This is a genomic window from Corallococcus sp. AS-1-6, from assembly GCF_020037015.1.
Classification (GTDB): domain Bacteria; phylum Myxococcota; class Myxococcia; order Myxococcales; family Myxococcaceae; genus Corallococcus.
The window spans coordinates 1-53,707 of sequence record NZ_JAIQDE010000046.1 but is presented as its reverse complement, the minus strand read 5'-3'; the positions used below and the strand labels follow the sequence as shown (position 1 = coordinate 53,707).

Annotated in this window: 19 protein-coding genes and 2 pseudogenes; 11 read left to right on the top strand and 10 right to left on the bottom strand. The window is 70.9% G+C overall.

Translation table 11 applies throughout. The features are described 5' to 3' along the window. From K8612_RS37300 to K8612_RS37255, 9 genes are all read right to left on the bottom strand, one after another. A partial coding sequence (locus tag K8612_RS37300) for an AMP-binding protein (protein ID WP_223765721.1) occupies positions 1-1,451 on the bottom strand: 1,451 nt, incomplete at its 3' end. A gap of 57 nt (positions 1,452-1,508) precedes the next feature. Further along, the gene (locus tag K8612_RS37295; RefSeq protein WP_223765720.1) at positions 1,509-2,483 is read right to left on the bottom strand and encodes a TauD/TfdA family dioxygenase; all 975 of its coding nucleotides are present in this window, start codon (positions 2,481-2,483) and stop codon (positions 1,509-1,511) included. A 37-nt stretch (positions 2,484-2,520) separates the two neighbouring features. Continuing rightward, entirely contained in the window at positions 2,521-5,397 is a 2,877-nt protein-coding gene (locus K8612_RS37290; protein WP_223744747.1) for an amino acid adenylation domain-containing protein, read from the bottom strand. Positions 5,398-5,435: 38 nt separating this feature from the next. Continuing rightward, positions 5,436-11,390, bottom strand: a complete 5,955-nt coding sequence (locus K8612_RS37285; RefSeq protein ID WP_223765719.1) for a non-ribosomal peptide synthetase — start codon at positions 11,388-11,390, stop codon at positions 5,436-5,438. A gap of 42 nt (positions 11,391-11,432) precedes the next feature. Beyond that, entirely contained in the window at positions 11,433-12,464 is a 1,032-nt protein-coding gene (locus K8612_RS37280) for a class I SAM-dependent methyltransferase (protein WP_223744749.1), read from the bottom strand. A 27-nt stretch (positions 12,465-12,491) separates the two neighbouring features. Beyond that, entirely contained in the window at positions 12,492-14,645 is a 2,154-nt protein-coding gene (pabB, locus tag K8612_RS37275) for an aminodeoxychorismate synthase component I (protein ID WP_306799793.1), read from the bottom strand. Between the two features lie 61 nt (positions 14,646-14,706). Next, positions 14,707-16,074 (bottom strand): Phenylacetic acid catabolic protein, encoded by a 1,368-nt coding sequence (locus K8612_RS37265; RefSeq protein ID WP_223765718.1) that lies wholly within the window; start codon positions 16,072-16,074, stop codon positions 14,707-14,709. 8 nt (positions 16,075-16,082) lie between these two features. Then, a complete protein-coding gene (locus K8612_RS37260; protein WP_223765717.1) occupies positions 16,083-17,036 on the bottom strand; it encodes an alpha/beta fold hydrolase in 954 nt (317 codons plus the stop codon). Positions 17,037-17,051: 15 nt separating this feature from the next. Beyond that, positions 17,052-17,264, bottom strand: coding sequence for an MbtH family NRPS accessory protein (locus K8612_RS37255; protein WP_223744752.1), 213 nt, complete (start codon positions 17,262-17,264; stop codon positions 17,052-17,054). Between the two features lie 296 nt (positions 17,265-17,560). Here K8612_RS37255 and K8612_RS37250 point away from each other — a divergent pair, with 296 nt between their 5' ends. From K8612_RS37250 to K8612_RS37225, 6 genes and pseudogenes are all read left to right on the top strand, one after another. After that, a complete protein-coding gene (locus K8612_RS37250; protein ID WP_223744753.1) occupies positions 17,561-18,259 on the top strand; it encodes a VOC family protein in 699 nt (232 codons plus the stop codon). A 76-nt stretch (positions 18,260-18,335) separates the two neighbouring features. Next, entirely contained in the window at positions 18,336-19,130 is a 795-nt protein-coding gene (locus K8612_RS37245) for an SAM-dependent methyltransferase (RefSeq protein ID WP_223765716.1), read from the top strand. 234 nt (positions 19,131-19,364) lie between these two features. Next, complete coding sequence (locus K8612_RS37240) at positions 19,365-20,222, top strand: diiron oxygenase (RefSeq protein WP_223765715.1); 858 nt, start codon at positions 19,365-19,367, stop codon at positions 20,220-20,222. Between the two features lie 91 nt (positions 20,223-20,313). Continuing rightward, positions 20,314-22,242 (top strand): B12-binding domain-containing radical SAM protein, encoded by a 1,929-nt coding sequence (locus tag K8612_RS37235; RefSeq protein WP_223765714.1) that lies wholly within the window; start codon positions 20,314-20,316, stop codon positions 22,240-22,242. Positions 22,243-22,261: 19 nt separating this feature from the next. After that, positions 22,262-22,474 (top strand): annotated as a pseudogene (locus K8612_RS39690) (transposase); the annotation flags it as partial. Positions 22,475-22,505: 31 nt separating this feature from the next. After that, positions 22,506-22,631, top strand: a pseudogene (locus K8612_RS37225) (transposase); the annotation flags it as partial. 271 nt (positions 22,632-22,902) lie between these two features. Here the strand turns inward: K8612_RS37225 and K8612_RS37220 are convergent. After that, complete coding sequence (locus K8612_RS37220) at positions 22,903-23,865, bottom strand: glycosyltransferase family 2 protein (protein ID WP_223744758.1); 963 nt, start codon at positions 23,863-23,865, stop codon at positions 22,903-22,905. A 164-nt stretch (positions 23,866-24,029) separates the two neighbouring features. Between K8612_RS37220 and K8612_RS37215 the strand changes: the two genes are divergently transcribed. The 5 genes from K8612_RS37215 to K8612_RS37195 form a co-directional block, all read left to right on the top strand. Then, the gene (locus K8612_RS37215; RefSeq protein ID WP_223765713.1) at positions 24,030-25,280 is read left to right on the top strand and encodes a glycosyltransferase; all 1,251 of its coding nucleotides are present in this window, start codon (positions 24,030-24,032) and stop codon (positions 25,278-25,280) included. Beyond that, positions 25,277-26,701 carry a glycosyltransferase gene (locus K8612_RS37210; RefSeq protein WP_223765712.1) on the top strand — a complete coding sequence of 475 codons (1,425 nt, stop codon included), beginning with the start codon at positions 25,277-25,279 and terminating at the stop codon, positions 26,699-26,701. The genes K8612_RS37215 and K8612_RS37210 overlap by 4 nt, the downstream gene beginning before the upstream one ends. Positions 26,702-26,815: 114 nt before the next feature. After that, complete coding sequence (locus K8612_RS37205; protein WP_223765711.1) at positions 26,816-28,201, top strand: nucleotide disphospho-sugar-binding domain-containing protein; 1,386 nt, start codon at positions 26,816-26,818, stop codon at positions 28,199-28,201. After that, positions 28,198-29,469, top strand: coding sequence for a diaminobutyrate--2-oxoglutarate transaminase (gene ectB, locus K8612_RS37200; protein ID WP_223765710.1), 1,272 nt, complete (start codon positions 28,198-28,200; stop codon positions 29,467-29,469). Before K8612_RS37205 ends, ectB begins: the two co-directional genes overlap by 4 nt. A 198-nt stretch (positions 29,470-29,667) precedes the next feature. Next, on the top strand, positions 29,668-53,707 hold a 24,040-nt coding region (locus K8612_RS37195; RefSeq protein ID WP_223765709.1), incomplete at its 3' end, for a non-ribosomal peptide synthase/polyketide synthase.

Here is a 53,707-nt window from a genome sequence, read left to right as displayed (position 1 = left end):
CGCCAGCGCTCAATCAGCCCCGCCAGCGCCGCGCTGTCCTTCACCAGCGCCTCGGGCACCATCACCTGCGCCACTCCCGCCAGCAGCCCGCCCAGCAGCTCCTTCACCGACACCGCGAACGCGATGGCTGTCTTCTGCAGCACCACCTCGCCCGGCTCGTAGGCGGAGCGCCGGTGCCCCGCCTCCAGCCAGTTGTGCAACTGGCTGAACGGCACCATCACGCCCTTCGGCTTGCCCGTGGAGCCCGACGTGTACATCAGGCACGCCAACTGCCGGCTCGCGGGCCGCGCGGCCTCCTCCCCGTCGGCCTCCTCGAGTGGCTCGTCCAGACACACGTCCACGCGCATGCTTTCCGCATGGCCCCTGCGGCCCAGCACCACCTGCGGCGTCGCATCCGCCAGGATCTGCTCGATGTAGTTGCGCGGGTACGCGGGGTCCACCGGCACGTAGCAGCCGCCCGCCTTGAAGATGGCCAGCATCGCCACCAACAACTCCGGCGAGCGCTCACTCAGGACCGCAACGCGCGTCTCCGCGCCCACTCCCAGCGCCCGCAGCCTCCGGGCCACTTGGTTGGCTCGCGCATTCAGTTGCCGGTACGTCAGTTGCCGGTGCCCGCCACCCGCATCCACGCCGATGCACGCCACCGCGTCCGGTGTCGCTCGCACCTGGTGCTCGAACGTCTCCGCCAGGCTCCACGTCTCATCCAGCGGCAACGACGTGTCATTGAGCTTCTCGTAGAGCCCCTCCTCCTCCTCCGTCAGCAGCCGCACCTCGGGCTGCCCCTCCACCAGCGCCTCCAGCACCCGCTGGTGGTGCTCCACCATCCTCCGCACTGTCTTCTCGCTGAAGAGGTCCGCCGCGTACTCCAGCACCAGCTCCAGCGAGGACCCGTCTCCGTAGAACTGCCAGTCCTGCTCGCTCGCTGTCGTCCGCTCTCCCGAGCGCTCACCCTCCGACGTCGGGGAGCGCTGGTGCCTCACGACGATGGCCCCGAAGGCCGTCTGGCTGTTGTCCCGCTGCCGCCTCGGCGCTTGCTCGGACGGGGTCGTCTGGCGCTCCACCACCGCCTTCGTCCGCCGCAGCACCTCGCCCAGGCTGGGCGCTCCCGACAGGTCCAGTCGCAATGGCAGGATGTCGGCGGAGGTCCCATTCAGGCCCCCCAATGCCCCCTCTTGTCCGGGGCTCGCCATTGTCGTCCCGACGCACACGTCCTCTCGGCCCGTGTACCGGTTCAGCACCACCGCGAGGCCCGCCACCAGGCTCGTGAACAGCGTCGACGGGTGCTCCCAGCCGAGCTCCGCCACACCCCTCACCAGCGATGACGGATAGCGGTAGTGGAACGTCGCCGCACGCCAGGTCTGGCTCGACGTCCGCAGGTAGTCGGACGGCAGCTCCAGCCCGTCCGCATACCCGTCCAGCCTGGCCTTCAGCAGCGTCGAAACTCTGGACAAGGAACTCCTCCAACTGTTTGCGCAACGCCGACAGCGACGCCACCACCCGGGCCGGCCCTAGAAGCTCGCCGCCCTCGCGGAAGCGCGCTGCTGGAGCTCCGAATACGGCTCCGCCATGCAGACCAACACCCGCCGGCTGCCTTCGAACGGATCCCTCCCGTGCGACACCAGCATGTTGTCGATCAACAAGACGTCGTCCTTCCGCCACTCGAAGGAGACCTTGTTCCGGTCGAAGGCGGAGCGGATGGGTTCGAGCACGTCGCTCCCGATGGGCGACCCGTCTCCGAAGTACGAGTTGCGCGGCAGCCCGCTCTCCCCGAAGAACGACAGCATCATCTTCTGGGAGCCCGGGTCCAAGGCGGAGAGATGGAACAGGTGGGCCTGGTTGAACCAGATCCTCTCTCCGGTGAGCGGATGCGCCGCGAAGGCCTGGCAGACCTGGATCGTCCTCAGGCCCCCCTCGGTCCACTGGCATTCCATGTCGTGGTCGGCGCAGAACTTCTCGACCTCGGCCTTGCTGCTCGTTCCGAAGACCTCCTGCCAGGGCAGGTCCACGCCCGCACGGTAGTTGCGCACGTACCGGACCTGCTTGCGCTCGAACTCCTCCTGGATTTCGGCGGGGATCATCGCCGTCACCCGGCTCATGTCCGCCAGGGGCGTCCGGCCTCCCCGGCTCGCCGGCTCCACGCAGTTGAACAACAGCCGCATCGGCCAGTCGCGCTGGTAGGCGTTCTCGCAGTGCTGCGGGATGGGCAACTGCTTCGGGTACTCCGTCGCCGTGTAGAGGTTCTGCCCCAGGTCCGTCCGCGGCGTTGACCGGTAGGTGTAGTTGAGGCGCCGGTCGAAGAAGCTGTTGGCGATGCTCTCGAAGCCATTCCTGCTGCCGAAGCCTCGGAAGAGCAGGGCCTTGTGCTCGGTCAGCCGCCGCTCCAGCCCGTCACGGTTGGCCGCGACCCAGTCCTCCAGCAGCATTGACTGCTCGCCGGGCGTGATGACCACGGGCCACGTCGCGTTATCCAGGTTGCCGGTCATTGCGTCCTCCACGGAGTCTCAAGAGGGGCGGGCGGCCTCAAGGTCCGAGGTCGCCACCGCCCAACTGCATCGCGAGCGCGCTGATGGTGGGGGACTGCGAGAACTCCACGATGCTGATCGTCTTCTGGAACTGACTGTCGATCTTGTAGAGCAGCATGAGCGCGGGGAGCGAGTGCCCGCCCAGCGCGAAGAAGTTGTCGTGGACCCCGACCTTGTCGATCTGCAGCACTTCCTTCCAGAGCTCCGCCAACTGCTGCTCCACGGGCGTCCGGGGCTCCGCGTGCGCGCCGGTGTCCGCCGTCCGTTGCAGGTCGGGCTTGGGCAGGGCCTGACGGTTGACCTTGCCATTGGGCGTCAGCGGAAGGCTGTCCAGTTGGACGAACGCCCGGGGCACCATGTAGTCCGGCAGGCGCTCCGCCAGGAACCGCCGCAGGTCGGCCGCGGGGATCTCCTCGTCCGAAACGCAGTACGCGACGAGCTGCGCTTCCGCCGAGCCCACCACCTGGTCGTTCAGCTCGTAGCCGAGGTCGTGGATGATGCCTTCGACCTTCGCGATCTCGATGTCCGCCGAGTCGTCGAGCTCCCGCATCGCCTCTTCCCGGCTGATGTGGCCCATCCGCACGTCCCAGCTATAGGGCAACGAGTAGTTGTGGTACCGGCGCTCCTTGTTGTGGACGTAGATGCCCACGTCGTTGAGGAGGCAGTTCGTCGACCGCCCGGTGTCCGCCGGCCTGGACCACTCGACCGTCTTCTCGATGTAGTCGTACATCTCCTGCCGGCTGGCGTGGCAGTACCGGTAGAAGTCGACGAAGCGGATGTTCTCGATGACCTTGTCGTCCTTGACGTGGGTCGTGTCGAGCAGGCGGCTCACGGCGTCGTCGATGCGGTGGTAGATCTTCCGCGCATCCACCAGGCTCTTCTCGAAGGCGTCGTTGGCGAAGGTCGACGCGCGGAACAGGGCCGACAGGCGCGTCTCGAACAACTGGCCCTTGGACAACCCCATCACCACGTGCCTGACGCCGAGCTCCTGCGCCAGGTTGATGGCGAACGTGTAGATGGTCTTGAAGCAGCCGTTGCACACGTTGCTGTGGCGCTTCAGGCTGTCGACGAAGATCTCGTTCATGTGGCGGGTGGAGAGGTAGCGGTGCTCCACTCCCAGCCTGGCCACGACCCGGTTGATGTTCTGCTTCGCCTCTTCCGAGATGTAGCCGTTGTCCAACGTGAAGGCGTACACCCGGGCGCCGAGGTCGATCATCCGGCAGAGGGCGTACGTGCTGTCCTTGCCGCCGCTGAGCGCCACGATGCAGTCGTACTTCGCGTGGCCGCGGTCCTTCATCTCGGTGACGATCGCCTTCAGCTCATCCATGGTGCTGAAGTAGTCGTCGACGACGCCGCGATACCTGTCGAAGGCCTCGCAGTGGTTGCAGACGCCCTCGGCGGAGTACGTCGTGTTGGGGAAGTTCGACGCGAGCCCACACCGGGTGCAGTAGGTGAGCTGGGCGGCGGCGGGGTTCTGCGCCGTCTTCGTCGAATCGACGGTGCACTCCTTGACGCCCGGATAGGCGAGGAGCGCGCTCTCGATCTCTCCCAGCTCGATCCGGTATCCCCGCAGCTTGATCTGCAGATCCTTCCGGCCCAGGAAGACGAGGTCGCCGCGCTCGTTCACCCGGCCCAGGTCTCCGCTGACGTACAGGCGCTCCCCCACCACGAACGGACTGGGGATGAAGTGCTCCTCGGTGACCTGGGGCTTGCCCTTGTAGCCCAGCGTCACCCCGGCGCCGCCGATGTAGAGCTCCCCGATCTCCCCCGGCTTGACGGGACGCCGGCGCCCGTCGAGCAGGTAGATGCGGACGTTGTCGATGCCCGTTCCAATCGGCACCGACCCGTGCAGGTCCACCGCGGGGTCGTAGCGGTGGATCATGCACCCCACGACGGTCTCCGTGGGGCCGTACTCGTTGTAGAGCACCGCCCGTCCCTCCAGCCGCTTGTGGACGTCCCCCGCCACCTCCGCCCGGAGGTCCTCTCCTCCCAGGATGAGCACCTTCAGCCGGCTTCGCGACAGGTCCGTGTTCCGCAGCAACGCGAGGTGGGCCGGCGTGAGCTTCACGACGTCGACCTGGTTGTCCTCCAGGACCCGGTGGATGACGGGCACGTCGTCCCCCAGGTCCGGGTACACCTGGATGCAGCGCCCGGAGATCAACGGCACGAAGATGGAGGTGACCGTGAGGTCGAACGACAGCGAGGAGTAGAGGGCGAAGCTTTCGACCGCGTCGGTGACGTACTGCTTCTTCGCCCACCAGACGTAGTTCATCAGCGCGCGGTGCTGGACCATCACGCCCTTGGGCAGCCCCGTCGAGCCCGAGGTGTAGATGCAGTAGACCTGCTGGTCGGGTGCGACCGGGAGCCCCAGGTCGTGGCCCTCCCCCGCATAAAGGGCGGGGTCATCCACGTCGATGACGCGCGCCGAAGCCGACCGCGCCGCGTCCAGGCGGGAGCGCGATTCCCGGTCGGTCAGCACGCACGTGGCGCCGCTGTCCGTCAGGATGTAGTCCACCCGCATGGCGGGCAGTCCCACGTCCACCGGCACGTACGCCGCGCCTGCCTTGAGGATGGCGAGCAGCGAAACCAGACACGCGGGGGTCCGGTTCATCAGCACGGCCACCGTCCCCCCCGGGACCACGCCGCTCGCCACGAGGTGGCGGGCGAGCTGATTGGCCCGGCGGTTGAGCTCGCGGTAGGTGAGGGATTCGGCCCCCGACCTCACGGCGACGGCCTCCGGGAGCCGGTCCGCCTGCTGCTCGAACAACTGGTGCACGCCGACGTCCGACGGGAACTCGGCCTTGACCTGGGGGACCGCCGCATACGCATCACGCATGCGCGCCGGCGGGTTGGATGCGAACGCTCGATTGTCCATCTGCGCGGAGTTCCTTTTGCCGGTGGGTTGCGGAAGGGTCACGAAGCCCGGGTCCTCGCCGCCGCCGCGCTGCCGGGCGCGGCCAGGACCTCGGAGATCCGCCCCGCCAGTCGCAGCGCGTTCTCCCCCTGCAGGACGGTGTAGTGATTGCCCGGCACCTGCACGACGTTCGCCCGCGGCGCCCTCCACCCGCTCGCGCCGTCGTTCGAGGGAAGCGCGGCCCGCTCCGCCGCCTCATAGAGGTAGAGGTCCGTCTTCGGCCCGAGCGTCTGCGGCGTGAAGCCAGCGAACAGCGACAGGTAGTATTTCGCGGTCTCGAGGCGGGCCAGGAGGTACTCCGACGAGCCCTCGGAGAGGGAGATGCCGAAGTGACGCGCCAGCTCCTCCAGCGCCTCGGGTCCCTCCTCCGAGACGAAGACCTCCTCGCTCCAGCCGCGCGACTCGAGGAACGTCCGGGCGGCGTCGACCTCCGGGATGGAGAAGCCGCGGCCCCGCGTCGTGCCCAGGATGTGGGTCGCCGCGATCAACGGCGCCCAGCCACGCTCACCCGCCAGCTTCGGGATGGGCGCTGAATCCACCAGGCCCACGTACTCCACGGCGCAGCCCCGGTGCTCCAGTTCGCGGGCAATCGCCAGCGCGATGAGCCCGCCGGAAGACCACCCGAGGAGCCGGTAGCCGCCGTCGGGCTGGGCCTTGAGGATCGCGTCCGCGTAGAAGCGCGCCAGGGGCTCGATGGCGCTGAACTCACGGGCCCCCTCCGACTGGAGCGCGTACACCCGCGCGTGCTTCCCCATCGCCAGGGCCAGCTCGCGGTAGGCCGTGACCTGCCCGCCCACGGGGTGGACGCAGAACAGGTTCGGCAGCGTCCCGAGGGTGGCGAGCGGCACGATGACGGAGTCCTCCGCGCCGGCCTCGTGCACGACACCCGCGCCGTCCCCTTCCGGCGATTCGGGCGCGAGCGCCTTGTCCACGGTCGCCGCGAAGTCCTTCAGCACCGGCGAGTCGAACAGCGACTGGATGCCCAGGTTGACGCCGAAATGCCGGTGCACCTGCGACAGGACCCGGTGCGCCAGCAGCGAGTGCCCACCGAGGTTGAAGAAGTTGTGCAAGCGGCCCACCTGCGGCGCGGGCATGTCGCCCTGCTTGAGGCACTCGGACCACAGGCCCGAAAGTGTCTTCTCCGTCGGCGTCTGGGGGGCGACGTAGTCACCGCCCTCCTCGATGCTCTTGGGCTCCGGCAGCCCCAGCCGGTCGAGCTTGCCGTTGGGCAGCCGCGGCAGGGCCGGCAGGAACAGGTAGAGCGTAGGCACCATGTACGTCGGCAGCCGGGCCGACAGGTACTCCCGCATGTCCTCGATGGACAGGGTGTGCCCCGGCTTCGTGACGATGTACGCGAGCAGTTGGGGCGTCTTCGCGCCCCGGGGCCAGCCGAGCGCCGCCGACTCGAGCACCTCCGGGTGGCCCGCCATGCACTTCTCCACCTGGCGGACGTCCACGCGGTGGCCGCGGATCTTCACCTCGTAGTCCCGGCGCCCCAGGAACTCCAGCGAGCCGTCCTCGAGGACCCGCGCCATGTCGCCGGTGCGGTAGAGGCGGCTGCCGGGCTCGCCGAACGGGTTCGGGATGAACCGCTCGGCCGTCAGCTCCGGCTGCCCCCAATAGCCCCGCGCCGTCCCCGGGCTCTCGACGTGGAGCTCGCCCATGATGCCCACCGGCAGCGACCGCAGCTCGTCGTCGAGCACCATCGCCCGGGTGTGCTGGATGGGCCGGCCAATGGGCACGAAACCGGAGCTGTGGAACTGCTCGTTCGGGGCGCAGTAGGTGATGTCGTTGACCTCGGTGCAGCCGTAGTTGAGCCACGCCGTGCACGACGGCAGCGTCTCCCGCAGCTTCTCCACCAGCTCCACGGGGCACGGCTCGCCCGCGAGGATGACGTGCCGCAGGGAGCCCAGGCGCTCCGCCACGCCGTGGACGTGGGACAGGATGGACTCCAGGTGCGACGGGAGCGTGAACAGCCGGGTGACGCGCCACCGCTGCAGGTGGCTCACGAAGGCCTCCGCGTCCTTGACCACCGCCCCGTCGATGAACGCCAGGGGCACGCCCGCCAGGAGCCCCGAGAACAGCTCCTTCATCGAGACCGCGAAGGCCGTGGACGTCTTCTGCGCCACGACCTCGTCCTCCCCGAAGGGCACCCGCTTCCACAGGGGGTACAGCCAGTTCAGGATCTGCCGGTGGGGAACGAGCACCCCCTTCGGGAGGCCCGTGGAGCCGGACGTGTACATGACGTACATGAGCTGCTCCGGGTCGGTGGCCTCCGGGAGCTCGCTGACGTCCGTGGACGCGGCCAGGACGTCATCGAGGTACAGCCGCTGCCCGGCCGCCCTGGACAGGCGCTCCCCCAACGCGCGGCCCGACAGCACCAGGTGCGGCCGCGCGTCCGCGACGATGGTGTCGAGGTACTCCTGCGGGTAGCCGGGATCGAGCGGGACGAAGCAGCCCCCGGCCTTGAGGATGCCCAGGAGCGCGACCAGCAGGTCCGGCGAGCGCTCGAACAACAGCCCCACCCGCGTCTCCCGCTTCACCCCGCGCGCCCGCAGGTGGTGGGCGACCTGGTTGGACCTCCGGTCCAGCTCCCGGTAGGTCAGGCTCCCCTCCACGCCCATGCACGCGACCGCGTCCGGCGAGGCCTTCACCCGCTCGTTGAAGAGCGCGATGGGGCTCTTGGACAGGTCGAGCCTGCCGCCCTTCGCCCCGGACGCGCCGCCCTGATGCACGTCCTCGGTCACCAGCGGGAAGTCCGTCAGCCGGCAGTCCGGCTTGTCCACGAGCGTCTGCAGCACCTGCTGCAGGTGCGTGATGAGCCGCTGGACGGTCCGCTCGGAGAACAGGTCCTTCGCGTACTCGACGACCACCTCCAGCGAGCTGCCGTCGCCAGCGAACTGGAGGTCGAGCTCGTTGGGCGTCGTCCGGTCCCCGAACTCGATCTCCCCCGCCCCCAGGTCGCGCCCCAGGTCCCGCGAGGTGACCGTGGGGAAGTTCTGGTGGCGCATCACCACCGGCACCAGCGGAATCTGGCTGCTGTCGCGCTGCTTCTGCAGCGCCGCGAGGATGTGCTCGAACGGCAGCTCGCGGTGCTTCATGCCCTCCAGCATCTGGGCCCGCACCCGCTGGAGCACCGTCTCCGCGGTGGGGTTGCCGCGCAGGTCGACCCGGATGGCGAGGATGTTGACGAAGAAGCCGATCAGGTTCTCGAGCTCGAGGTGATCACGCCCCGCCACCGTGGTCCCCACGCACAGGTCCTCGCGGCCCGAGTACCGGTTGAGCAGGATGGCCGTGCTGGCCATCAACGTCATGAACAACGTCGCCTGGTGGCTCTTGCTCACCTCCGACAGGCGGGCGGCGAGCTCGGCCGGGAACGCGTGCCGCACGCTCGCGGCGCGCCAGGCCCTGTTGGGCGGGCGGGCGTAGTCGTACGGAAGCGACAGGCCCTCCTGATAGCCCTCGAGCGTCCTCTTCCAGTAGTCGAGCTGGCCGCCGAGGTCCTGCTTGCGCTGCCACACGGCGTAGTCCGCGTACTGGAGCGGCAGGGGCGGCAGGTTCGGCTGCGAGCCCGTCTCCGCCGCCATGTAGAACTCGTAGAGGTCCCGCAGCAGCAGGTCGATGGACCACCCATCACAGATGAGGTGGTGCATGTTCAGCATGAACACGTGGTGCTCGGGCGTCACCCGCAGCACCGAGACCTTGAGCAGCGGCCCCTTCGCGAGGTCGAACACATGGCCCGCGTGGGCCGCCATGCGGGCCGCGACGCCTGACGCCTCGACCTCGATGAGGGGGACTTCGATCCAGAGCGAGTCGGCGATCCGCTGGACGGGGTATCCGCCGCCCTCGGGCACGACGAACGTCGTCCGGAAGGTCTCGTGGCGCGCCACCAGCCCGTTGATGGCGGCGCGCAGCGCGGGCAGCGACAGCCCCTTGCCGCGCATGTGACAGGCGAAGGCGACGTTGTAGCTGGTCCGCTGCTCGACCATGTGCTCGTGGATAAACCAGAGCCGCTCCTGGACGTACGACAGCGGGAGCGCCTCGCCCCGGTCCGTCATGCTGATCAACCCCTGGGTGGGGCCGTTGCGCCCGGCGAGCGCCGCGTCCACCGCGCTCGCGAAGCCCTCCAGCACGGGCGTCTCGAACAGGGTGTTGATGGGCAGCTCCAGGTCGAACTTCTGCCGGATGCGAGAGAACATCTGCGCGGCGAGCAGCGAGTGGCCGCCCAGCTCGAAGAAGTTGTGCGTGACGCCCACCTCCACCGGGGCCCGGCCCTGGCTGAGGACGTCGCTCCAGATCTCCGCCAGCGCCTTCTCCGTGGCCGTCCGGGGCGGGACGTACCCTTCGCCCTGCGGCTCCACCTTCGGCTCCGGCAGGCTCAGCCGGTCCACCTTGTCATTGGGCAGCCGTGGCAGCGCCTCCAGGACCTGGAAGAGCGTGGGCACCATGTAGGCCGGCAGCGAGGCCGACAGGTAGTCGCGGATCTCCTGGATGGGAGCCGCCCCCTTCACCCTCGGCACGACGTAGGCGACCAACTGCGGCTGGGTCCCCCCGAGCGGCCAGCCCACCACCGCCACCTCGTGGAGGTCGGGATGCGAGCCGAGGACCTTCTCCACCTGGCGCACGTCCACGCGGTAGCCGCGGATCTTCACCTCGTAGTCCCGGCGCCCGAGGAACTCCAGGGAGCCATCCGGCAGGTAGCGGGCGAGGTCGCCCGTCTTGTAGAGGCGCGAGCCGTCGTTGGCGTGAGGGTTCGCGATGAACCGCTCCGCGGTCAGCTCGGGCAGGCCCCAGTAGCCCCGCGCGAGGCTGAGGCTCTCCACGTACATCTCACCCATCGCGCCGACGGGCACCTTCCGCAGCTCTTCGTCGAGCACGAACACCCGCGTGTTGCGGATGGGCCGCCCGATGGGCACGAAGCCCGTGTTGCTCGTCTGGTCCGCCGGGTCGCAGTACGTGACGTCGTTGATCTCCGTGCAGCCGAAGATGTACCAGGGCGTGACCCACGGCATGGCGGCCCGGACCTTCGCCAGCAGCTCCGTCGGGCAGGGCTCGATGGAGATGTAAAGGTGGCGCAGCGAGCGCAGGCGCTCGTAGGCGCCATGGACGCTCGAGAGCAGCTCGGCGAGCTGCGAGGGGAAGGTGTACAGCCGCGTGACGCGCGACTGCTCCAGCTCCCGGATGAAGCCGGCGACGTCGCGGACCGTGGCATCGTCGATGAAGACCTGGGGCACCCCCACCACCAACCCGGCGAACAGCTCCTTCACGGAGATGGCGAACGACGTGGAGGTCTTCTGGGCCACGACCTCGTCCTCGCCGAACGGCACCCGCGCCAGGACCGCGTGCAGCCAGTTGAGGATCTGGCGGTGCGGCACCATGACGCCCTTGGGCAACCCGGCCGAGCCCGACGTGTACATCACGTACGCGAGCTGCTCCGGCGACACCCGCACCCCGGGGTCGTGGGACCCGCGCGCCAGGAGCTGGGCGTCATCCAGGTGGATGCGCTGGTCCACGCCCCAGAGCATGCGCTCGCCGAGCCGCCGGTCCGCCACCACCATCCGGGGCCGGGCGTCCGTCAGGACCTGCTGCACGTAGTCGGAGGGATACTGCGGATCCAGCGGGACGTAGCACCCGCCCGCCTTGAGGATTCCCAGGATGGCGATGAGCTGCTCGGCGGAGCGCTCGAACAGGACCCCCACGGGGACATCCGGCCCGACGCCCAGCGACAGCAGGTGATGCGCGACCTGGTTCGCCCGCCGGTTCAGCTCCGCGTACGTCACGCGCCCCTGGCGGCCGAGACACGCCGCGGCTTCAGGCGTCTTCCCGGCCTGGAGGTTGAACAGGTCCACCACGCTCCTGGACAGGTCCAGCGACATCCCCGTCTCGTTCGAGCGGGAGATGACATCAGCGTCTTCGGAGTCGAGGAGGGCGAAGTCAGACAGTTTGGTGGCCATTCGAGATTCCCAGGAGGTCCTGTTACGAGATGTGGCTCGGAGCTACGCCTTGCCCTTCGTCGAGACGACGACCTTCTCCATCGCGGGAGGGATTGCCCTCAGCTCGACCTGGCCGTAGCCCGTGTTCTTGAACATCCGCTCCAGGTCGGAATAGGCATACGCCTCACCTCCCGGCGTGGTGCCGAGCATCATCATGCTGAACGTGGAGGCGAGCGGCGGCGACGTCCGGTCCTCGTTCGCGATGAACTCGAACGTCAGCACCCGGCCGCCCTCCTTCAGCGCGGCGTGGGCCTTCCGGAGGATCGCCTCACAGCCCGCCTCGTCGAAGTGGTGCAGGAAGTTCGTGAGGAGGATGACGTCCAATCCCTCGCCGAAGTCCACGGTGAAGGCATTCCCGGGGCGGAACTCCACCCGGTCGAGCACCCCGGCCTTCGCCGCGTTCTCCCGCGCGACCTGGAGCACGTTCTCCCAGTCGAGGAACGTCACGTGCGCCTTGGGATTGCGCTGCGCGATGGCCAGGCCGAAGAGGCCGTGGCCGGCGGCGACGTCCAGCACCTTGAGCGGCTGGTGGGCCTGGCGGTCCGCCAGCTCCGCGAGGAGGTACGACGGCAGGGCCATCATCGGCGCCATCGCGCGCGCGAACTTCACCCACTGCGGATGGTCCGGCGCCACCACCCCCTGCTCCGGGAGGGTCAGCTCCCCCGTCCGCACCACGGACGCCAGGTCCTTGAAGCCATCCATGATGTACGGAGACAGCAGGAAGTCGATGCTGCCGCCCAGATAGCCGGGCGACTTCTTGTCCAGGAAGAGGCCCATCTCCCGCGTGAGGAAGAAGAGCTCACCGGCGTTCTTGAGGAAGCCGATGGACACGAGGAACCGGCAGAGGATGCGGATGCCACGCGGCGACGCGTTGCAGGCCTTCGCGATCTCCGCCAGGGTCTTTCCCTTCTCACCGACGACGTCGAACACGCCGAGCTCGATGGCGGCCTTGACCGCGGCGGTCCGGTAGTACGCGTTGACCGTCGTGTAGAAGAGATCGAAAGAAAACGCGGGGGCTGGATTCTGGGCGTTCATCTGGCAGTCCGGGGTCTTGGCTACGGATCAGGAAGCGACCGCGGTCCCCTGGCCACGGAGGACCCTTCGCGGCTGCTCCTCCAGGCGCAGGAGCCGGTCGTGCAACTGGGGTTCGAAGGAGACGCCGGGCTCGCTGATGTACTGCCAGATGGGCCGCAGGATGGACTCCGCCTTGAGCAGGATCTCCTGAAACTCCCCCTCTGACTGTGACAGGTAGGTGATGGCACCGCCCGCGCCGAACCGCACGGTGGTGCCGTCATAGGACAGCGTGCGGATGGCGATGTTCAGGTCCGCGACCCGGTTGTACCCGAGGTACCCGATCGAGCCGCAGTAGATGCCACGGGGGCTCTTCTCCAGCCGGTCGATGATCTCCATGGTGCGGATCTTCGGAGCCCCGGTGATGGAGCCTCCCGGGAAGACCGCGCGCAGCAGGTCGACGAGGCTGCACTCGGGCGTCAACGTCGACTCGACGGTGCTGACCATCTGGTGGACCGTCTTGAAGCTCTCGATGTCCATCAGCTTGGACACATGCACGCTGCCCGGCACGGACACCCGCCCCAGGTCGTTGCGCATCAGGTCCACGATCATCAGGTTCTCCGCGCGGTCCTTCTCCGACGCGGCCAGGTGGGCGGCGTTCGCGCGGTCGGTCGCGGGGTCCTCGGAGCGCGCGCAGGTCCCCTTGATGGGCTTCGTCTGGACGCGCCCGTCCTCGTCCACCTTCAGGAAGCGCTCCGGCGAGGTGCTGAGGACGCACGTCCGCCCCGTCTTGATGAAGGCGCCGAACGGCGCGGGGTTGCCCCGGCGCATCGCCAGGTACAGCTCCACGGGGTCGAGCTTCAGGTCGAACGAGAAGCCGTTCGTGAGGCAGACCTCGTAGGACTCCCCGTCGACGATCTTCTCCTTGCAGCGCGCGATGGCGGCGAAATAGTCCTCGCGGCCGCGGTCCATCGCGACCGAGATGGACTTGCGCCCCAGGGCCTGGGGCGGACGGACGCCCGGCCCCAGCGACCTCACGGCCTCCGCGGTCTCGTCCATCCAGCCCTGGACGCTCTCGCGCGACTCGGGCTCCGCGACGGCGACCAGCCACACCTCCCGCGTCACGTGGTCGAACGCCAGGAAGCGCTCCACGTGCATCCACAGGGAGTCGGGGATGGTGTTCTTGTGCGTCGTCGCGGCCCCGAACGCGGCCTTCATCTCGTAGGTCATGAAGCCGATGTGGCCGCCCAGGAACTCGAACGGCAGTCCCTCCACGGGGGGCACCACGGTGCGGCTCTCCAGCGTCCGCTCCAGCTCCGCCAGGTGCCGCTCGGCGCCGCGGTCCACCGGCGCCTCGCAGATGCTGTACGTCAGCAGGGCCCTCTCCGGCACGCTGCCCATGAAGGAGAAGCGCGACATGCCTTCCCTCACGGCCTGGCTGTCCAACCAGAAGCAGTGCTCCTGGCCGGCGTACAGCCCCAGGAAGAGCGTCTCGGCTTCGAGCGAGGTCGCCAGCCGCCGGGTGAAGGTCTGGAGCTCCCGCTTGCCGTCCTGCGCGCGCCTGGCGTCGCCGGTGCCGGCGGAGACCTGGGGACGGCGGGCCGGGACGTCCTTCCCCGCGTGGCGGTACGCCTCGTCACGGAAGTTGGAGATGAGCTGCATCCCGTGCGCGGTCAGGATCGATTCGGGATGGAACTGCACGCCCCACTTCGGGCGGCTCACATGGCGCAGCCCCATGATGAGGCCACACTCCGTCCGGGCGGTGACGCGCAGGCTCGCGGGGAGCGACTCCGGACGGACCACCAGCGAGTGGTAGCGCACCGCGGAGAAGCTCGGCGGCAGGCCCTTGAACACGCCCGTGCCGTCATGGTGGACGGGGGTCGTCCTGCCGTGGAAGGGGACCGGGGCGTGCGTGATTTCTCCCCCGTAGACGTAGGCCAGCCCCTGATGCCCCAGGCAGACGCCGAGCACCGGGAACGCATCCTGCTCCAGCGCGTCCCGGGAGACATTGAAGTCCTCCGGCCGGGTCACCGAGCCCGGGCCCGGTGAAACCACGATGCACCCGAAGGAGCCCAGGGCCTTGAGCTGCGCCCAGGTGTACTGGTCGTTGCGGACGACCAGCGGCTCGCTCCCGAACGTCTGCGCAACGTAGTCCGCCAGGTTCCAGGTGAACGAATCGTAGTTGTCAATGATGAGGCAACGCATGTGATGAGGCCTCTCCCCAGGCGTCGGCTGCGTGAACCCACAACAGTCACCCTGCTCCGGCTCAGTCCGCGCCCCGGCCCTGGACCCGCGAGCTCAGCCGCGTCGCCGACGGGGAGATCCACGAGGAGAACTGGCCGGGCGTCAGCTCCCGCTGCATCAGCGAGCGGACGTTCGCGAGCTCGCGAGACGTCGGGAAGTGCTCCGAGACCTTCGACGCCGAGCCGCGAGGCAGGAGCTTCCCATCGATGTCGAAGGGCAGACCGGCGCACGGGCCGTAGGCCCTGTTGAAGCGCTCGTGGGGCAGGTGCAGTTGGAAGTCGATGCCCAGCGCTCTCAGGCTGGCATTCCAGCGGTCGACCTGCGTCTGGACCTCGGCGACGAACTGCCGCCGCATGATGGCGTTGGTCGCCCACTCTCCGGCGACCTCCGTGGTGGCCACCCGGTCGCCCACCCGGGCGTCGATGGGGACGATCTGCGATTCGCCCCCCGCGAAGTTCCTCGGCCGCCGGAGCCCCGCCCGGAACAGCTCGTGGGAGCGTTCGGAGTCGTCATTGCCGAAGAGGTCGTAGACCTTGGGCGCCCAGTAGTTGAGGTACTTCTGGAAGACGGGGAGGGGGATCGCCCCCGCGGGGAACGTCTCCAGCGTTCCCTCGCGAAGGGTGACCTCGGCGGTCCTGGCCAGCACGCGGTCCAGGCCCACGGCGCCGAAGGAGATGTGGAGGGGCTCCTCGAACATCATGAACCTCGCCGCCCGGGCCAGCGGGGCGAACGAGGACTCGGTCACGGCCTGGATCTGGTACTTGCCTACGCGGTCGGCCAGGAAGCACCACATGAAGTGGGACAGCCAGTCCTCGGTCGGGTAGTTGAACGCCTCCAGCAGGCGGGGGTTCTTGGGATCGCCGCTCATCCGCTCCAGCAGCGCTTCGGCTTCCACGACCCCGTCCTCGCCGAAGTGGGCCAGCAGGAGGTGGACCATGGACCAGGTGTGGCGCCCCTCCTCGAGGAAGAACTGGAAGACGTTCTCCAGGTCCGGGTCGCTCGGCGCCGTCTGCGTCAGCGTCCGGCTCTGCTCCACGGCGGCGTTCTCCACGTCCGCCTGCACGCAGATGTGCTGCAGCAGCAGCGTGCGGTACTCGCCGGGGACCTCCTCCCACACCTTCTTGCCCTGGTGGTCACCGAAGGCGATCGCGTCCTGCCCCGTGGGCACCATGAAGATGCCCCAGCGATACTCGTCGGGACGCATGGCGCTGTACTCGGCCCAGTCCACGCCGTTGACCGACCCGGTGGGCCGGCGGATGCGCATCTGGCGATCGAGGAACTCGGTGGGTCCCCGCTCGCGCCACCACTTGTAGAACTTCGTCTGGTAGGAGGCGATCTGCCGTGCGAGCAGCGACTGCTCGTCGAGGCCGATGTTGTTGGGCAGTGGCATGGTGTCTCCTACCCGCCCATCGCCGGGGAGAGGGCGCGCTGTGACGCCCTGGCGTCCATGAAGCCAAGAACGTGCTCCGCCAGCGTGGCGGGTTCGTTGAAGACCTGCAGGTGGCCGCCCTGTCCGAGCAGGCGGAGCTCGAGGGACGGGTGCCGCTTCGCGAGCTGGACCGACTCCGAGAAGTGGCTGTAGGTGTCGTCCCGGCAGTGGATGGAGAGCGTCGGAACCGCCTCGAGCGCGGGCGAGACGAACTCCCCGGCGATGCGCCGGTGGTCGTCGTACGCCTTCATGTACCTGGAGAAGACGTGCGTCATCTCCGGGTCGGAGAGGTGGACCATGGTCAGCTTCTCCGCCGCGTTCTTCGGCGTCGCGGGGACCCCGTTGTATTTGTTCAGGATTTTGCCGAGCTTCCCGGCGTGCGCCACGCCATGCCTTGCAATCTCCAGGTAGATGGGCAGCGCGCAGCGATCGAACTCGGACTTGACCAGCGAGTACCCCAGCCCCGCCGGCGCGATCCACGACAGGGTCCGCGGCTTGATGAGCCCATGGGCGGTGGCATGGACGGCCAACTGCGCGGCCTGACACCAGCCGACGAAGTGGAAGGATTCAATGCCCGCCTGCGCGAGGACCTCGGAGAAGTGCCGCGACTGGTCGGCGAGTTCGAAGTCCGTGTCGCGCACCGGCGTGGCCGGGTCCGGGCACGCCCGTGACTCCCAGATCAAGACACGGAAGCGCCGCGCGAGGAGCCGCGCGAGCCGCGCCACCGTCAGGAAGGTCATCCCATAGGGCGGCAGGAGGACGACCGGCTCCGCGTCCTTCTGGCCAAACTCATAGAGGGTGGACTGGCGTCCGTCGCCGCACCCCACCGTGAGGTAGCGAACCTCCTCCAGCTCGGGTTCGACCATCACCGTCTCAATGCCTGCCAGATAGGACGGCTTCGCGCCCGCGGTGCTCGTGCTCATGGTGGGGACTCGCGGTCAGCGGTCGTTACGCGCCAGGGCATCTCGCAGCGATTTCGGCCGCATGTCCGTCCAGACCTCCTTGAGATAGGCCTGACACGCTTCCTTGCTGCCCCTGGGACCCACCTGCTTCCAGCCTCCGGGGATGTCGCGGTGCGCGGACCAGAGCGAGTACTGCTCCTCGCCGTTGATCAAGACGACGTAGTCGGCTTCGTCCCCATGGATGCTCATCGTCGTCCCTCCCCCACCTGATCCACGATTACCTTTTAGGCGGATCTATCCTGTACTTGACCATGATTGGCGACGAAAGGTCAATATACAGTTCATACGGTCAGTCAAGACCCGCCGGCGGCCCTGCTCCAAATCGTCACGCGGATTTGACGTCCGCGCGTCTGTCTGAATCCGATGACGCAGGCAGACTCGCCGTATGAGGTGTCCATCATGACTTTGCAATGGACATCCGACCTTCGCACCGGCAGATCAGTCCGCTCTGACGTCCATCCCCAGCGGTTGAGAGGTGAAGTGGAATGAAGCAGTTCTTCCGGCTCCAGTTGCGCACCACCAACGTTCCCGCGGCACGCGATTTCTACACGGCGCTGCTCGGCGAGGGCGCGGCCAACGCGGACATCGTGCCGCTCCCCGAGCAGGCGGCGGCCCGCGGCGCCCCCGCCCACTGGCTGGGCTACGTCGGCGTCGAGGACGTGGATCAAGCGGTGCGCGCGTTCACGGAGCGCGGGGCGGTCCAGTTGGGTCCGACCCACCCGGCGCCGGGCGGCGGACGGGTCGCCATCCTGCGGGATCCGGGCGGGGCCATCATCGGCGTGGCGACCGCGCCCGTCCCGGAGCGGGCGCCGCAGCCGGAGGTCGCCTGGCAGCAGCTCTACGCGGCGAACGCGCAACAGGCGGCCACCACCTATTGCGACCTGTTCGGATGGCGGCTCGCGGACCGCCGCGACCTCGGCGGCCTGGGCGTCCACCAGGAGTTCGTCTGCCGCCCTGACGCGGGGAGCACCGGCTCGGTCGTGGACGTGGCGGGGCTCACGGGGGTGCACTCCCACTGGCTGTTCCACTTCCGCGTCGCCGCGCTCGCCCCCGCGCTGGAGGTCGTCCGCAAGGCGGGAGGGACCGTGGTGGGACCCATGGAGCTGCCGAACGGCGATCGCATCGCGGTGTGTGAGGATCCGCAGCGGGCGGCGTTCGCGCTGCGCGAAGGGAATGCCCGCTAGGCGTTGCAATTTTGTCGTGGGACTTCACGGGCCGCACCCTTGATTGGCTTCACGGCGAGTGTTATCCACGAGCGCAATGCAAGAAATTGGCGAAACGGCACTGTGGGTGGCAGGAATGCGCGCGCTCGAGACCGAGCGCCCCAATCCGCTGTTCCGGGATCCCTTCGCCCGCCGTCTTGCCGGTGACTCACTGGTCGAGGAATTGAAGCGGCGCAACGTCGGTGAGAATGCGATGCCGCCCGCCATCGAGGTGCGCACGCGCTGGCTGGATGACCAGATCAACCTGGGGTTGGGACGCGGCATCCGGCAGATCGTCATCCTCGCCGCGGGAATGGATGCCCGCGCCTACCGGCTGGCCTGGCCGGGAGACACGCGGCTCTTCGAGCTCGACCATGGCGCCGTGCTCGAGGACAAGGAGGCCAAGCTCTCAGGCATCACGCCGAAGTGCCAGCGGCACGCCGTGGCGGTGGATCTGGCGGAGGACTGGCCCGCGGCGCTGAAGAAGAGCGGCTTCAATCCCGAGGCGCCCACGCTGTGGCTCATCGAGGGATTGCTCGTCTACCTCACCGAGGAGCAGGTCGCGCTGCTCATGGCCCGGGTCAACGCCTTGAGCGCCCCGGAGAGCGTCGCCCTGATCGACGTGGTGGGCCGCTCCATCCTGGACTCCTCGCGCGTCAAGCTGATGCACAACCTCGCCCGCCAGTTCGGCACCGACGAGCCGGAGGCCCTCCTGCAGCCGATTGGCTGGGCGCCCCACGTCTACACCACCGCGGCCGTTGGCAAGCAGTTGGGACGCTGGCCCTTCCCCGTGGCGCCGCGCGGCACCCCTGGCGTGCCCCAGGGATATCTGGTGCATGGGGTCAAACGCTGAGCGGCCGTGTGCTTCGCGAGGTCGGGGGCTCCGCGAAGGACTGTTTTGCCTGATTTACAATATTGTACTGTTTGAGATAGGCTATAGCGGCGTGGCTGGGACCTGGGGAGGACCCTGTTGATGGCTGAGCGGCCGAGCGCGATTTCTCCGAGGGATTACAAGACCAGGGAGCTGGTTTGGAATTCGCTCGCCGCCACGCGCAGCAAGCCGCGGCGTGTGCTGCCAGAGGGCGACGTGGTGGGCCATCTGTATCCCCCGGCCAAGGCGGCGCTGCTCACCCACCCGCTGATGAAGAACCTTCCGCCCGACAAGCTGCGGCTGTTCTTCATCCACTCCGCCTACAAGTTCATGGGGGATATCGCCATCTTCGAGACGGAGACCGTCAACGAGGTGGCGATGAAGATCTCCAACGGGCACACGCCCATCGCCTTCCCTGACGACATCCGCCACGACGCGCTCACCATCATCATCGACGAGGCCTACCACGCCTACGTGGCGCGCGACTTCATGCGGCAGATCGAGCAGCGCACGGGGGTCAAGCCGCTGCCCATGGGCACGGAGACGGACCTGTCCAGGTCGATGGCTTTCGGCAAGCAGCGGCTGCCCGAGTCGCTGCACGGGCTCTGGGAGATCATCGCCGTCTGCCTGGGTGAGAACACGCTCACCAAGGATCTGCTGAACCTGACGGCCGAGAAGACCTTCAACGAGGTGCTGCACCTGGTGATGGAGGACCACGTCCGCGACGAGGGCCGCCACGCGGTCCTCTTCATGAACGTGCTCAAGCTGGTGTGGAGTGAGATGGACGAGAGCGCACGGCTCGCCATCGGCCAGGTGCTGCCCGGGTTCATCCGCGAGTACCTCGACCCGAAGGCGCTGGCGGGCTACGAGCGCGTGGTGCTGGAGCAGCTCGGGCTTCCGGCGGAGCACATCGAGCGGATCCTCTCCGAGACGTACGTGGAGCCGGCGCTGGAGGACTTCCGGGCGCGGTATCCGCTCTCCGGGTACCTCGTCTATGTCCTGATGCAGTGCGACGTCCTGGCGCACGCGCCGACGCGCGAAGCGCTCCGCCGCTTCAAGCTGCTCCCCCAGTGAGTCTGGGAGGCAGCCGGGGGGAGCTGTCAGCCAGCCTGTCTGCCGTCACGTTGACGCTGTACCACCACAACCAACGCGCAAGATGGGTGCCATGGTCAACCGACGGGTCGCTTTCATTGAATTGACGGTCTTCGCGGGCGTGTATCCGTTGGCCTCTGGCTACATGCGTGGCGTGGCCGAGCAGAACGCCGCCATCAAGGATTCGTGCAGCTTCGAGATCCACTCCATCTGCATCAACGACAATCGGTTCGAGGACCGGCTCAACGCCATTGACGCCGACGTCTACGCGATCTCCTGCTATGTGTGGAACATGGGGTTCGTGAAGCGGTGGCTCCCCACCCTCACCGCCCGAAAGCCCCATGCGCACGTCATCCTGGGCGGCCCGCAGGTGATGAACCACGGGGCGAAGTACCTGGACCCGGGCAACGAGCGGGTGGTGCTCTGCAACGGTGAAGGCGAGTACACCTTCGCGAACTACCTGGCGGAGCTCTGCTCCGAGCAGCCCGACCTGGGCAAGGTCAAGGGGCTGACCTTCTACCGGAACGGAGAGCTCATCACGAGCGCGCCCCAGGAGCGCATCCAGGACCTGAACGCGATCCCGTCTCCGTACCTGGAGGGCTACTTCGACAGCGAGAAGTACGTCTGGGCGCCCATCGAGACGAACCGGGGTTGTCCCTACCAGTGCACCTATTGCTTCTGGGGGGCGGCGACCAACTCGCGCGTCTTCAAGACGGACATGGACCGGGTGAAGGCGGAGATCACCTGGCTCAGCCAGCGCCGGGCGTTCTACATCTTCATCACCGACGCGAACTTCGGGATGCTGACGCGGGACATCGAGATCGCCCAGCACATCGCCGAGTGCAAGCGGAAGTACGGCTACCCGCTCACGGTGTGGTTGAGCGCGGCGAAGAACTCCCCGGACCGCGTGACGCAGATCACGCGCATCCTGAGCCAGGAGGGCTTGATCTCCACCCAGCCCGTCTCGCTCCAGACGATGGACGCGAACACGCTGAAGAGCGTGAAGCGCGGCAACATCAAGGAGAGCGCCTACCTGAACCTCCAGGAGGAGCTGCGGCGCAGCAAGCTCTCCTCGTTCGTGGAGATGATCTGGCCGCTGCCCGGCGAGACGCTGGAGACGTTCAAGGAAGGCATCGGGAAGCTCTGCAGCTATGAGGCCGACGCGATCCTCATCCACCACCTGCTGCTCATCAACAACGTCCCGATGAACAGCCAGCGCGAGGAGTTCAACCTGGAGGTGTCGAACGACGAGGACCCGAACAGCGAGGCCCAGGTCGTCGTCGCGACGAGGGACGTCACCCGCGAGGAGTACAAGGAGGGCGTTCGGTTCGGGTACCACCTCACGAGCCTGTACAGCCTGCGCGCGCTCCAGTTCGTCGGGAAGTACCTCGACAAGCAGGGGCTGCTGGCCTTCAAGGACCTGATCTCCTCGTTCTCCGAGTACTGCAAGCGGTTCCCCGACCACCCCTACACGCAGTACATCAGCAGCATCATCGACGGGAGCAGCCAGTCGAAGTTCAGCGCCAACGGCGGCATCTTCCACGTCACCCTGCACGAGTTCCGCAGGGAGTTCGACCAGTTGCTCGCCGGGTTCATGCAGTCGCTGGGCATGATGAACACCGACCCGCTGGAGTTCCTGTTCGACCTGGACCTGCTCAACCGCCCGCACGTGTACAGCAACACGCCCGTCACCAACGGCGAGGGGTTGCTGAAGCACGTGACGGTGGTGTCGAAGGAGAAGGATGCCCTGGTCGTGCACATCCCGGAGAAGTACGCGCAGCTCGCGTGGGAGATGCTCCGGCTGGACGGCGCCCCCAGCACGCGCATGCGCGTGAAGTACCGCGGGGCGCAGATGCCGTTCATGGCGAACAAGCCGTACGAGGACAACCTGTCCTACTGCGAGGCGAAGCTCCACAAGATGGGGAGCATCCTCCCGGTCTGGGAGCCGGCCCTCCCATCCATCGCCCCCGTCCGGCGCCCCCAGGTGGCCGTGGCGAGCTGAGCAGCCGCCTGCCGCCGCCGTGCCCGAGCGCCCCTCCCGTGGCGCGGACGAGACGCGCTGGCCACCTCTGGGGAGCCCGGGGCAGCCAAAGTGGCACCTGTGGGCCCTGGCCAGCGCGCACGCCGTCGTCTACCGCGTGGCGGACACCCGCGGCGCCGAGGCCGCCAGGCAACTCCTGAAGGACTTCTCGGGCGTCCTCGTAACGGACGGCTACGCCGTCTACGCGGCGGTGGCGAAGCAACGCTGGTGTCCCGCCTGCACGCGTGGGCCCTCGAGGTGCGCGCGCGCTGCCCGAGTCCGCGCTGGGCAAGGCCCTGGGCTACCTGGGAAGCCTCTGGCCAGGGCTGACGCGCTTTTTGGACGAGGCCCTCGTGCCCCTGGACAACAACGCCACCGAGAGGCCCTGCGCGGGCCGGTGGTGGGCCGAAAGAATCACTACGGCAGCCGCAGCACGGGGCCGTTCACGATCAAGCTGTGGGGACGGGCTGACCGCGCACGATCTCGCTCCCGGGCGTGACGTTCCAGCAGGCACGCCGTCGGCCCCCACACGCCTCCTGCCGACCCTCAATCCCTCCGGACACCTCGCGGATCGGGGGGGCGGGGCTTCAAAACCGGTGGGGGGCCGCGAGAGCGGTCCCTGGCGAGTTCGATTCCCGTGCCCTACCGCCACACTCCACTGCCCAGTTCAGGCATGGCGAGCACGAGCCCCACTGGCAGGAACCGCTCCCCCAGGACCGCCGCGTAGCGTACCAGCATCGCGGGGTTCCTCACCGCGAGCGACAGACACTCCCCCCAGCGTCCGGCGTGCAAGGGCTCACGGAAGCTCGCATCCCCCAGTTCGTCCCGCTTGCGCCGCCGGTAGCCTTCCAGCGCTTCGACAATCTCCGCGTGCGTCTTCGCATCCACTTCACGGATGAGCGCGTCTGTCATTTCAAGGATTCGCGAAAGACAGTACACGGGGCTGGCGATGAGCGAGTCCCTTCGAGCCCTGTAGAAATACATGGCCTCGTGTGACACCACCATCCTGCCGGAGGCCAGCAGGCAGCGGAGCAGCATCTCGAAGTCCTCACCCGCCCGGGACGCGGGGTTGTAACGCACGCCACTTGTCACCAGGAACTCACGCCGGAAGAGAGGCTTCAGGATGCCATAGTCATCCATCACCATCTTCAGCGCCGAGACCTCGAACGGACCGTCCATCCGTCCCAACCGCGCGGCGTGTACCGTGAACAACGTGGACTCCGGCTCATGCGTGCCCTCCGGGACCAGGAGCAGGTCATCACAGACGATGTCGGCGCGGCGCTCCTCCGCCAATGCCAACAGCCGCTCCAGCCGGTCCTCCTTCCACCAGTCATCCGCGTCGAGGATGGCGATCCACTCCCCCCTCGCCTGCTCGATGGCCACGTTCCGGCTCCAGGAAGGCCCCTGGTTGCGCGCGTTCTCGAAGACCCGCACCCGGGCGTCGCCATGGCCCCTGGCCACCGCCACCGTGCCGTCCGTCGAGCCGTCGTCCACCACGACGACCTCCACGTCCTCCACCGTCTGCCCCAACGCCGAGTCCAGGGCGGCCCCCAGATAGCGCTCCACATTGAAGGCAGGAATGACCACGGAGACTCGGGGCCTCATTGGATCCATATTCCTCATCTTGCGGGGCTTCCTATTCTGCCTGTCTGATAACGTTCCAGGCCATGGCGAAAATCGTCTTTCTTCCGCTTCCGGAGGCGGGACACATCCACGCAACGTTCGGCCTGGCCAGGCAGCTTGCGTCGCGCGGGCATGAGATTGGTTACATGGCGCCCCCGGACGGCGAGGCCTACCTGCGCCGCCAGCCGTGGCCCTTCACGCCCATCCTCGAGGACGTGCTTCCCCGGGGATATCAGGCGGAGCTGCACTCGCGGCTGGCCGACCCGGACCTCACCTCCGCCGCCCACCGGGAGCTGACGCGGGAGTTCATCCGCAGACGCGGTGAGCGCAACCGGGAGATCCTCTTCGGCTCCGCCTTCGAGTCACGGTTGCGTGACAGCGGGGCCGACCTGCTGCTCGTGGATGCCACGTTCACGCTTCCGGCGCTCGCGGCCCACAAGGTGGGCATCCCCGCGTTCCAGCTCTGCACCAACCTGGCGCTCCATCGCGACGCGGCCGTGCCTCCGCTGACGTCCCACCACATTCCCACGGGCAGCCTGCGCTCGCGGCTCCGCATCCGCGCCGCCTGGGAGTGGCTCTACCTGCACACGTTCATGCCCGGCGGGGAACGGATGCGCGCCCCGGTGCGCGAGTTCTACCGCCGCCACCCCGACGCGAGCCCCGGCGACTTCCACGCCCACCTGCAGATTGGCCCGCATCTGAAGGTGCCGACCCTGGTGACGTGCACCCCCGGGTTCGACTTCCCCCGGGCGTCCGGCGGCATCCACTACCTGGGGCCCTGCGTCGACCGCGAGCGCACCGAAGCGCCCCTCCCTCCGGAGATCGCCTCCGGGACGGAGCCCCTCATCCTGTGTTCGCTGGGCAGCCATGGCGACCGCGTCCGCGCGCACCGCCCCTTCTTCCAGGCCGTCATCGACACCGTCGCGCGCCGGCCCCAATGGCGGCTGCTCATGGCGGTGGGCGGACAGGTGGGCTCGGAGGGCTTCGGCCCCCTGCCCCCCAACGTCACCGTGGTGGAGCGGGTGCCCCAGCTCTCCGCCCTGAAACGCGCCTCGGTGATGATCACCCATGGCGGCCTCAACAGCGTCAAGGAATGCATCTGCCTGGGCGTCCCGATGATTGTCCATCCGCTCGTGTTCGATCAGCCGGGCAACGCCGCCCGCGTCGTGCATCACGGACTGGGACTGCGTGGCGACATCCGCCAAGCCTCGGTGCAGTCCCTGAGCGCCCAGCTCGATGCGGTGCTGGGCGACGACGCCTACCGCTCCCGCGTCCAGGCCCTCCAGCGGGACTTCCTGGCCGCCGACGACTCCGGGCTCGGAGCCCGGACCATCGAGCAGCTCCTTCAGCCCTTCGAATCCCGCGCCACCCCTCAGCCCAAGCGAGCCATCCCATGACCCGTCGCGCGACCCTGCTCATGGAGGCGGCGCCGTACGCGAACGCCTCGGGCTACATCAACGCCCTGCTGGCGGAGGAGCTGGCCCGGTTGGGCTACACCCCCGAGGCGCACTTCGGGCAACACCCCGTCGCGGGCGACATCGTCACGCCCCTGGCCACCGCGGACAGGCTCCGGCGCATGCGGGCGGCCGCGAAGGCCGACCTCGCCGTCTACTGCGACCGCGCGCTCGCCATGCGGCTGCCGACCCGCGAACAGGCTCGCAAGACGCTGGTGCTGTTCCACGGGCTGATGGGCGCGCCGTCCACGTGGCTCGAGTCCCCGGTCATCGACGGACACTGGGTGCTCTCTCCTTATATGGAGCGCGCGCTGACGTCCCTGCTCGCGCTGCCGGACTGGCGCCGGCGCCAGTGCCTGCACCCCCGGGCGTTCCAGACCGTGTCCCTCCTCACGCCTCCCCTGCCCTGTGTCGATGAAGCCCGGGGCCACCCCGAGCTGAAGGGCGCGGAGCTTCCGCCGCATCTTCGCGAGGCCTTGGAGTCCGGGGACGTCATCGGCCATGCCGTCCAACCCGGCAAGCCGGACTGGGGCGCCGTCACCGCCATCATGCTCAACCTCAATGCGCTGGCGCAGGAACATGGCCAGCGGCGCCGCTTCCGGCTCGTCATCGAGGCGGAGGACTTCGCGCTCGTGCGCCACGCGTTCGCCCGGGGCGACGGGAGCGCCGAGGCCGCGCGGATGGGCCTGGACGCGCTCGGGCTCACCCTGGAGGACGTGCTCGTCCCGGTGGAGAAGCTCAGCCAGCCGGCCCTGTTCCAGGTGTTCCGCGCTGCCCGCTTCGGCCTGGCCTACAACGGCTTCCCGGAGCCCTTCGGCTTCTACGTGCTCGAATCCGTGTTCAACGGCTGCCCCGTCTACACCAATGGCAGCGGGAACAACCGGTTCGCCCTGCCCCCGGACCACGGCATCCACGTCCACGAGACGCCGGGCATGGCCTGGGGGGATGTGGGCGCGTACGCGGAGGTGGCCTCGCGCATCTTCGCGGACCTGGATGCCCCCGAAAGGCAGGCCGCGGCCTGCCTCCGCGGCCGCGAGCACATCCAGCGGACCTTCACCCGCGCCGCCTTCGCCCGCTCCGTGGAGACGTGCCTCCTGCGGCTGGAGGGCCCCGCCGCCGACCCCATTCCCTTCGAGGCCCTGGAGGTCGCGCCCGGCCCGCTCGTGCGCTGCATGGACGAGGAGGGGCAGGTCGTCTCCGACTTCGAGCCCACCGCCCTGGAGCCCGACGCGCTCCAGCTCATGCGGGAGCTGACGGGGTGCCGTGCCGGGGAGGCCGCGGCCAGGCTTCCGCCAGAGAAGACAGACATGTTTCAGGAACTCTTCTCACGCGGGGTGCTGACCCTGCGGGCCCCGGGCTTGTGACATTTCAGGCTACAGCCCTTCTCAAACACCGAGAATCGCAGCCGACTTGTTTCTCAGGTTTGACCAAAAATCCTTGACCCGAAACAGTTCACTGGCGGTAAATCCCCCGGAGGAATGGCGACCTTCGTACTCTCACCGCTGGATGACCATGGGCATGTCAATCCGACGTTCGGGATTGCCAGGACCCTGCGGTCGAGGGGGCACCGGGTCGTCTATTGCGGCATTCCGGACCTGGAGACGCTGGTCGAGCCCGAAGGCTTCGAGTTCCTTCCCGTCCTGGAGGAGCTCTGTCCCAAGGGGTTCCAGGCGGAGATGCTGGCCCGCGCCAGCGAGCTGCGTGGACTGAAGCTGCTGCGCTTCCTGCGGGAGGTTCAGCGCCACGAAGATCGCTACCACGCGGCCGTGCTGGCGGGCGCCTTCGACAAGCCATTCGCCCTGCTGCGCCCGGACCTGCTGCTGTGTGACGTGCTGCTGCCGGAACCGCCGCTGGCCGCGTACGGGGCCGGCGTGCCGTGCCTGCTCCTGAATACGACGCTGCCGCTGCGGCAGGAGGCGGGACAGCCCCCGCTGACGTCGCCGCTGGTGCCTGACGAAGGAGCCGTCTCCCGCGTCCGCCTGCGGCTCGCGTGGTGGCGCGCGACGTACCGCCACCGGCTGGGGCGCTGGTTCCGCTCCCGTTCGGTCACCCACCTGCTGCGGCTGGCCCGGCACCATGGCTTTCCCCGCGAGCGGCTGGACTTCGACGGCATCACGATCAAGCCATGGGGGCCGGAGCTGGTGCTCTGCCCGCGCGAGTTCGCGGAGCTGACGCCCGCGCGGGGAAAGCCTCGCGGCGAGTACCTCTACGCGGGCCCTTCCGTGGACCTGGAGCGCCAGGAGCCGGACTTCCCCTGGGAGCGGCTGCGCGACGGCCGGCCGCTCGTGCTCGCGTACCTGGGGACCCTGCCCTACGTGACGGACCTGGACGCGCGCCTGTTCCGCGCCGTGCGCGACGCGGCGGCCCGCAGGCCCGACTGGCAGTTCGTGCTGGGCGTGGGCCGCAAGCTGGATCCGGCCGCCTTCGACGCCAGCGCTCCCAACGTCATCGCCGTGCGGCGCGCGCCCGTCGTGTCGCTCTTGCGGCGGGCCACCGCGATGATCACCCACGGCGGCTTCAACAGCGTGAAGGAGTGCATCAGCCTGGAAGTGCCGATGGTGGTCCTCCCCATCCAGTACGACCAGCCCGGCATCTCCGCCCGCGTGGTGCGCCATGGCCTGGGCGTGCGCGCTTCTCCCGCGAGCGTCACCGCGGAGACCCTGCTGTCCCTCCTGGACGAGGTCGTCACCGTCCCCCGCTACCGCGAGAGCCTCCGCCGGTTCCGTGCCCGCTTCGAAGCGGCCGAGCGGGAGCGGCCCGCGGCCGACGTCATCGAGGACTTCCTTCACCCATCACGTCCGGCCGCGCTGTCCGCCGGAGCGCCTTCCCCTTCTTCCGTCCCCACCGCCCGAGCCCTGCCATGAGCCCCCAGCCCGCCGCCTCCACCGACGCCGCCACGACGGTGTTCGAACAGCGTGAGTCCAACGTCCGCCTGTACTGCCATTCCTTCCCGGCGGTCTTCACCCGCGCCAAGGGCTCCACCCTCTTCGACACGCAGGGCAAGCGCTACCTGGACTTCTTCGCGGGCGCGGGCGCGCTCAACTACGGCCACAACCCGGAGCCCATCAAGCGCAAGGTGATGGAATACCTGGAGTCCGACGGCATCGTGCACGCGCTGGACGCGTACACGGCGGCCAAGCGCGACTTCCTGACGCACTTCGAGAAGACGGTGCTCGCCCCGCGCGCACTGGAGCACAAGGTCCAGTTCTGCGGCCCCACGGGCACCAACGCGGTGGAGGCCGCGCTCAAGCTGGCGCGCAAGGTGACGAAGCGCACCGGCCTCTTCGCCTTCACCGGCGCGTACCACGGCATGACGCTGGGCAGCAGCGCGGTGACGTCCAGCCGGGGCGTGCGCGCGGCCGCGGGCGTTCCGCTGGGCCACACCACCTTCATCCCCTACCCGGAGGGGCCCAAGGGCGCCTTCGACTCGCTGGCCTTCATGGAGCGGATGCTGGAGGACAACTGCTCGGGCGTGGACGTGCCCGCCGCCGTCATCGTCGAGAGCGCGCAGATGGACGGTGGCATCTACGTGGCCAGCGCCGAGTGGCTGCGCGGCCTGCGCAAGCTGACGGAGAAGCACGGCATCCTGCTCATCGTCGACGACATCCAGGCGGGCTGCGGCCGCTCCGGGCAGTTCTTCTCCTTCGAGCGCGCGGGCATCGTCCCGGACCTGGTGACGCTGTCCAAGTCCATTGGCGGCTACGGCTTCCCCATGTCCCTGTTGCTCATGAAACCCGCGCTGGATCAGTGGCGGCCGGGCGAGCACACGGGCACCTTCCGCGGCAACCAGGTGGCCTTCGTCGCGGCCACCGCGGCGCTCGACTACTGGACGCAGGAGGACTTCACGCACGGCCTGACGGCGAAGTCCCAGTTGCTGGGAGAGCTCACGCGCCAGGCGGCCCCGGGGCTGGAGGTGCGCGGACTCGGCATGGCGTACGGCATCGACCTGAACGGCCACGGCGGCCATGAGCGCGGCCAGCGCGTCCAGCAGCGCTGCTTCCAGCGCGGGCTCATCCTGGAGCTGTGTGGCCGCGACGACACGGTCATCAAGCTGCTGCCGCCCCTCACCACCTCCGTGGACGAGCTGCGCGAAGGCACCGCCATCCTGGCGGGGGCCCTCTCGGAAGCCTGAGGCCGCTCTTCTTCGCGCGGTCCCACCCGCGAAGCGCATGGCCAGGGGGCCTTCCTCCCGTGGGAGGCCCCGAGGCTGGCGCCATGTCCGTTCTCACGCGAGCGCGCCGGTCCTCCCGGCGGCTTCGCGCTCCATTCCCCGGCGGCGCGCTCCCAGCGCCCCGGCGCACTTCTTCGCGGTCCCCCCGGAAGGTCCCCAATGGCACCGGCCCCGTCCAGCGGCTCCCTGGAAATCCCCACGCTGATCGACATGCTCCAGCAGCGCGGCGAGCAGCGCTTCGGGGAGGAGGCGTACATCTTCCTGGAGGACGACGGCCCGCTGCCGGTGACCTTCGGGGAGCTGGACCGGCGCGCCCGGGCCGTGGGCGCCATGCTCCAGCAGCAGTCCGCCGTGGGCGAGCGCGCCATGCTCCTGTACCCGCCGGGGCTGGACTACGTGGCGGGCTTCTTCGGGTGCCTCTACGGCGGCGTCATCGCCGTGCCCGCGTACCCGCCGGATCCCTCGCGCCTGGAGCGCACGCTGCCCCGGCTGATGGCCATCGTGCGCGACTCGCAGGCCACGGTGGTGCTCACGACGTCCTTCATCCTCTCCATGGCGGAGGGGCTGTTCGAGCTGGCCCCGGAGCTCGCGAAGCTGCGCTGGGTGGCCACCGACGACGTGGCGGCGGGCATCGAGTCCGCCTGGAGCAAGCCCGGCGTGGGCCCGGACTCGCTGGCCTTCCTGCAGTACACGTCCGGCTCCACTGGCACGCCCAAGGGCGTGATGCTCAGCCACGCCAACCTGATGCACAACCTGGAGGCGGCCCGGCAGAAGATGGGCGGCCACGCGGGAACGCGGTTCGTGTCCTGGCTGCCGCCCTACCACGACATGGGGCTCATCGGCGGCATCCTGTCCCCCATCCGGTGGGGCTGCGAACGCGCCGCCGTGATGATGTCCCCCTTCACGTTCCTCAAGCGGCCCCTGCGCTGGCTGGAGGCCATCTCCGAGTACAAGGCGACGCTGTCGGGCGCGCCCAACTTCGCCTTCGACCTGTGCGTGCGCAAGAGCACGCCCGAGCAGCGGCGGGCGCTGGACCTGAGCACCTGGGAGGTGGCGTTCAGTGGCGCGGAGCCCATCCGCGCGGAGACGCTGGAGCGCTTCGAGGAGGCCTTCGCGCCCTCGGGCTTCCGGCGCGAGGCCTTCTACCCCTGCTACGGGCTGGCGGAGAACACGCTCATCGCCGCGGGCGGCGTGAACGTGGAGGCCCCCATCGAGCGGACGGTGGAGGTGGAGCCCCTGGAGCGCGGGCACGCGGTGGCCTCCAGCGCGCAGGGGCCCGGGACCCGGCGCCTGGTCAGTTCCGGACGCACCCTGGCCGATCAGCGGCTGCTCATCGTGGATCCCGAGTCGCTGACGGCTCGCGCCGACGGCGAGGTCGGGGAGATCTGGCTGAAGAGCCCCAGCGTGGCCAACGGGTACTGGCGGCGGCCGGAGGAGAGCGAGCGCACCTTCCAGGCCCGCGTCGCGGGCACCGGCGAGGGGCCCTTCCTGCGCACCGGAGACCTGGGCTTCGTCCTGGACGGGGAGCTCTTCATCTCCGCGCGGCTCAAGGACCTGGTCATCCTGCACGGGCGCAACCACTACCCGCAGGACCTGGAGGCCAGCGTCGAGCAGAGCCACCCGGCGCTGAGGCCCGGCTGCAACGCCGCCTTCTCCGTGGAGGAGGCGGGCCAGGAGCGGCTGGTCGTGGTGCAGGAGATGGACACGCGCCACGCCTTCGACGTGGAGGAGGTCGTCCAGGCCGTGCGCGCCGCCGTGGCGGAGCGTCACTCGGTGCAGTTGCACGGGCTGGCGCTCATCCCCGCGGGCAGCATCCACAAGACGACCAGCGGGAAGATCCAGCGCCGCGCCACCAAGGCGGCCTGGCTGGAGGGGACGCTGGAGCCCCTGCACCAGTGGCGCGCGGAGGCCGTCACGGAAGCGCCTCCGGCGCCGGTCGCGCCCACGCCCACCCCCGTGGCGCCTCCGGCCGCCGGGGCGACGCGCGTCTCCGCTTCCGTGCGACAACTGGAGGCGTGGATCCTGGACGCGCTCGCGCGGGCCATGAACGTCCCGGTGGATCGCCTGGACGTGGCCGCGCCCTTCGCCCAGCTCGGCGTGGACTCCGTGGCGGGCGTGCAACTGGCGGGTGAGCTGGAGGCGAAGCTGGGACGCAAGCTGCCTCCCACGCTGGTGTGGGACTTCCCGTCCATCGACGCGCTGGCGCGGCACCTGGCGGACGCGGTCCCGGAAGCGATGGACGCGGGCGCACCGGCCACGCCCCGGGAGCTCGCCGCCGAGGAGCCCATCGCCATCATCGGCCTGGGGTGCCGCTTCCCGGGGGCGGAGAACCCCCAGGCCTTCTGGCGCCTGCTCCTGGAGGGCCAGGACGCCATCCGCGAGGTGCCCGCGGATCGCTGGGACCTGCGCGAGTACTACGATCCGGACCCCACGGCCGAAGGGAAGATGACCACGCGCTGGGGCGGGTTCCTGGAGCAGGTGGACCGCTTCGACCGGAGCTTCTTCGGGCTGTCGCCGCGCGAGGCCTCACGCATGGATCCGCAGCAGCGGCTGCTGCTGGAGGTGGCGTGGGAGGCGCTGGAGGACGCGGGCCTGCCGGCCGAGCGGCTCGCGGGGAGCCGGACGGGCGTGTTCGTCGGCATCTCCACCAGCGACTTCGGCGCGATGCAGCTCAGCCGCCGCGGGCTCGCGGACGCCTACGCGGGGACGGGCGGCGCGCTGAGCATCGCGGCCAACCGCATCTCGTACGTGATGGACCTGCGCGGCCCCAGCATCGCGGTGGACACCGCGTGCTCGTCGTCGCTGGTGGCGACGCACCTGGCGTGCCGCAGCCTGCGCGCCGGTGAGTCCACGGTGGCCCTGGTGGGCGGCGTCAACGTGATGCTGTCCCCCGCGCTCACCGTCAACTTCAGCAAGGCCGGCTTCATGGCGCCGGATGGCCGCTGCAAGGCCTTTGACGCCAGCGCCAACGGCTACGTGCGCGGCGAGGGCGCGGGCGTCATCGTGCTCAAGCCGCTGTCGCGCGCGCTGGCGGACGGCGACACCATCCACGCGGTCATCCGGGGCAGCGCGGTGAACCAGGATGGCCGCTCCAACGGCCTCACCGCGCCCAACCGCTTCGCGCAGGAGGCCGTGCTGCGCGCCGCCTACCGCGACGCGGGCGTGGCGCCGTCCCAGGTCCAGTACGTCGAAGCGCACGGCACCGGCACGTCGCTGGGCGACCCCATCGAGGCGCAGGCCCTGGGGGCCGTGCTGGCCGAGGGCCGGGCGGCGGACGCCCCGTGCGCGCTCGGCTCGGTGAAGAGCAACATCGGCCACCTGGAGGCCGCGGCGGGCATCGCCGGCATCATCAAGGTCGCGCTGTCGCTGCGCCACGGCATGGTGCCGGCCAGCCTCCACTTCCAGACGCCCAACCCGCACATCCCCTTCTCCGAGCTGCCGCTGCGCGTGCAGGACCGGCTGCTGCCGTGGCCCGTGACCGCCGGTCCGCGGCTCGCGGGCGTGAGCTCCTTCGGCTTCGGCGGCACCAACGCCCACGTCGTGCTGCAGGGCCACGAGGCGGGGAGCGCCCGCCGTGAGCCGCCCCCCGCTCGCGCGCAGCTCGTGCCCCTCTCCGCCCGAAGCCCGGAGGCCCTGCGGGCCCTGGCTCGCGGCCACCTCGCGCTGTCTCCCCGGGGGGAGTCGCCCCTGGAGTCGCTCGGGTTCTCCGCGGCCACCCGGCGCGGCCACCAGTCCCACCGCGCGGCCGTGCTGGCCTCCACCTGGGAAGAGCTCCAGGCCCGGCTCCAGGCGCTGGCGGACGGACAGCCCCACCCCGGCGTGCTCACGGGCCCGGCCGTTCCCGGGGCACGTGCGCGCATCGCGTTCGTGTTCTCCGGCCAGGGCCCCCAGTGGTTCGGCATGGCCCGTTCACTGCTGGCCCGGGAGCCCGTGTTCCGCCAGGTCGTGGAGCAGTGCGACGCGCTCCTGAAGCCCCTGGCGGGCTGGTCCATCCTGGAGGAGCTGGCGGCGGAGGAGGGCCGCTCGCGCCTGGCGCAGACGGAGTTCGCGCAGCCGGTGATGTTCTCGCTCCAGGTGGGGCTCGCCGCGCTCTGGCGCTCGCTGGGCGTCGAGCCGGATCAGCTCGCCGGCCACAGCGCCGGCGAGGTGGCCGCCGCGTGCGTCGCGGGGGCCCTGTCGCTGCCCCAGGCCCTGGAGGTCATCCTCCACCGGGGCCGCGTCACGCAGCAGGCCTCCGGGCGGGGTCGCATGGCCCTGCTGGAGATGGCGCCGGACGAGGCCGCGCGAGTGCTCACGGCCTATGAGGGCCGGCTGGCCATCGCCGCCCGCAACGGGCCCACGTCCACCATCGTCTCCGGTGATGTGGACGCGCTCACGGAGCTGCTGGGCTCGCTGGAGCAGCGGCAGGTCCACGCGCGGCTGCTCGCCGTCAACTTCGCGTCGCACTGCCACCACATGGAGCCCGCGCGCGACGCCATGCGCGCGGCGCTCGCCCACCTGCGGCCCACCGCGCCGGGCGTGCCCATGATGTCCACCGTCACCGCCCTGCCCGTGGAGGGCGCGGTGCTGGACGGCGAATACTGGGCCCGGCAGTTGCGCGAGCCCGTGCGCTTCGCGGACACGATGGAGCGCCTGGTCGATGCGGGCTGCGGCCTCTTCGTGGAGGTGGCGCCCCACCCGCTGCTGCTGGCGGACATCGCCCAGTTGCTGCGCGTGCGCGGCGTCGCCGGCGTGGCCGTGCCCTCCATGCGCCGGGGCGAGGACGAGCGCTCGGTGCTGCTCGGCTCGCTGGGGGCGCTCTACGCCCAGGGCGTGGACGTGCGCTGGAGCGAGCTGTTCGCGAAGGACACGCCGGCCGTGCCGCTGCCCACGTACCCGTGGCAGCGGGAGCGGTGCTGGATTGCCCTGCCCCAGGGGGGCGCGGCCCCGGCCGCCGAAGCCCCCGAGCTGTCCGAGGACTGGTTCTACGGCACGCGCTGGGAGCCCGCTGGCGAGGCCACCGCCGCGCCGGAGTCCGCGCGCTGGCTGCTGTTGGGTGACGCCGGCGGCACGGGCGCCGCGCTCGCGGAGCGCCTGCGCGCGCAGGGCCAGCCCGTGGTGCTCGTGGAGCCGGGCGAAGGTGGCCTGGACATCGCCCATGCGCCGGAAGAAGCGCTGACGCGGGCGCTGGAGCCGGTGCTGGGGCAGGCCCCCGGGACGCCCCTGCGCGTCGTCTACCTGCGCGCGCTGGACGGCGTGCTCCCGGAGAGCTCGGACCTGGACGCGGTGGGCGCGGCGCTGGCGCTGGGCTGCGTGCCGGTGGTGTCCGTGCTGCGGGCCCTGCTGGCGCGGTCCGTGGACGCGCGGCTGTGGCTCGTCACCCGTGGCGCGCAGCCCGTGGGCGAGGGCCCCCATGCGCTGGAGGCCGCGCAGGCCACGCTCTGGGGTCTGAGCAGCACGCTCGCCGCGGAGCACCCCGAGCTCTGGGGTGGGCTGGTGGACCTGGACCCCACCGCGTCCCTGGAGGCGTCCTCGGCGGCGCTGTGCGGGGCGCTCCAGGCCGGTGACGGCGAGGACCGGGTGGCGCTGCGCCAGGGCCGCCGCTTCGTGGAGCGCATGGTGCGCCGCCAGGAGCTGGCTTCGTCGCGCGCGCCGCTTCGCGTGCGGGCGGACGGGACGTACCTGGTCACCGGCGGTCTGGGCGGCCTGGGCGCGCACGTGGCGCGCTGGCTGGTCCAGCAGGGCGCGCGCCGGCTCATCCTCCTGGGCCGCACGCCGCTGCCTCCGCGCTCGAAGTGGAAGCGCCTGGAGCCGGATGCCCCGCAGGCCCGGCAGGTGGGCCTGGTGCGTGAGCTGGAGGCGCTGGGCGCCAGCGTTCACGTCGCCTCCGTGGACGTGGGCGACGCGGCGGCGCTGGGTGGATACCTGGAGTCCTTCCGCGACGAGGGCTGGCCGGAGCTGCGCGGCGTCATCCACGCGGCGGGCGTGCTGCTGCCGCGGGAGATGCCCGTGGCCCGGATGGACGCGCGGCCATTCGACACGCTGCTGCGGCCCAAGGCGCTGGGCGGCTGGCTGCTGCACCGGCTGCTGCGCGACGCGCCGTTGGACTTCTTCGTGTCGTTCTCCTCGGTGTCGGCCTACATCGGTTCGCCGGGCCAAGCGCCCTACTCCGCGGCCAACGCCTTCCTCGCCGCCATGGCCCACCTCCGCCAGTCTGCGGGGCTGCCGGCGCTCACCATCGACTGGGGCACCTTCGCGGAGGCCGGCATGGCCGCGCGGCTGGAGCAGGGCCGGAAGATCACCGGACGCGGCCTGCGGCTGATGGAGCCCGAGCAGGCGCTGCCCGCCATCGCACCGCTGCTGGCGTCCGGCACGCCCCAGGCCGGTGTGATGGACATCCGCTGGTCCGTGCTGCGCCAGGTGCTGGAGACGCGCGGTGAGCGCAAGGTGCTCGCGCGCCTCACGGATGCAGGCTCCGACGCGGCGCTCCCGGGCACGTCCTCCGGCCACCCGCTGCGCGCCACGCTGCTCGCGCTGGACGCGGCGGCGCGCGCCGAAGCGTTGATGGCCTTCCTGCGGGGTGAGGCCGGCGCGGTGCTGGGCATCGCTCCGGAGAAGCTGGACGGAGGGCAGCCCCTGGGCACGCTGGGGTTCGACTCCATCATGTCGGTGGACCTGCGAAACCGCATCCAGGCCCGCCTCCAGGTCACCCTCCCCATCGTCGAGCTGGTCAAGGGTCCCAGCCTCACGGCGCTGACCGCGCGCCTGCTCACGCTGCTCGCCACCGACCCGGGCGCCGCGCAGGGGCCGGGCTCCGGGGCGCCGCCGCTGCGGCGGCTGCCGGACGAAGGGCGGACCCACCCGCTCTCCTACGCGCAGGAGCGCATGTGGTTCATCCAGCAGTTGGAGCCGGGCAACATCGCCCTCAACGTGCCCCTGCTGGCGCGCTTCCGGGGCCTGCTGGAGCCCGAGCCGCTGGGCCGCGTCTTCACGGAGCTCTTGCGCCGTCACGAAGCGCTGCGCACCACGTTCGCCACCGTGGACGGCCGGCCGCTCCAGGTGGTCGCGGAGCCCTTCGACGTCCAGGTGCCCTGCTTCGATCTGCGCTCCCTGCCCCCCGAGGCCCGCGAGGCCGCCGCGCATGAGCGGGTGATGGAGCTGTCGCGCCAGACGTTCGACCTGGAGAAGGGCCCCATCCTGCGGCTGGCCCTCTTCCAGTTGGCGGACGACACGTCGCACGTGCTGATGGTGATGCACCACATCATGACCGACGGCTGGTCCCTGGTGGTGCTCGCGAGCGAGCTGGGCGCGAGCGTGGAGGCCGCCACCGGAGGCCGCGTCGCGCCGCTGCCCGAGCTGCCGGTGCGCTACTCCGACTTCGCCCGCTGGCAGCGGCAGTGGTTGCAGGGGGAGGCGCTGGAGTCGCAGCTCGCGTGGTGGAAGACGCGGCTCGCGGGCGTCCCGGACGTGCTGGAGCTGCCGACGGACCGGCCCCGGCCCACCGTCCCCTCGCGCCGGGGTGAGCGCTACGCACTGCGCCTGCCGCGCCCGCTCACGCAGGGCCTCAAGGCGCTCAGCCAGCAGGAGGGCGCCACGCTCTTCATGACGCTGCTGGCGGGCTTCCAGGTGTTGCTGCACCGCTACTCCGGGCAGGACGACTTCTGCGTGGGCTCGCCCACCGCGGGCCGCAGCCGTTCCGAGCTGGAGGGGCTGGTCGGCTTCTTCCTCAACACGCTGGTGCTGCGCGCCAGCTTCCACCCGGCGCTCACCTTCCGCGAGCTCGTGGCCCAGGTGCGCGAGGTGGCCCTGGGGGCCTACGCCCACCAGGACGTCCCGTTCGACCGGCTGGTGGAGGCGCTCAAGCCCACGCGCACGCTCAGCCACGCGCCGCTCTTCCAGGTGCTCTTCATCCTGCACCGGGCGCATGACGCCTCCATCCTCACGGGCGCGCTCACGGACGTGGAGGACATCCACTTCGGCGCCACGCTGTACGACCTCAACCTCTCCTTCATGGAGGACGAGCACGGCCTGAAGGGCTGGCTGGAGTACAGCACCGACCTCTTCGACGAGGGGACCATCGCCCGCATGGCGGCGCACCTCCAGGTGGTGCTGGAGGGCGCGGTGGCGGACCCGGGCCAGCGCATCACCCACCTGCCGCTGCTCACGCCGCCCGAGCACCAGCAGTTGCTCGTGGACTGGAACGCCACGCGCGTGGACTACCCCACCGCCGCGTGCTTCCCGCGGCTCTTCGAGCAGCAGGCCGCCCGCGTGCCGGACGCCGTGGCGCTGGTCTGTGAGGAGCAACAGCTCACCTACCGCGAGCTGAACGCACGGGCCAACCGGCTGGCGCACCGGCTGGTGGCCGAAGGCGTGGGCCCGGACATGCCCGTGGGCCTGCTGGCGCCCCGGAGCATCGACTTCGTCACCGCGATGCTGGCCATCCTCAAGGCGGGCGGCACGTACCTGCCCATGGACCCTTCGCACCCGCCGCACCGCATCGCGCAGGTGCTGGAGCAGAGCCTGGCGCCGCGCGTGCTCGTGGCCTCGGAGCTGGCCTCCACGCTGGAGCGCGCGGGTGAGCTGCTGCCGTCCTCCGTGGCGAAGCCCCGGGGGCTCGTGCTGGAGGAGGCGCTCGCCGCTCCGGGCTCCGGAGCGGACCTGCCCGCGCGCGCGGGGCCGGGACACCTGGCGTACATCATCTACACGTCGGGCTCCACGGGCGTGCCCAAGGGCGCGATGCTCGAACACGCGGGCCTGCTCAACCACCTGTACGTCCTCATCCAGGAGATGTCGCTGGGTGAAGGCGACGTGGTGGCCCAGACGGCGTCCCAGTCCTTCGACATCTCCGTCTGGCAGTTCCTCACCGCGCTGATGATGGGAGGCCGGACGCACCTGCTGCTCGACGACGTGGTGCGCAGCCCCCCGCGCCTGCTGCGGGAGATGCAGACGCAGGGGCTCACCATCGTCCAGGTGGTGCCCTCCGTGCTGCGCGTGATGCTGGAGGAAGCCGAGGCGCTGGGCCCTTCGCGTCCGTCACTCGAGGCCCTGCGCTGGATGATCCCCACCGGGGAAGCCCTGCCTCCGGAGGTCAGCCGCAAGTGGTTCTCGCTGTACCCGCGCATCCCGCTGCTCAACGCGTACGGCCCGGCGGAGTGCTCGGATGACGTGACGCTCCACGTGCTGCGCCAGCCGTCCACCACGGTCAACACGCCCATCGGGCGCGTGGTGCCGAACCTCCAGTTGTACCTGCTGGACCGCGCGGGCCAGCCGGTGCCCATGGGCGTGCCCGGTGAAATCCACATCGGCGGCGTGGGCGTGGGCCGCGGCTACCTGAACGACCCCCGTCGCACGGCGGAGAGCTTCGTGCCGGATGCGTTCCGCGGCGTTCCGGGCGCGCGCCTCTACCGGACGGGCGACCTGGGGCGCTTCCTGCGCGACGGCACCATCGAGTTCCTCGGCCGCGTGGACCACCAGGTCAAGGTGCGCGGCTTCCGCATCGAGCTGGGGGAGATTGAACTGGCGCTGGAGCGGCACGCGGCGGTGCTGGAGGCCGTCGTCGTCGCGCGCGAGGACGTGCCCGGCGGCGCGCGGCTGGTGGGCTACGTGGCGCCGCGCGCCGGGCAGACGCTGGACTCCGGCGAGGTGCGCGCGTTCATCAAGGAACGGCTGCCGGAGTACATGGTGCCGCCCGTGCTGGTGGTGCTGGAGGCGCTGCCGCGCTCGCCCAATGGCAAGGTGGACCGCAAGAACCTGCCCGCCCCCACGGCCGGCGCCGTCCGCGAGCGTGAGTTCGTCGCGCCGCGCACGGAGCTGGAGCAGCAGGTCGCCGGGATGTGGGCGGAGGTCCTGCGCGTGGAGCGCGTGGGGCTGCATGACGACTTCTTCGAGCTGGGGGGCCACTCGCTGCTCACCACCCAGGTGCTGTCGCGCATCCGCAAGGCGTTCCAGGTGGAGCTGCCCCTGCGGGAGCTTTTCGATGCGTCCACGGTCGCGGCGCTCGCGGCCCGGCTCGAAGGGGCGGTGCGCGACGCGCGGACGTCGAGCCCGACGCCGCTCACGCCGGTGTCCCGCGAGGGGCGCCTCACGCCGTCCTTCGCCCAGCAGCGGCTGCTCTTCATCGACCAGCTCCAGCCGGAGAGCCCGCTCTACAACATCCCCTCCGCGGTGCTGCTGGAGGGCCCGCTGGACGCGGACGCCCTGACGCGGGCGCTCGCGGAGGTGCGCCGCCGCCATGAGTCGCTGCGCACCACCTTCCACGTGGACGACGCGGGGCCGTACCTGCGCATCGTCCCTGGCGCGGACCTGGTGCCCGAGCGGCGGGACCTGCGGCACCTGCCCCCTTCCGAGCGCATGTCGGAGGCGCTGCGGCTGGCGTCCCGCGAGGCCCAGCGCCCCTTCGCGCTGGACCAGGGCCCGCTGGTGCGCGCCGCGCTCCTCCAACTGGAGCCCGAATGCCACGTGCTGACCGTGACGATGCACCACATCGTCTCCGACGGCTGGTCCATGGGGCTGCTCGTGCGGGAGGTGGCGGCGCTCTACGAGGCGTTCCGCGCGGGCCAGCCTTCGCCCCTGCCGGAGCTTGCCGTCCACATGGCGGACTTCGCGCACTGGCAGCGGCAGTGGCTGCGGGGCGGCGCGCTGGAGTCCCAGCTCGACTGGTGGCGCCAGGAGCTCAAGGGCGTGCCCCAGTCGCTGGAGCTGCCGACCGACCGGCCCCGGCCCGCGACCCAATCCTTCCGGGGCGCGGCCATGCCCATCCACTACCCGCGCGCGCTGTCGGAGTCCGTGCGGGCCTTCAGCCAGCGCGAGGGCGTGACGCCCTTCATGCTGCTCATGGCCGCGTTCCAGGTGCTGCTGCACCGGTACTCGGGCCAGGATGACTTCTGCGTGGGGTCCCCCACCGCGGGACGCAACGTGGCGGAGACCGAAGGGCTCATCGGCTTCTTCGTCAACAACCTGGTGGTGCGCGCGCGGCTGGGCGGTGACCCCACCTTCCGCGAGCTGCTGGCCCAGGTGCGGGAGACGACGCTCGGCGCGTTCGCCCACCAGGAGCTGCCCTTCGAGCGGCTGGTGGAGGCGCTCCAGCCCGTGCGCGACCTCACGCGCTCGCCGCTCTTCCAGACCGTCTTCGTCCTCCAGCAGGACGTGCTGCCGGAGCTCAAGCTCCCGGGCCTGACGCTGCGCCCGCTGACGCTGGAGCAGCACACCGCCCGGTTCGACCTGCTGCTGTCGCTGACGGACACGGCGGACGGGCTGGTGGGCTCGCTGGAGTACGGCACGGACCTGTTCGACGGCGCCACCATCGCGCGCATGGTGGAGCACCTGCACCACCTGCTGCTGGGCATCGTCGCGGACCCGTCACGGCGCATCTCGCGGCTGCCCCTGTTGTCCCAGGCCGAGCGCCACCGGCTGCTGCGCGAGTGGAGCGGGCCGCGCGCCTCGCATCCGGCCACCGCCTGCGTCCACCACCAGTTCGAGGCGCAGGCCGCCCGGACGCCGGACGCCGTCGCCGTCACCTTCGAGGACAGCCACCTCACCTACGGCGAGCTCAACACGCGCGCCAACCGGCTCGCGTGGCGGCTGCGCGGCCTGGGCGTGGGCCCGGAGACGCTCGTCGGCCTGTGCGTGGAGCGCTCCCTGGAGATGGTGGTGGGCATCCTGGCCATCCTCAAGGCCGGAGGCGCCTACGTGCCGCTGGACCCGGCCTACCCCCGCGAGCGCCTGGCCTTCATGCTGGAGGATTCGCGGGTGCCCGTGCTGCTCACGCAGCAGTCCCTGGCCAGGACCCTGCCGGAGCACGACGCCGCGGTGGTGTGCCTGGACCTCGCGCCGGAGCCCGCGTCCGGACGGCAGGACAACCCGGACCCGGGCGTCACCTCCGAGCACCTCGCCTACGTCATCTACACGTCCGGCTCCACGGGCAAGCCCAAGGGCGCGCAGCTCACGCACGGGCGCATCACCCGCCTGTTCTCCGCCACGCAGCACTGGTTCCACTTCGGCGCGAACGACGTGTGGACGCTGTTCCACTCGTACGCGTTCGACTTCTCCGTCTGGGAGCTGTGGGGCGCGCTCATCCACGGCGGCAGGCTGGTGGTGGTGCCCTACTGGGTGAGCCGTTCCCCGGAGGCCTTCCACGCGCTGCTGCGCAAGGAGCGCGTCACGGTGCTCAACCAGACGCCGTCCGCCTTCCGGCAACTGGTGCAGGTGGATTCGGACGTGCAGGGCCCCAGCGGCCTGTCGCTGCGCACCGTCGTCTTCGGCGGCGAGGCGCTGGAGTTCGCCAGCCTGCGCCCGTGGTTCGCCCGGCATCCGGACACCCGGCCCCGGCTGGTCAACATGTACGGCATCACCGAGACCACGGTGCATGTCACCTACCGTCCCCTGCGCGCCGAGGATGCCCAGGGAAATGCTGGCAGCATCATCGGCGTCCCCATCCCGGACCTGCAGCTCTACGTGCTGGACGCGCGGCTGCAGCCTTCGCCCATGGGCGTTCCCGGCGAGCTGTACGTCGGCGGCATGGGCCTGGCCCGCGGCTACCTGTCGCGGCCGGCGCTCACGGCGGAGCGCTTCATTCCGGATCCCTTCAGCGACACGCCGGGGGCCCGGCTCTACAAGTCGGGGGACCGGGCGCGCTTCCGGGCCGACGGCAGCCTGGAGTACCTGGGCCGCGGCGACTTCCAGGTGAAGCTGCGCGGCTTCCGCATCGAACTGGGAGAGATTGAAGCGGCGCTCGCGCAGCACGGCTCGCTGCGCCAGAGCGCGGTGCTGGTGCGCGAGGACACGCCGGGCCACAAGCGGCTGGTCGCCTACGTCGTCCCGTCCAGCGGGGAGTCGCCGGACGTGGAGGCGCTGCGCGTCCACCTCAAGGCGCGCCTCCCCGAGTACATGGTGCCCGCCGCCTTCGTCTCGATGGCGGAGCTGCCCCTCACGGACAACGGCAAGCTGGACCGGCGCGCGCTGCCCGCGCCCGAGCAGTCCGTCGCGGAGGCGGCCTTCGTCGCGCCCGTCACCCCGGTGGAGCAGACCCTGGCCGCGCTGTGGGCCCAGGTGCTGGGCGCGCCGCGCGTGGGCCTCTCGGACAACTTCTTCGCGCTCGGCGGCGACTCCATCCTCAGCCTCCAGGTCATCGCCCGCGCCCAGCGCGCCGGGCTGCGGCTCACGCCCCGCCAGCTCTTCCAGCACCAGACGGTGGCGGAGCTGGCGCGGGTGGTGGAGACCACGGCCGCGCCCGGGGCCGAGCAGGGGCTCGTCACGGGCGAGGTGCCGCCCACGCCCATCCAGCGCGCCTTCCTCGACGCGGAGCTCCCGGAGCCCCACCACTACAACCAGGCCGTGCTGCTGGAGGCCCACGAGCCGCTGGACGCCGAGGTGCTGGAGCGCGCTTTGAACGCGCTGGTGGAGCACCACGACGCCCTGCGGACGCGGGCCACCCGCGACGGCCAGGGCTGGACGCTGTCGCAGGTGGGGCTGGAGTGCCCGGTGCGGCTGGAGCGCCTGCCCCCTGGCGCCCCGCTCGCGCGCGAGGCGGCCCGGGCGCAGGCCCGCCTGTCCCTGGAGTCGGGCCTGCTGCTGGGCGCCGCCCTCTTCGATCCGGACGCGGGACAGCCCCAGCGGCTGCTGCTGTACGTCCACCACCTCGCCGTGGATGGCGTGTCGTGGCGCGTGCTCCTGGAGGACCTGGAGGCCGCCTACGGCCAGCTCGCGCGCGGTGAGCGCGTGGCCCTGCCTCCGAAGACGACGCCCTTCGTGGAATGGGCCCGGCGGCTTCAGCGGCACGCGCGGACGCCCGCCGTGGAGCAGGAGCTCGCCTTCTGGCTCACGGAGGGCCGTCGCGCCGTGCCGGCCCTCCCGGTGGACCACGAGGGGACGGGGAACAACACACAAGCCACCGCGCGGCGCGTGGCGGTGAGGCTGGACGCGGCGGAGACGCGGGCGCTCCTGCAGGAGGTGCCCGCCGCCTACCGCTCGCGCATCGACGAGGTGTTGCTGGGGGCGCTGGCCCGCGTGCTCACGCGCTGGACGGGCTCCGAGAGCCTCCGGGTGGACCTGGAGGGCCATGGCCGCGAGGACCTCTTCGAGGACGTGGACCTGTCGCGCACCGTGGGCTGGTTCACCGCGCTCTACCCGGTGGTGCTCCAGGTGCCCGCGAGCGCCAGCCCCGGCACGGCGCTGCGGGCCGTGCGGGACTCGCTGCGGCGCGTCCCGGGACGCGGCCTGGGCCATGGGCTGCTGCGCCACCTGGGTTCGGACGCGGCGCGGGAACACCTGCGGGCCCTGCCCGCGGCGCCGGTGGCCTTCAACTACCTGGGCCAGTTCGACGCGGTGGCCTCCGGTGCGGCTCGCATGCGGGCCTCGCGCGAGTCCGCCGGGCCCACGCGCTCCGGGCTCGGACAGCGCAGCCACCTGCTGGAGGTGAACGGGCTGGTGCTGGGCGGCGAGCTGGAGCTGGAGTGGCTCTACAGCGAGGCCGTGCACACGCACGCCACGGTGGAGGCGCTGGCCGGGGAGCTTTTGACGGCGCTGCGCGAGCTCATCGCCGGCCGCGACTCCGAGGACGCGCGGCGCTACACGCCGGGGGACTTCCCGCTGGCGGACGTGAGCCCGTCGGTGCTGAGCGCCGTGCTGCCGCCGGGAGAGCCGGTGGAGGACGTCTACCGCCTCACGCCCATGCAGCAGGGCATGTTGTTCCAGACGCTGCTGGAGCCGGGAGCCGGCGCGTACGTCGAACAGCTCTCGTGGTCCCTCCACTCGGGGCTGGACGTCGCGGCCTTCCGTGAAGCGTGGCAGGCGGTGGTGGACCGGCACCCGGCGCTGCGCACCCGCTTCCACTGGGAGGGGCTCGCGGAGCCGTTGCAGGTGGTGCTCCCCCGCGCGGAGCTGCCCTGGAGCGAGGTGGACCTGCGGGGCCTGCCTCCCGGAGAGCAGCAGGCCCGGCTCGCGGCGTGGCTGGAGGCGGACAGCGCGCGCGGGTTCGAGCTGTCGCGCGCGCCGCTCCTGCGGCTGACGCTGCTGCGCCTGGACGAGCAGGTGTACCGCTGCGTCTGGAGCTTCCACCACCTCATCCAGGACGGGTGGAGCATGGGGCTGCTGCTCCAGGACGTGTTCGCCGCCTACGCGTCGCGCCTCGCGGGCCAGCCGCCCCGGTGGGGCCGCGCGCCGGCCTTCCGCGACTACGTGGAGTGGCTGGGCCGCCAGGACCTGGCGCGCACCGAGTCCTTCTGGAAGAAGACGTTCGCCGGTGTCGCGGCCCCCACCCCGCTGCCCGGCGATGAGCGCGCGAGCGCCCTCCGGGACTCGCGCCAGGGCAGGAGCGGCAGGGTGGAGCTGGTGCTCCCGGCCGCGCTGACGGAGGCCCTGCAGGGCTTCGCGCGGCAGCACCAGCTCACGCTCAACACGCTGGTGCAGGGCGCATGGGCGCTGCTGCTGGGCCGGCACACGCACCTGACGGACGTGGTGTTCGGCGCCACCGTCGCGGGCCGGCCTCCGGGCCTGTCCACCGCGGCGGACACGGTGGGCCTGTTCATCAACACGGTGCCCGTGCGCGTGACTATGCCTCCGGAGGAGCGGCTGCTGCCGTGGCTGCGGCGCATCCAGGCCTGGCAGGCCGAAGCGCAGGAGCACGAGCACAGCCCGCTGGTGCGGGTGCAGGGATGGAGCGGCGTGCCCCGGGGCACGCCCCTCTTCGAGACGCTCCTTGTCTTCGAGAACTACCCGGTGGACGACTCCGTGCGCGCGCGGGCCGGCGGCCTGGACGTGCGCGACGTGCGCTTCGACGAGCGGCCCCAGTACGCCCTCAACGTCACCGTCATCCCGGACGGGCCACTGCGGCTGACGCTGGCCCACGACACCTCGCGCCTGCGGCGCGCCACCGTGGAGCGGCTGGCGGGCCACTGGCGCACGCTGCTGGAGGGCATGGTGGCGCGCCCCTCGCAGCGGCTGGGCGACCTGCCCCTGCTCACCGACGGCGAGCGCCGGCAACTGCTCACCACCTGGAACGACACCCACGCCCCCGTCCCGCCGGGCTGCATCCACCACCTCTTCGAGGCGCAGGTGGAGCGCACCCCCGGCGCGGAGGCCGTGCGCCAGGGCGACACGCGGCTGACGTTCCACGAGCTGGAGCGCCGGGCCAACCAGCTCGCGCACCACCTGCGCGCGCGGGGCGTGAAGCCGGGCGTGCTGGTGGGCCTGTACGTGGAGCGCACGGTGGAGATGGCCGTGGGCCTCCTGGGCATCCTCAAGGCGGGCGGCGCCTACGTGCCGTTGGATCCGGGCTACCCGGTGGCGCGGCTGGCCTCCATGCTGGAGGACTCGGCGGTCCCGGTGCTCGTCACGCAGGAGCGGCTGGCGGACGAGCTGCCCGCGGGCGCGTTCCTGACCGTGTGCCTGGACGCGGACCACGCGCTCATCTCGCGTGAGCGCGACGCGCGGCCCGTCAGCGGCGTCACCGCGGACGACCTGGCGTACGTCATCTACACCTCCGGCTCCACGGGGCGCCCCAAGGGCGTGCTCATCGAGCACCGGGGCGTGGTCAACTACCTGGCGTGGTGCGCCCGGGCCTACCCGGCCGCCGGGGGCGCCGCGCCCGTGCACTCGTCGCTCGCGTTCGACCTGACGGTGACGAGCCTGCTGCTGCCGCTGACGGTGGGACGCGCGGTGGTGCTGGTGGAGGAAGGCGGCGGCGTGGAGGGGCTGGCGCGGGTGATGCGCGAAGGCGGCGGCCACGGCCTGGTCAAGCTGACGCCCTCCCACCTCCAGTTGCTGGCGCGCCAGTTGAGCCCGGCCGAGGCCCGCGGCGGCACGCGCGCCTTCGTCATCGGCGGCGAGGCGCTCACCGCGGAGCACCTGACGTTCTGGCGCGAGCACGCGCCGGACACGCGGCTCATCAACGAGTACGGCCCCACGGAGACGGTGGTGGGCTGCTGCGTGCACGAGGTGACGGGCGACGAGGCCCCGGGGAGCGTCGTCTCCATTGGCCGGCCCATCGCCAACGTGGACCTGCACGTGCTGGACGCGGACCTGCGGCTGGTGCCGGTGGGCGTCACCGGAGAGCTCTACATCGGCGGCGTGCAGTTGGCCCGGGGCTACTGGCGCAGGCCGGAGCTCACGGCGGAGCGCTTCATCCCGCACCCCTTCAGTTGGAAGCCCGGCGCGCGCCTGTACCGCACGGGAGACCGGGTGCGGCGCAACGCGGACGGCACGCTGGAGTTCCTCGGCCGCCTCGACTCGCAGGTGAAGGTGCGCGGCTACCGCATCGAGCTGGGGGAAGTGGAGGCGCTCATCGCGGCCTGCGCGGGCGTCCGCGAGGTGGCGGTGCTGACGCGCGAGGACACCTCCGGCGCGGCGCAACTGGTGGCGTACGTCACGGGTGACGTGGACCCGGCGGGCCTGCGCCGGACGCTCACGGAGCAGGTGCCCGGCTACATGGTGCCCGCCGCGTTCATCGCGCTGGACGCCCTGCCCCTCACGCCCAACGGCAAGGTGGACACCCGGGCGCTCGCCGCGCTGGGGCTGGAAGCGGGAGGAGCCCGCGAGCCCGCGGACACGTTCCGCGCGCCGCGCACGCCCACCGAGCAGTTGCTCGCCGGCATCTGGGAGCAGGTGCTGCGCGTGGAGCGCGTGGGCCTGGCGGATGACTTCTTCGAGCTGGGCGGCCACTCCCTGCTGGCCACGCAGCTCGTCTCGCGCGTCCAGGGCACCTTCCAGGTGGACCTGCCGCTCGGTGACATCTTCGAGGCTTCGTCCCTGTCGGCGCTGGCGGAGCGCATCGACGCCCGGGCCCACGGCGTCCGGCCCCCCGCGATGGAGCCCCTGCCGCGCACGGGCGACCTGCCGCTGTCCTTCGCGCAGCAGCGGCTGTGGTTCCTGGACCAGTTGGAGCCGGGCAGCGCCGCGTACAACATCTCCAGCGCGCTGCTGCTGGAAGGCACGCTGGACACGGCCGCGCTCGGCAAGGCCCTGGGGGCCGTGCTGGCGCGCCATGAAGCCCTGCGCGGGGCGTTCCCCGAGTCCGACGGCCGGCCGGTCCTCCGGCTCTCCCCGTCGACGCTGGCCTTGCGCGAGGAGGACCTGGGACACCTGCCCGCCGACGCGCGGATGGAGGCGGCGCTCCGCCGGGCCGCGGATGACGCGCGCCGTCCCTTCGTGCTCGCCGAGGCGCCGCTGCTGCGCGCGCTGCTGCTGCGGCTGGAGGGCGGACGTCAGGTGCTGGCCCTCACCGTCCACCACATCGTCGCGGACGGCGCGTCCATGGCGGTGCTGGTGCGGGAGCTGTCCGAGCTCTACCAGGCCTTCCGCGAGGAGCGGGCCCCGGTGCTGCCCGGGCTGCCCGTGCAGTACGCGGACTTCGCGCACTGGCAGCGCCAGTGGCTCCAGGGCCCTGTCCTGGAGGCGCAGCTTGGCTGGTGGCGTGAGCAGCTCCACGACCTGCCCCCGGCGCTGGAGCTGCCCACCGACCGGCCCCGGCCCGCGGTCCAGTCCTTCCGGGGCGCGGCCGTGCCGGTCCGCCTGCCGGTGGAGCTGACGCGGGAGCTGCACGCCTTCTGCCGGCGCGAGGGCGTCACCCCCTTCATGGTGATGCTGGCCGCCTTCCAGGTGCTGCTGCACCGCCACTCCGGCCAGGACGACGTGGGCGTCGGTTCGCCCATCGCGGGACGCACGCGCGCGGAGACCGAGGGCCTCATCGGCTTCTTCGCCAACACGCTGGTGCTGCGCGCGCGGATGGGCGCGGACCCCACCTTCCGCGAGCTGCTGGCCCAGGTGCGGCGCACCGCGCTGGGGGCGTACTCGCACCAGGACCTGCCCTTCGAGCAACTGGTGGACGCGCTGCGGCCGGAGCGGGACCTGAGCCGCTCCCCGCTCTTCCAGGTGATGTTCGTCCTGGACCAGGACGCGCTCGCGGACGTGGCGCTGCCGGGCCTGTCCCTCAAGCCGCTGGTCCTCGAACGGGACACGGCGAAGTTCGACCTCACGCTCGCGCTGGCGGACACGGCCGAGGGACTGGTGGGCTCGCTGGAGTACAGCACCGACCTGTTCGACGCGGCGACCGTCACGCGGCTGGGGCAGCACCTGGAGACGCTGCTGAGGGGCAGCCTCGCCACGCCGGACGAGCGCCTCTCCCGGCTGCCGCTGCTGTCCCAGGCCGAGCGGCACCAGCTCGTCTCGGAGTGGAACGACACGCGCCTTGCGCGCGAGGCGTCCCTCACGCTGCACGGGCTCATCGAGGCCCAGGCCGAGCGCACGCCCGACGCGGTGGCGGTGACGTTCGACGAGGAGGCCCTCACCTACCGGGAGCTGGACGCGCGGGCCAACCAGGTCGCGCACGCGCTGCGCGAGCGCGGCGTGGTCCCCGATTCGCGCGTGGCCGTGCTGATGGAGCGCTCCGTGGAGCTGGTGGTGGGCCTGCTGGGCATCCTCAAGGCCGGCGGCGCCTACGTCCCGCTGGAACCCACGCTGCCCCAGGAGCGGCTGCGGTCCATGCTCCGTGACAGCGAGGCGCGGTGGGTGCTCACCCAGGCGCGGCATGCCTCGCTGCTCCCGGCGGAGGCGCCCGAGGCGCTGAGCCTGGACGCGGACTGGCGCACGTTCGCGAAGCACACGCGGGCCCGTCCAGACGTGACGGTGCACGGCGGCGGGCTCGCCTACGTCATCTTCACGTCCGGCTCCACGGGTCAGCCCAAGGGGGCGATGAACACCCACGAGGCCATCTGCAACCGCCTGCTGTGGATGCAGGACGCCTACGGGCTGACGGCGGACGACCGCGTCCTGCAGAAGACGCCCTACGGCTTCGACGTGTCCGTGTGGGAGTTCTTCTGGCCGTTGATGACCGGAGCGCGGCTGGTGGTCGCGCGGCCCGGTGGCCACCAGGACAGCGCGTACCTGACGCGCACGCTCGTCGAGCAGGGCATCACCACCCTGCACTTCGTGCCGTCCATGCTGCGCGCCTTCCTGGACGAGCCGGGCGTCGAGTCCTGCACCGGCCTCCAGCGGATCATCTGCAGCGGCGAGGCGCTGCCCGCCGACCTCCAGGCGCGCTGCCTGGCGCTGCTCCCGGCGGAGCTGCACAACCTGTACGGCCCCACCGAGGCGGCCGTGGACGTCACCGCATGGGCCTGCGCCCGGGGCGACACCCGGGCCAGCGTCCCCATTGGCCGGCCCATCCACAACGTGTACCTGCGCGTGCTCGGGCCGCGTCTGGAGCTGGTGCCCGCGGGGGCCGTGGGCGAGCTGTACCTGGGCGGCATCGCGCTGGCGCGGGGGTACGCGGGCCGTCCCGGCCTCACCGCGGAGCGCTTCGTGCCGGATCCGTTCGGTGACGCACCGGGGGCCCGCCTCTACAAGACGGGCGACCGGGTCCGCTACCTCGCGGACGGCAGCCTGGAGTACCTGGGCCGCGGCGACTTCCAGGTGAAGCTGCGCGGCTTGCGCATCGAGCTGGGGGAGATCGAAGCCGTCCTGGCCTCGCACGCCTCCGTGCACGAGTCCGCCGTGGTGGTGCGCGAGGACGCCCCGGGCCAGAAGCGGCTCGTCGCCTACGTCGTCGCCGCCAGCGGCGCGGTGGTGGACGAGGACGCCCTGCGCGCCGTGCTCAAGGCGCGGCTGCCCGAATACATGGTGCCCTCGGCCTTCGTGAGCCTGCCGGCGCTGCCGCTGTCCTCCAACGGCAAGCTGGACCGGCGCGCGCTTCCCGCCCCCGGACGCCTGGCTTCCGGCGAGGGCTTCATCGCGCCGCGCACGTCCGTGGAGCGCACGCTCGCGGACATCTGGGCCCAGGTGCTGGGCCTGGAGCGCGTGGGCACGGCAGACAACTTCTTCACGCTCGGCGGTGACTCCATCCTGGGCCTCCAGGTCGTCTCGCGTGCGCGGCGCGCGGGGCTGCGGCTCACGGCCCGGCAGCTCTTCCAGCACCAGACGGTGGCGGAGCTGGCTCGCGCCGCGGGCGACGCGCCGGTGCTCCCGTCCGAGCAGGGCCCCGTCACCGGCGAGGTGCCGCTCACGCCCATCCAGCACTGGTTCCTGGAGCAGCCCCGCTCCAGGCCCCAGCACTTCAACCAGTCGGTGCTGCTGGAGGTCCTCCAGCCGCTGGACACCGGGCTGCTGGAGCGCGCCCTGGGACACCTGCTGCTGCACCACGACGCCCTGCGCATGCGCTTCGAGTCCCGGCAGGGGCGTTGGACGCAGCACCTGGGAGGCGCGGAGTCCGCGACGCCCGCGCTGAAGCACGAGGACCTGTCCGCGGTGCCTCCCGAGGCACAGCACGCGGCCCTGGAGCGCATCGCGGCCGAAGCGCAGGCCCGTCTGGACCTCACCCACGGTCCGCTGCTGCGCGCCGTCCGCTTCGACCTGGGCCCCTCGCGGCCCGGCTACCTGCTGCTCGTCATCCACCACCTCGTGGTGGACGGCGTCTCCTGGCGGGTGCTGCTGGAGGACCTGGACGCCGTGTGCTCGCGGCTTCGCGAGGGTCTGGAGCCCGCGCTGCCGCCCAAGAGCACGTCCTTCAAGGCGTGGGCGGAGCGGCTGCACGCGCATGCCCGGACCGACGCCTTCGCCCGGCTTCCGGCCTGGCTGGACCTGCCTTCGCCCACGCCGCTGCCCGTGGACATGGCCGGGGGGAGCAACACGCTCGACTCGGAGAAGCGCGTCCTGGCGTCTCTCGGCGCCGAGGAGACCCGGTTGCTGCTCCAGGAGGTGCCCGGCGCGTACGGGGCACGGCTGGAGGAGGTGCTGCTCGCGGCCCTGACGCACACGCTCGCGCGGTGGTCCGGCGCTTCCCACCTCATGGTGGACCTGGAGGGCCACGGCCGCGAGGACCTCTTCGAGGACGTGGACCTGTCGCGCACCGTGGGGTGGTTCACCACGCTGTTCCCGCTGCTCGTGAACGTGGATGCGTCCCTCGCTCCGGCATCAGCGGTGCGGCAGGTGCGGCACGCCCTGCGCGCGGTGCCCGACAAGGGCCTGGGCTACGGACTGCTGCGCTACCTGCGCCCGGAGCACGGCTCCCGTCCGCGCTCCTCCGCGTCGGGGGCGCCCGTGCTGTTCAACTACCTGGGACAGCTCGACTCGGCCCTGCCCGCGTCGTCCCGGTTCCGCCTCTCGCGCCTGCCCACCGGGCCCGTGCAGGGCGGCGAGGGTCCGCGCACGCACGTGCTGGAGGTCAACGCCTTCATCCTCGGGGGGCGCCTGGAGGTCGCGTTCGCGTACAGCCAGAACCTGCACCACGAGGCCACCCTCCAGGGCCTGGGCCAGCGCTTCACGGAGGCCCTGCGCGCGCTCATCACCGGGCGCCACTCGCCCCAGGCGCTCGCGCGGACCGCCGCGGACTTCCCGCTCGCTGGCGTGCCCGCGCATTTCCTGGACGCCCTGCTCCAGGACCAGCCCGCGCTGGAGGACGTCTATCCGCTGGCGCCCATGCAGCGCGGCCTGCTCTTCCACGCGCTGCTGTCACCGGGCTCCAGCTCCTACTTCGAGCAGCTCTCCTGGGCGTTCTTCCACACCCAGCTCGATCCGGTCGCCCTGCACCGCGCCTGGGAACACGTGGTGGCCCGGCACCCGGTGCTGCGCACGGGCTTCCTCTGGGAGGGCCTGGAGCAGCCCGTCCAACTGGTGCACGCCCGGAGCGAGCTGCCCTGGCAGGAGCTCGACTGGTGCACGCTCCCGGAGACGGAGCGGGAGGCCCGCTTCCAGGCGTTCCTCGCGGAGGACCGCGCCCTGGGCTTCGACCTCACCCGGCCGCCGCTGATGCGGCTCACGCTCATCCAGTTGGGACAGGACGCCTGGCGGCTGGTGTGGAGCTTCCACCACCTGCTGGTGGACGGCTGGAGCATCGCGCTGCTCCTCAAGGAGCTGTTCGCGACGTACACCCGGCTCGCCTCGGGTCAGCCGCTCGCGGCCGTCACGCTGTCGCATGGCTACCGCGACTACGTGGCGTGGCTCCAGGGCCAGGAGCCCTCCAGGACGGAGGCCTTCTGGCGTGCCTCGCTCGCGGGGGTGAGGGCGCCCACCGCCCTGCCGGAGCCGCTCGCGGGTGAAGCCGCCAGCGACTCCGCCGAGGGCAGCGAACGCGAGGTGACCCTGTCCGAGCAGGACACCACCGCGATGCAGTCCTTCGCGCGCCAGCACCAGCTCACGCTCAACACGCTGGTGCAGGCCGCGTGGGCGCTGGTGCTCGCCCGGCACGCGGGCGAGGACGAGGCCGTCTTCGGGGCCACGCGCTCCGGCCGTCCCGCCGGGCTCGCGAACGTCGAGTCCGCGGTGGGCCTGTTCATCAACACCCTGCCCGTCCGCGTCCGGCTGCCCGCGCATGCCCGGGTGGCCACGTGGCTGAAGGAGCTGCAGGCGAACCAGCTCGAGCTGGCCGACCACGAGCACACGCTCCTGTCCGACATCCAGGCCTGGAGCGAGGTGCCGCGCGGCACCTCGCTCTTCGAGAGCATCCTCGTCTTCGAGAACTACCCCGTGGACGCGGCGCTGAAGGAGGGCGCGCGGCACCTGGACATCCGCGATCCCCAGAGCTTCTCGCGCACCCACTACCCGCTCACGGCGGTCGCCATCCCGCGGCAGGAGCTGCGGCTGCGGCTGGTCTCCGGCGTCCAGCGCCTGGGGCCCGCCACGCTGGAGCGGTTGCTCGCGCAGTGGCGCGCCGCCCTGTCCGGCCTCATGGCCGCGGCCGACGGCCGCCTGTCCGACGTCACCGGACTCTCGCCCGGCGAGCGCCAGCGCATGCTGGTCGACTGGAACGACTCGCACGCCGCCTTCGTCCAGGACACCTGCGCGCACCACCTCTTCGAGGCCCAGGCCGCGCGCACCCCGGACGCTCCCGCGCTGGAGTGCCAGGGCACCACGCTCACCTACCGGGAGCTGGACGCTCGCGCCAACCAGCTCGCGCACCACCTGCGCCTTTCGGGCGTGGGGCCGGACGTGCGTGTCGCGCTGTGCTGCGAGCGTTCGCCGGAGCTGATCATCGGCATGCTCGGCATCCTCAAGGCCGGCGGCGCCTTCGTTCCGCTGGAGCCGTCGCATCCGGCCGAGCGGCTCGCCTTCGTGGTGGAGGACAGCGGCGCTTGCGTGCTGCTCACGCAGAAGGCCCTGGCACCTCCAGGGGCCGCACCGCGGCTCACGCGGGTCCTGCTGGATGAGGACTGGGGCGTCATCGCCCGTCAGCCCACGCACGCGCCCGCCACGCGCGTGCTGCCGGACCACCTGGCCTACGTCATCTACACCTCCG

Coding starts and splice junctions, on each gene's coding strand:
- K8612_RS37295 (WP_223765720.1), bottom strand. CDS start 2,483: ATGACCGGCAACCTGGATAACGCGACGTGGCCCGTGGTCATCACGCCC.
- K8612_RS37290 (WP_223744747.1), bottom strand. CDS start 5,397: ATGGACAATCGAGCGTTCGCATCCAACCCGCCGGCGCGCATGCGTGAT.
- K8612_RS37285 (WP_223765719.1), bottom strand. CDS start 11,390: ATGGCCACCAAACTGTCTGACTTCGCCCTCCTCGACTCCGAAGACGCT.
- K8612_RS37280 (WP_223744749.1), bottom strand. CDS start 12,464: ATGAACGCCCAGAATCCAGCCCCCGCGTTTTCTTTCGATCTCTTCTAC.
- pabB (WP_306799793.1), bottom strand. CDS start 14,645: ATGCGTTGCCTCATCATTGACAACTACGATTCGTTCACCTGGAACCTG.
- K8612_RS37265 (WP_223765718.1), bottom strand. CDS start 16,074: ATGCCACTGCCCAACAACATCGGCCTCGACGAGCAGTCGCTGCTCGCA.
- K8612_RS37260 (WP_223765717.1), bottom strand. CDS start 17,036: ATGAGCACGAGCACCGCGGGCGCGAAGCCGTCCTATCTGGCAGGCATT.
- K8612_RS37255 (WP_223744752.1), bottom strand. CDS start 17,264: ATGAGCATCCATGGGGACGAAGCCGACTACGTCGTCTTGATCAACGGC.
- K8612_RS37250 (WP_223744753.1), top strand. CDS start 17,561: ATGAAGCAGTTCTTCCGGCTCCAGTTGCGCACCACCAACGTTCCCGCG.
- K8612_RS37245 (WP_223765716.1), top strand. CDS start 18,336: ATGCAAGAAATTGGCGAAACGGCACTGTGGGTGGCAGGAATGCGCGCG.
- K8612_RS37235 (WP_223765714.1), top strand. CDS start 20,314: ATGGTCAACCGACGGGTCGCTTTCATTGAATTGACGGTCTTCGCGGGC.
- K8612_RS37220 (WP_223744758.1), bottom strand. CDS start 23,865: ATGAGGCCCCGAGTCTCCGTGGTCATTCCTGCCTTCAATGTGGAGCGC.
- K8612_RS37215 (WP_223765713.1), top strand. CDS start 24,030: ATGGCGCCCCCGGACGGCGAGGCCTACCTGCGCCGCCAGCCGTGGCCC.
- K8612_RS37210 (WP_223765712.1), top strand. CDS start 25,277: ATGACCCGTCGCGCGACCCTGCTCATGGAGGCGGCGCCGTACGCGAAC.
- K8612_RS37205 (WP_223765711.1), top strand. CDS start 26,816: ATGGCGACCTTCGTACTCTCACCGCTGGATGACCATGGGCATGTCAAT.
- ectB (WP_223765710.1), top strand. CDS start 28,198: ATGAGCCCCCAGCCCGCCGCCTCCACCGACGCCGCCACGACGGTGTTC.